54 protein-coding genes (1 of these 54 only partly in view) are annotated in these 57671 nt (G+C 47.0%); all 54 read left to right on the top strand.

Annotation, left to right across the window (positions count from 1 at the left end; genetic code table 11):
- Window positions 1–1152, top strand: the 3' portion of a protein-coding gene (gene flhF, locus HPY28_RS05310) for a flagellar biosynthesis GTPase FlhF (RefSeq protein ID WP_174224287.1). 195 nt of this gene lie to the left of the window's left edge; the window shows 1152 of its 1347 coding nt (coding positions 196–1347); the start codon falls outside the window, past its left edge; it ends in the stop codon at window positions 1150–1152.
- A 4-nt stretch (window positions 1153–1156) separates the two neighbouring features.
- On the top strand, window positions 1157–2020 hold the full coding sequence (locus HPY28_RS05305) for a MinD/ParA family protein (protein ID WP_174230199.1): 864 nt from the start codon (window positions 1157–1159) through the stop codon (window positions 2018–2020).
- 31 nt (window positions 2021–2051) lie between these two features.
- On the top strand, window positions 2052–3158 hold the full coding sequence (locus HPY28_RS05300) for a protein-glutamate methylesterase/protein-glutamine glutaminase (protein ID WP_174230198.1): 1107 nt from the start codon (window positions 2052–2054) through the stop codon (window positions 3156–3158).
- Between the two features lie 21 nt (window positions 3159–3179).
- Window positions 3180–5204 (top strand): chemotaxis protein CheA, encoded by a 2025-nt coding sequence (locus HPY28_RS05295; protein ID WP_017249311.1) that lies wholly within the window; start codon window positions 3180–3182, stop codon window positions 5202–5204.
- 16 nt (window positions 5205–5220) lie between these two features.
- Window positions 5221–5697, top strand: coding sequence for a chemotaxis protein CheW (locus HPY28_RS05290; RefSeq protein WP_017249310.1), 477 nt, complete (start codon window positions 5221–5223; stop codon window positions 5695–5697).
- A 5-nt stretch (window positions 5698–5702) separates the two neighbouring features.
- Window positions 5703–6329, top strand: a complete 627-nt coding sequence (locus HPY28_RS05285; RefSeq protein WP_017249309.1) for a chemotaxis protein CheC — start codon at window positions 5703–5705, stop codon at window positions 6327–6329.
- Window positions 6316–6801 (top strand): chemotaxis protein CheD, encoded by a 486-nt coding sequence (locus HPY28_RS05280; protein WP_007719270.1) that lies wholly within the window; start codon window positions 6316–6318, stop codon window positions 6799–6801. The genes HPY28_RS05285 and HPY28_RS05280 overlap by 14 nt, the downstream gene beginning before the upstream one ends.
- 3 nt (window positions 6802–6804) lie before the next feature.
- The gene (locus HPY28_RS05275; RefSeq protein WP_069849255.1) at window positions 6805–7188 is read left to right on the top strand and encodes a hypothetical protein; all 384 of its coding nucleotides are present in this window, start codon (window positions 6805–6807) and stop codon (window positions 7186–7188) included.
- A gap of 16 nt (window positions 7189–7204) precedes the next feature.
- A complete protein-coding gene (locus tag HPY28_RS05270; RefSeq protein WP_017249307.1) occupies window positions 7205–7993 on the top strand; it encodes a FliA/WhiG family RNA polymerase sigma factor in 789 nt (262 codons plus the stop codon).
- 31 nt (window positions 7994–8024) lie between these two features.
- Complete coding sequence (locus HPY28_RS05265; RefSeq protein ID WP_174224285.1) at window positions 8025–9443, top strand: flagellar assembly protein A; 1419 nt, start codon at window positions 8025–8027, stop codon at window positions 9441–9443.
- Between the two features lie 46 nt (window positions 9444–9489).
- On the top strand, window positions 9490–9828 hold the full coding sequence (locus HPY28_RS05260; RefSeq protein WP_017249305.1) for a hypothetical protein: 339 nt from the start codon (window positions 9490–9492) through the stop codon (window positions 9826–9828).
- A gap of 23 nt (window positions 9829–9851) precedes the next feature.
- Entirely contained in the window at window positions 9852–10376 is a 525-nt protein-coding gene (locus HPY28_RS05255; RefSeq protein WP_017249304.1) for a DUF6115 domain-containing protein, read from the top strand.
- A complete protein-coding gene (locus HPY28_RS05250) occupies window positions 10351–11046 on the top strand; it encodes a DNA polymerase III subunit gamma/tau (protein ID WP_173622004.1) in 696 nt (231 codons plus the stop codon). Before HPY28_RS05255 ends, HPY28_RS05250 begins: the two co-directional genes overlap by 26 nt.
- Before the next feature lie 246 nt (window positions 11047–11292).
- Window positions 11293–12003: a 30S ribosomal protein S2 gene (rpsB, locus tag HPY28_RS05245; RefSeq protein WP_015891726.1), complete on the top strand. Its 711-nt coding sequence runs from the start codon at window positions 11293–11295 to the stop codon at window positions 12001–12003.
- A 137-nt stretch (window positions 12004–12140) separates the two neighbouring features.
- A complete protein-coding gene (tsf, locus tag HPY28_RS05240; protein WP_017249302.1) occupies window positions 12141–13028 on the top strand; it encodes a translation elongation factor Ts in 888 nt (295 codons plus the stop codon).
- A 159-nt stretch (window positions 13029–13187) separates the two neighbouring features.
- Window positions 13188–13910: a UMP kinase gene (gene pyrH, locus HPY28_RS05235; protein WP_017249301.1), complete on the top strand. Its 723-nt coding sequence runs from the start codon at window positions 13188–13190 to the stop codon at window positions 13908–13910.
- Window positions 13911–13912: 2 nt separating this feature from the next.
- Window positions 13913–14470, top strand: coding sequence for a ribosome recycling factor (gene frr, locus HPY28_RS05230; RefSeq protein ID WP_017249300.1), 558 nt, complete (start codon window positions 13913–13915; stop codon window positions 14468–14470).
- A gap of 66 nt (window positions 14471–14536) precedes the next feature.
- Window positions 14537–15307, top strand: a complete 771-nt coding sequence (locus HPY28_RS05225; RefSeq protein ID WP_017249299.1) for an undecaprenyl pyrophosphate synthase — start codon at window positions 14537–14539, stop codon at window positions 15305–15307.
- A gap of 17 nt (window positions 15308–15324) precedes the next feature.
- On the top strand, window positions 15325–16110 hold the full coding sequence (locus HPY28_RS05220) for a phosphatidate cytidylyltransferase (RefSeq protein WP_016743343.1): 786 nt from the start codon (window positions 15325–15327) through the stop codon (window positions 16108–16110).
- A gap of 40 nt (window positions 16111–16150) precedes the next feature.
- Window positions 16151–17299: a 1-deoxy-D-xylulose-5-phosphate reductoisomerase gene (locus HPY28_RS05215; protein ID WP_173622003.1), complete on the top strand. Its 1149-nt coding sequence runs from the start codon at window positions 16151–16153 to the stop codon at window positions 17297–17299.
- Between the two features lie 44 nt (window positions 17300–17343).
- Complete coding sequence (gene rseP, locus HPY28_RS05210; RefSeq protein ID WP_017249297.1) at window positions 17344–18609, top strand: RIP metalloprotease RseP; 1266 nt, start codon at window positions 17344–17346, stop codon at window positions 18607–18609.
- A 55-nt stretch (window positions 18610–18664) separates the two neighbouring features.
- Window positions 18665–19747 (top strand): flavodoxin-dependent (E)-4-hydroxy-3-methylbut-2-enyl-diphosphate synthase, encoded by a 1083-nt coding sequence (ispG, locus tag HPY28_RS05205; RefSeq protein WP_007719240.1) that lies wholly within the window; start codon window positions 18665–18667, stop codon window positions 19745–19747.
- Between the two features lie 43 nt (window positions 19748–19790).
- Window positions 19791–21536 (top strand): proline--tRNA ligase, encoded by a 1746-nt coding sequence (locus HPY28_RS05200; protein WP_145958354.1) that lies wholly within the window; start codon window positions 19791–19793, stop codon window positions 21534–21536.
- Window positions 21537–21652: 116 nt separating this feature from the next.
- Window positions 21653–25957, top strand: a complete 4305-nt coding sequence (locus tag HPY28_RS05195) for a PolC-type DNA polymerase III (RefSeq protein WP_174230197.1) — start codon at window positions 21653–21655, stop codon at window positions 25955–25957.
- A 167-nt stretch (window positions 25958–26124) separates the two neighbouring features.
- Window positions 26125–26583: a ribosome maturation factor RimP gene (rimP, locus tag HPY28_RS05190; RefSeq protein WP_017249294.1), complete on the top strand. Its 459-nt coding sequence runs from the start codon at window positions 26125–26127 to the stop codon at window positions 26581–26583.
- A 54-nt stretch (window positions 26584–26637) separates the two neighbouring features.
- Complete coding sequence (gene nusA, locus HPY28_RS05185; RefSeq protein WP_017249293.1) at window positions 26638–27729, top strand: transcription termination factor NusA; 1092 nt, start codon at window positions 26638–26640, stop codon at window positions 27727–27729.
- 2 nt (window positions 27730–27731) lie between these two features.
- The gene (gene rnpM, locus HPY28_RS05180; RefSeq protein ID WP_017249292.1) at window positions 27732–28022 is read left to right on the top strand and encodes an RNase P modulator RnpM; all 291 of its coding nucleotides are present in this window, start codon (window positions 27732–27734) and stop codon (window positions 28020–28022) included.
- Window positions 28019–28318, top strand: a complete 300-nt coding sequence (locus HPY28_RS05175; RefSeq protein ID WP_007719232.1) for a YlxQ family RNA-binding protein — start codon at window positions 28019–28021, stop codon at window positions 28316–28318. Before rnpM ends, HPY28_RS05175 begins: the two co-directional genes overlap by 4 nt.
- 21 nt (window positions 28319–28339) lie before the next feature.
- Entirely contained in the window at window positions 28340–30946 is a 2607-nt protein-coding gene (gene infB / locus HPY28_RS05170; RefSeq protein ID WP_017249291.1) for a translation initiation factor IF-2, read from the top strand.
- Window positions 30946–31227, top strand: coding sequence for a DUF503 domain-containing protein (locus HPY28_RS05165; protein ID WP_017249290.1), 282 nt, complete (start codon window positions 30946–30948; stop codon window positions 31225–31227). Before infB ends, HPY28_RS05165 begins: the two co-directional genes overlap by 1 nt.
- A 26-nt stretch (window positions 31228–31253) precedes the next feature.
- The gene (rbfA, locus tag HPY28_RS05160) at window positions 31254–31619 is read left to right on the top strand and encodes a 30S ribosome-binding factor RbfA (protein ID WP_007719226.1); all 366 of its coding nucleotides are present in this window, start codon (window positions 31254–31256) and stop codon (window positions 31617–31619) included.
- Complete coding sequence (locus HPY28_RS05155) at window positions 31609–32604, top strand: DHH family phosphoesterase (protein ID WP_017249289.1); 996 nt, start codon at window positions 31609–31611, stop codon at window positions 32602–32604. The genes rbfA and HPY28_RS05155 overlap by 11 nt, the downstream gene beginning before the upstream one ends.
- Window positions 32597–33523: a tRNA pseudouridine(55) synthase TruB gene (truB, locus tag HPY28_RS05150; protein ID WP_017249288.1), complete on the top strand. Its 927-nt coding sequence runs from the start codon at window positions 32597–32599 to the stop codon at window positions 33521–33523. Before HPY28_RS05155 ends, truB begins: the two co-directional genes overlap by 8 nt.
- Window positions 33524–33526: 3 nt before the next feature.
- Window positions 33527–34468 (top strand): bifunctional riboflavin kinase/FAD synthetase, encoded by a 942-nt coding sequence (locus HPY28_RS05145; protein WP_174230196.1) that lies wholly within the window; start codon window positions 33527–33529, stop codon window positions 34466–34468.
- 133 nt (window positions 34469–34601) lie between these two features.
- Window positions 34602–34871 carry a 30S ribosomal protein S15 gene (gene rpsO / locus HPY28_RS05140; RefSeq protein ID WP_015891708.1) on the top strand — a complete coding sequence of 90 codons (270 nt, stop codon included), beginning with the start codon at window positions 34602–34604 and terminating at the stop codon, window positions 34869–34871.
- Window positions 34872–35137: 266 nt separating this feature from the next.
- A complete protein-coding gene (gene pnp / locus HPY28_RS05135; RefSeq protein WP_173621999.1) occupies window positions 35138–37285 on the top strand; it encodes a polyribonucleotide nucleotidyltransferase in 2148 nt (715 codons plus the stop codon).
- A gap of 157 nt (window positions 37286–37442) precedes the next feature.
- Window positions 37443–38420, top strand: coding sequence for a polysaccharide deacetylase family protein (locus HPY28_RS05130; protein WP_017249285.1), 978 nt, complete (start codon window positions 37443–37445; stop codon window positions 38418–38420).
- 112 nt (window positions 38421–38532) lie between these two features.
- On the top strand, window positions 38533–39786 hold the full coding sequence (locus HPY28_RS05125) for a M16 family metallopeptidase (protein WP_174230195.1): 1254 nt from the start codon (window positions 38533–38535) through the stop codon (window positions 39784–39786).
- Between the two features lie 72 nt (window positions 39787–39858).
- A complete protein-coding gene (locus HPY28_RS05120; RefSeq protein ID WP_017249283.1) occupies window positions 39859–40119 on the top strand; it encodes a YlmC/YmxH family sporulation protein in 261 nt (86 codons plus the stop codon).
- Between the two features lie 137 nt (window positions 40120–40256).
- Complete coding sequence (gene dpsA, locus HPY28_RS05115) at window positions 40257–41159, top strand: dipicolinate synthase subunit DpsA (RefSeq protein WP_017249282.1); 903 nt, start codon at window positions 40257–40259, stop codon at window positions 41157–41159.
- The gene (locus HPY28_RS05110; protein ID WP_007719213.1) at window positions 41156–41752 is read left to right on the top strand and encodes a dipicolinate synthase subunit B; all 597 of its coding nucleotides are present in this window, start codon (window positions 41156–41158) and stop codon (window positions 41750–41752) included. The genes dpsA and HPY28_RS05110 overlap by 4 nt, the downstream gene beginning before the upstream one ends.
- A gap of 57 nt (window positions 41753–41809) precedes the next feature.
- Window positions 41810–42850, top strand: coding sequence for an aspartate-semialdehyde dehydrogenase (locus HPY28_RS05105; protein WP_069849223.1), 1041 nt, complete (start codon window positions 41810–41812; stop codon window positions 42848–42850).
- Window positions 42851–42861: 11 nt separating this feature from the next.
- Window positions 42862–44088: an aspartate kinase gene (gene dapG, locus HPY28_RS05100; protein ID WP_017249280.1), complete on the top strand. Its 1227-nt coding sequence runs from the start codon at window positions 42862–42864 to the stop codon at window positions 44086–44088.
- A 55-nt stretch (window positions 44089–44143) separates the two neighbouring features.
- A complete protein-coding gene (gene dapA / locus HPY28_RS05095; protein WP_174230194.1) occupies window positions 44144–45010 on the top strand; it encodes a 4-hydroxy-tetrahydrodipicolinate synthase in 867 nt (288 codons plus the stop codon).
- A 146-nt stretch (window positions 45011–45156) separates the two neighbouring features.
- Complete coding sequence (locus HPY28_RS05090) at window positions 45157–46833, top strand: ribonuclease J (protein ID WP_017249278.1); 1677 nt, start codon at window positions 45157–45159, stop codon at window positions 46831–46833.
- 123 nt (window positions 46834–46956) lie between these two features.
- The gene (locus HPY28_RS05085) at window positions 46957–47781 is read left to right on the top strand and encodes a ClpP family protease (protein WP_017249277.1); all 825 of its coding nucleotides are present in this window, start codon (window positions 46957–46959) and stop codon (window positions 47779–47781) included.
- On the top strand, window positions 47778–48008 hold the full coding sequence (locus HPY28_RS05080; RefSeq protein WP_017249276.1) for a YlzJ-like family protein: 231 nt from the start codon (window positions 47778–47780) through the stop codon (window positions 48006–48008). The genes HPY28_RS05085 and HPY28_RS05080 overlap by 4 nt, the downstream gene beginning before the upstream one ends.
- 222 nt (window positions 48009–48230) lie before the next feature.
- Window positions 48231–50609 (top strand): FtsK/SpoIIIE family DNA translocase, encoded by a 2379-nt coding sequence (locus HPY28_RS05075; protein WP_017249275.1) that lies wholly within the window; start codon window positions 48231–48233, stop codon window positions 50607–50609.
- A gap of 240 nt (window positions 50610–50849) precedes the next feature.
- Window positions 50850–51575 (top strand): GntR family transcriptional regulator, encoded by a 726-nt coding sequence (locus HPY28_RS05070; RefSeq protein WP_017249274.1) that lies wholly within the window; start codon window positions 50850–50852, stop codon window positions 51573–51575.
- A gap of 57 nt (window positions 51576–51632) precedes the next feature.
- Window positions 51633–52679 (top strand): BMP family lipoprotein, encoded by a 1047-nt coding sequence (locus HPY28_RS05065; protein ID WP_174230193.1) that lies wholly within the window; start codon window positions 51633–51635, stop codon window positions 52677–52679.
- Between the two features lie 93 nt (window positions 52680–52772).
- Window positions 52773–54314, top strand: a complete 1542-nt coding sequence (locus HPY28_RS05060; protein ID WP_174230192.1) for an ABC transporter ATP-binding protein — start codon at window positions 52773–52775, stop codon at window positions 54312–54314.
- Window positions 54307–55380: an ABC transporter permease gene (locus HPY28_RS05055; RefSeq protein ID WP_174230191.1), complete on the top strand. Its 1074-nt coding sequence runs from the start codon at window positions 54307–54309 to the stop codon at window positions 55378–55380. The genes HPY28_RS05060 and HPY28_RS05055 overlap by 8 nt, the downstream gene beginning before the upstream one ends.
- Window positions 55380–56339 carry an ABC transporter permease gene (locus tag HPY28_RS05050; RefSeq protein WP_017249270.1) on the top strand — a complete coding sequence of 320 codons (960 nt, stop codon included), beginning with the start codon at window positions 55380–55382 and terminating at the stop codon, window positions 56337–56339. The genes HPY28_RS05055 and HPY28_RS05050 overlap by 1 nt, the downstream gene beginning before the upstream one ends.
- Before the next feature lie 128 nt (window positions 56340–56467).
- Window positions 56468–57652 (top strand): stalk domain-containing protein, encoded by a 1185-nt coding sequence (locus HPY28_RS05045; protein WP_174230190.1) that lies wholly within the window; start codon window positions 56468–56470, stop codon window positions 57650–57652.
- The last annotated feature ends 19 nt before the right edge of the window (window positions 57653–57671 follow it).

The raw sequence follows: 57671 nt of genomic DNA, 5'->3' as shown, positions 1-57671 counted from the left end.
GTAGCAGCTGAACATCGAACCAACAACGTTTTGCCCAAATCGCAGACGGGTACGTACACCGCTGCTCAAGCGTATCGAAGACCGACTGTGACAAAAACATCGGAGAATCAACAAGTTGAATCAACAGGTAGGGAGCAGGTCGTAGCCGCGTTGACACAAACCGCGGTTGCGACGCCTCCAAAAGAAGAGATCCCAGATACGAGAGCTGTGCAAAAGCAAGGAGAGCCAGCTGAGCAGCATGCTCCTGTCATGACAACCCAAGAAAGAGCTTTACCCGCAAGTAATCATGACGCGATTGCCACTGAAATGCGAGATATGCGTCAAATGTTTCAAAAGCTGTTGGTGCATGACTTAAGTGAACAACTTCCTCCAGAGATACAGTCTATTCGTGCAAAGTTACTGAAACAAGAAGTGACTGAAGAGCTAACAGCGGAAATCATTCGAAAAGTAATGGAAATGTCGCAACCGGGTGAAAAGTGGACGGAGGAAGAAGCATTTGCTGTATGCCGAACGATTATCACTTCGATGATTGAGCCATATACAGCATCTTCGCCAAAGCTGGGTAAGAACGTACGGTATGCTTTCTTTTTCGGTCCGACAGGGGTTGGAAAAACAACGACCATTGCGAAGCTTGCGGCGAACAGCATGTTGAAGGAAAAACGAAAAATCGGCTTTATCACGGCTGATACGTATCGAATGGCAGCAGTAGAACAATTGAAGACGTACGCAAACATTTTGAATGTCCCGCTGGAGGTTGTCTTTTCTCCGAAAGAAATGGCGGCAGCGATGGAACGCTTAAGTGATTGTGACCTCATTTTTGTCGATACGGCTGGACGAAATTTTCGCAACGATGAATACGTGGAAGGCATTCGTGAATTGTTGGAGCATGGAAAAGACAGCGTGAACTATCTAGTACTTAGCTTGAGCTCCAAATTCAACGATATGAAAGCGATCGTCCAAAATTTTGCGGAAGTTCAAGTGAAGCAAGTCATTTTTACAAAAGCGGATGAAACGAACAGCTTTGGCACGATGTTGAATGTTTGTCAGGAGATGAATCTACAGCTCTCCTATGTAACGACAGGTCAAAATGTACCAGATGATATCGTTGTAGCTACACCGGAGCTGGTTTCAACGATGATTATGGGAGAGTAAACAGATGCGTGACCAAGCAGAGCAACTCCGTGAGCGGATGCTACAAAACAAGAAGACACGACCAACTAGACTGGTGACAGTGACGAGTGGAAAAGGTGGTGTCGGCAAGTCCAATTTCAGCTTGAATTTTGGGCTTGGTTTGATTGAGAAGGGTCATAAGGCGGTTTTGTTTGACTTGGATCTGGGTCTGGCAAATCTGGATGTATTAATGGGAATTACACCAAAAAAGCATCTGTTTCATTTGTTAGAGCCAGATACGACTGTTTGGGACATTATCGAGCATGGGCCAGGAGGCTTAGAATTTATCGCGGGTGGTTCTGGATTTACACAAATTATGCAATTAGATGATCACAAGCTTGATCGCTTATTCTCTCATCTGGACCCGCTACAAGGCTATGCCGACACAATCATTTTTGATACGGGAGCAGGATTTTCAAAAGAATCCATGCGATTCATGCTCTCCTCAGACGAGGTCATCCTCGTTACCACCCCCGAACCACCAGCGATAACGGATGCATATGCAGTCATCAAGATGCTACACGCACGTAACCCCGCTGTCTCCATTCGATTGGTGATAAACCGAGCGTCGTCGGAGAAAGAAGGGAAAATGACGGCGGACAAGCTTGCGATGGTTTCCAAACGCTTTTTGAATCTGGATATTCAGTCGCTTGGATATGTTTCGGATGATCCTTATGTTTCAAAAGCTGTTAAAATGCAGCGTCCTTTTCTACTTACATATCCACAATCGCAAGCCGCGAGAAGCATACGAAATCTGGTAGAACGGTATTTGGATCGTCCGGGTACTTCAGATGCTTCTGTCAGTGGTCTCAATGGATTTCTTGCGAAGTTGAGGCACTTCATACGATGAGACATAAAAGTAGGAAGGGAGCGACATTCGAATGAGCAAAATCCGCGTTCTCGTCACGGACGATTCTGCATTCATGCGTAAAGTAATTTCGGACATTTTATCAACGGATCCTGAGATTGAAGTGATTGATCGAGCTAAGAATGGACTCGAATGTATTGAAAAATGTAAAGAACTGGCGCCGGATGTTCTAACTCTCGACATTGAAATGCCGGTTATGAACGGTTTGGACGCTTTGGAAAAGCTGATGAATGAATGCCCGGTTCCTATCGTCATGTTGAGCAGCCTGACAAAAGAAGGGGCCGAAGCTACGATTCATGCGTTGGAGCTAGGCGCGTTTGACTTTGTAACGAAGCCGTCTGGTCCAATTTCTCTCGACATCCACAAAGTGGGCGATCGTCTTATCGAGCGCGTGAAGGCTGCGGCAGCATCGAAAGTACGTTTGAGAAAGCAGATCCCTCGCGTAGTCAAACCGGTATCTTCCGAATCAAAAGCTGCACCGGCATCTCCAGTAATACGTACGAAAATACCGAGCCCGCCTGCCGTGATGCGGTCACAAGTGGGCGGAAAGGCAAGACTGGTGGTTTTAGGTACATCTACGGGTGGTCCTAAAGCATTGCAGAGTGTACTCACTGCAATTCCGGCGAATTTTCCGGCACCAATTGCCATCGTTCAGCATATGCCAGCAGGTTTCACGAAATCGTTAGCAAATCGGCTAGACTCGTTATGCCAAATTCGAGTAACCGAGGTTGTCGATGGCGAGTATTTGGAAAATGGTACAGCTTACATCGCTCCAGGAGGCTTCCATTTCGAAGTTCGTCAAGTAAATGGGAGACTTCAGGCCTATTTACATCAAGAGGAGCCACGAGGTGGTCACAGACCGTCTGTCGATATCCTGTTTGAATCAGTCAGTCAATTGACAAACGTAGACAAATGGGCAATCATCATGACAGGCATGGGAAATGATGGGACTAAAGGGCTAAAGCGTATGAAGGAGCTTGGCGCTGTTACAAGTATTATCGAAGATGAGTCGAGTTGTGTCGTATACGGAATGCCACGAGCAGCGATTCAAGCAGGCTTGGCAGACAACGTGGCCCCATTAGAAAAGATTCCAGAGCTGTTGTGCAAGCTCTTGCACTGATTTTTGGGAGGTGGATCACCTATGGATATGAATCAGTATTTGGACATGTTTATTGAGGAGTCAAAGGAACACCTACAGGCAATCAACGCCAACTTGTTACTCTTGGAAAGTGATCCGGGTAATATTGGCCACGTCAAAGAGATTTTTCGTTCCGCTCATACATTGAAGGGGATGTCGGCGACCATGGGCTTTGAAGACATGGCGAGTTTGACTCACGAAGCGGAGAATGTACTTGACCTGATTCGCAATCAGAAGTTAACGATTACCAGTGATATCATGGACGCTATTTTTCAGAGCGTAGATTTGATTGAAGGCATGGTCATCGATATCACAGAGGGTGGAGACGGTTCAGCGGATGTATCCGCTATTGTAAAGAAGCTGCGGGCGATTGTAGCTGGAGATTTTTCAGCCGAGCAGGAAGTAGCAGCTGCTACGATGGTCGTGGAAGCACCGCAAGAGGAAAGTACACCAGCTGAAGAGCATGAACTGGACGATTATGCAATGATGGTCTTGAAGCAGTCTCAGGAGCTCGGAAATAACGTTTTGTGGATCAAAGTGACATTGAATGAAAACTGCTTGCTCAAGGCTGCTCGCTCTTACATGGTTTTTGATCAATTGGAATCCATGGGTGAAGTGATCAAAACGAAGCCAGCTGTTGAAGATATCGAGAATGAACGATTTGAACAATCGTTTGAAATCGCCTATGTGACGGAGCAATCGATTGAAAAAGTACGAACTACGATTCTTAACATTTCGGAAATCCAAGATGTGACAATCGAAACGATTCAATTGAAGAGTGAAGCTCCACCTGCTCCCGTAGTGCAACAGACGCCAGCGCCAGCTGAAAAAGGAGCAGCAGAAGCTCCTCAAGCACCTGTGAAGAAGGCGACGGCTGGTGGAAAAACAATTCGTGTGGATATCGAACGCTTGGATATCTTGATGAATCTGTTTAGCGAATTAGTCATTGACCGCGGTCGTTTGGAGCAGTTGGCACGCGAGATCGGAAAGAATGAATTGCAGGAAACCGTGGAGCACATGAGTCGGATTAGTGGCGATTTGCAAAACATCATTCTGACCATGCGGATGGTTCCAGTGGAGCAAGTATTCAATCGTTTCCCACGTATGATTCGCGATCTGCAAAAAGATCTGAATAAAAAAGTGAATCTGGAGATTATCGGTGCGGAGACAGAATTGGACCGTACTGTCATCGACGAAATCGGGGACCCACTCAATCACTTGCTGCGTAACTCGCTTGACCACGGAATTGAGTCTCCAGCAGATCGGAAAAAGGCGGGTAAGCCAGAGGAAGGAAAAATCGAGCTCCGCGCTTTCCACAGTGGGAACCATGTATTTATTGAAGTAAAAGATGACGGTGCTGGAATCAATAAAGATAAAGTTCTCAAAAAAGCGCTTGAGAGAGGGATTGTCAATCCTGCTACTGCAGATAGCATGAGCGACAAGCAAATCCACGAGTTGCTTTTTGCAGCAGGCTTTAGTACAGCGGAGGTTGTATCTGATATTTCCGGTCGTGGTGTTGGACTGGATGTCGTTAAGTCCAAAATTGAATCGTTGGGTGGCAGTGTCAGCGTAGATTCTGTGCGCGGTCAGGGCACGATTTTCCTCATTCAATTGCCGCTTACGCTCTCTATCATTTCCGCGATGCTGGTACAAGTGAAAGATGAGAAGTACGCTGTCCCACTCAGCTCCATCATTGAGACGGCTGTATTTAAAAAAGATCAAATCATGATGGCTCACCGCCAAAAAGTGATCGACTTCCGGGGACGTGTAGTTCCGCTCGTTTCGCTGCAGGACATTTTCCAAGTGCCTGATAATGGGGAAACGATGGAAGATGAAGTGGCAGTCGTCATCGTACGTAAAGGTGAGAAAATGGCAGGCCTTGTCGTCGATTCGTTCATCGGTCAACAAGAGATTGTTCTAAAATCTCTCGGCAAATATCTGGTCAATGTATTTGCTATTTCAGGTGCAACGATCTTGGGAGACGGACAGGTCGCGCTCATCATAGATTGTAACTCGCTGATTAAGTAGAAGGAGGGGCAGCCGCATGCTCGATCAAAAAGAAGTCATTAGCGAAGTCAAAGTGATTGTCTTTCGATTGAAGGACGAAGAGTATGGCGTAGAGGTTCATCAGGTCAGATCCATTGAAAAGCTGGAGCATATCACAAGAGTTCCGCGAACGCCTAGTTTCGTCAAAGGGGTTATTAATCTGCGTGGCGTTGTGACACCGATTATTGACCTACGCAATCGCTTTAGTCTCGAAGAAAGCGTCTATTCCGAAGCAACTCGAATCATTATCGTGGCCGTAGGTGAATTGGAAGTGGGTCTCATTGTAGATGCTGCTAACGATGTTATCGATATACCAGTTGATGCGATTGAACCGCCTCCAGAGGTTGTTGGAGGAGTGGAAGCCGCTTATTTGCGAGGTGTCGCTAAGCTGGATAAACGACTGTTAATCCTCTTAAATCTCGATAAAGTATTGAGCACTGAGGAAATCAAGCAGTTGGACGCAATTGAGGGGTAAGTAAAATGGGCGATTTTACGAAGTTTGGAGATTTCCAATTTGACGTTTTACGGGAAATCGGGAACATCGGTGCTGGTCACGCTGCCACGGCTCTCTCCAAGCTCATACAAAAAGAAATCGATATGAAAGTTCCACAAGTCAAGATTATCCCTTTCGACGAAGTCGCAGATTGTGTAGGAGGAGCGGAAACTGTAGTAGTGACCGTCTTCCTCCGCGTTGAAGGCGATTGTCCAGGGAACATGTTTTTCATCCTTGATTTGGATTCTGCCAAGCACCTACTCGAACAAATTACAGGAATTAATAAAGATGTGTACGAGTGGGAAGAGCTGGAGATTTCAGCGCTGCATGAGATTGGCAACATCTTAACAGGCTCTTATCTATCATCGTTAGCTGATTTTACACAATTAAATTTACAACCGTCTGTACCTGCACTCGCTGTGGATATGGCTGGAGCTATTCTAAGTTATGGATTAATAGCGTTGGGTCAAGCGGGTGACTTTGCCCTCACGATTGACACCGCTTTTTTCGAAGGCAATGAACAAGTAAAAGGGAACTTTTTCTTAATTCCTGATCCTGAATCGCTCCCAACACTATTTCGTTCATTAGGGGTTCCGTTCGATGGAGATTATTAAGATAGGGATGGCTGATCTTGGTGTGGCAAAGCCGCCGAGTAAGCTGCGTACTACCGGTTTAGGTTCTTGCGTAGGGGTAGTGCTCTACGATCATATCCATAAAATTGCAGGTATGGCACATGTTATGCTCCCTGAATCGTCTTTGGCTAAAAGCGGGGAGCTAACAATAGGCAAGTATGCGGATACAGCAATCCCCCATCTGATTCAGTTGATGGTGAAGGCTGGTGCTGAGACCAGACACACAGTTGCAAAATTGGCTGGCGGTGCACAAATGTTCGCATTTTTAGGGAATAATGACACCATGCGGATTGGGCCTCGGAATGTAGAGGCGTGCAAACTTGCATTGAAGGATGCTCATATAAAGATCGTGGCAGAAGATACAGGGGGAAACTGCGGTCGGACAATAGAGTTAGATGCCACAAACGGCATTCTTCAAATCAGGACCGTAAATCAAGGTGTGAAGGAAGTATAACAAATGTTAGGAACCATTTGGATTAATTTTGGATTAGGAATGCTCGCATTTCTTGTGACGCTGGGTACGGCTGTGGCGAGTAATGTCTGGCTCGTATCACTGGAGAGAGCAGGTATCGCATTTGTCCTATTCTTCCTCGCTGCATTTCCAATTCGTTGGCTGCTCGCAACGTTCATACAGTCATCTACTCCACCAATGGTTACGGACACGCTAGAGGAGACAGGCTCTCCTCTAGCGGAAGGTGGGGTCGTACTGGAAATTGGACAACTATTAGAACAGGAAGATCAAACATTTGCACCACTCTCAATCAACAAGATGGAAAGGGTTCATCCTACTGAGGATCCAGCCACCGTTGCAGAGGTCGTTAGGCGCTTATCAGATGAGTAAAGGTTGGTGACTATTCGTGGCACGGCTAACCAGTCAAGAAAAAGCAAAAGAGTTCGATAAATGGGTCATGTGGAAACAAGAGGGAAGTCGCGAGGCGGAGGTTGACTTGGTCACGCGGTTTTTGCCACTGGTAGATAAGGTGGCAAATCGGTTGGCGATTAATTTGCCAGCAAATGTGGACAAGGATGACTTGATTAGTTATGGGCGCTTTGGACTATTGGACGCTTTGGCTAAATTCGATCATACCCGGGGTCTCCAATTTGAGACGTACGCTATGTGGCGGATTCGTGGTGCAATGATCGATGGACTACGCGAGAACGACTGGATCCCTCGTACTGTTCGAGACAAGGCCAAAAAAATCGAAGAAGCATACACCACCTTGGAACAGCAAATGCTGCGAATGCCAACCGATCAAGAAGTGTCTAATTATCTGGGAATAAGCAAAAAGGAGCTTCAACAGGTTTTCTTGGAAACCTCTCTTGCCAGCATGGTTTCTATCGATGAGGCAGTAGGGGATGAAGACGAACAAAAAACAGCAAGACATTCGTATATCATTGACGAGCTCACACCTCGCCCTGATAATGTGGCGGAAGTATCCAGCTTAAAAGAGGTTCTAGTAACGGTCATCGACAAATTGCCTGAAAAGGAACGATTGGTTGTCTCCTTGTTTTATTTTGAAGAAATGACCTTATCAGAAATTGCGGAAATCATGAGCTTGTCACCTTCAAGAATATCCCAGTTGCACTCCAAAGCTCTTTTCCGACTTCGTTCTGCGTTGTCCAGATGGAAATCGCAATTAATGTAAGGGGACATTACCCAAGCTTGAGAGGGGTAGAATGATGGAAGGAATCGGGAATTATAAAATAGAAGTAAAAATTTCAGCTGATAAATTGGAGGCTGAGGTACTTCTACGTGCGGACGAACAAGATATCGACGAAATTGTCGTCTTGGAAACAGATGTTTACAAAGCATTACAAACAAGCAATGTGAAGTATGGAATTCTCGATGATGTAGTCCAGAACTTGTGTACCTTACCCGCGAAGTATGCAAATGCGAGAGTAAAGGTTGCTCAGGGGATTGCACCTGTGGCCGGAACCGATGCGACTATCGAGTACCCCTATTTGGCATCTATTAATGAAGGGGAAGGTCCAAAAGAGCTAGAGGATGGTCGAGTTGATTTTTATAATGTGACGACAATCCCTAATGTGGCAAAAGGACAACTCTTGGCACGTAAAATATCAGCAAGCCAGGGACAACCAGGCACAGCAGTTACCGGAGAGCCCATCGCTCCCAAAGCCGGCAAGGAAATAAACATAAAGCCTGGGAAAAATGTTGTGCTCAATCAAGAGCGGACGATGCTATACGCCGCTATTGACGGACAAGTCTCCTTCACAGAACAGGCAAAAATGAACGTGTTTCCCGTATTTGAAGTAAACGGGGATGTCGATTTTGGTGTTGGCAATATTGATTTTGTGGGAACGGTGGTCATTCGCGGGAACGTATTGAATGGCTTTCGCGTAAAGTCATCCGGAGATATCCGTGTACTTGGCAGTGTAGAAGGGGCCGAGTTGTACGCGGAGGGCTCTATTGAAATCAAAAGCGGGATTGTTGCTCAGGACAAAGGCTGCATTGTTGCGGGGAAAGATGTTCGGACATCCTTTATCCAAAACGCCAATGTAACGGCTGGCAATCAAGTGGTTGTTTCACAAAGCATCATGTTCTCAACCATACGAGCCGGAAAGCAAATCATCTGCAAAGGAGCAAAAGGCTTCATTATTGGTGGAGTGCTTCAAGCTGGGGAAAAAATTGTGGCACGAGTATTTGGGAACAGCAGCGCCACTCCTACGATACTCGAAGTAGGAGTAAAACCAGAATTAAGACAAGAACTGGCGAACATTCAAAAAGAACTACAAAATGTGTATGAAAATTTACGCAAAACAGATCAAGGCCTAGGCGTTATTAATCAGATCCTTCAAGTTAGCAAAGAACTTCCAGCAGACAAACGTCTCATGCAAATCAAGCTAACCAATACTCGTTTGGTTCTGGAAAAAGAAAGCAAGGAATTGGAAGCACGCAGAAATGATATTGAACTCGAGCTGAAAGGGGAAGGACCAGCAGCTATTGAGGCATATCATGTGATGTATCCAGGAATCAAAATGACGTTTGGAAAGCTGGTGCACTTTATCAAGCACGAGTATGCGAGAACGCGATTTATTGTGCTGGACGGTGAAATTAGCACAGCAACTCTCATCTAATCCAGGATGCTTACATACTTAGTGTGACAAAGGGAGTTGGGGCCATATGAGTTTGAAAGCGGTTGAATTGCAGGTGGCAATACCACGTACGCTAGAAGTCAGCCGAATTCAGGAGCATCAGCAACAACGAACCATGCATGAACAACAATCAATGATTGATCAGCGAAGAGACCTGGATGAACATATGCGCCAGCGCCCGAGCGATCTTGAGCAATCACAAAAGAACCAGATACGCGAACGAGAAAAAAAGCAAGGACAGCAAGAACATCAGGACAAAAAAGAATCCGCTGGAAGTCAATTGTCCGAATCGAGCGAAGGTGTATCTACGAATGCTGATCTCATGAGAGATCCATTGCGTGGACGTATTATAGATATTTCTTTATAAACGAAGTCAAGCCAGAAATAAAGGTGGACAACATGGACGTAGTGTATCCCATCCTGATTGGAGCAGGAATGATCAGTATGCTTCTTGCTTTTGTCATTAAAAAGAAGCAGCCTGTTGACTCCTTTTCCTCAATACCGACACAACGCACGACGGACAAGGACGAGCTCGAAAAAAGCGTGCAGCGTCTTCAAAAACAGGTAAAGCAAGAAACCCATCTTCTTTCTGCAGAATGGCAGGAAATGAGAGCGGATCTTCTCGAGGATATCGCTAGTTTGCGCAAGCGATTAGACAATATAGAAGAAGAATGGCAAAAGAGTGAGAGTCACAAGCAAGAGGCTCCAAATGATACGGATAGGATAGAACCAGCACCTCAAGTTCAAGAGGTGGATATGCTGGCACTGCGAGAACGTTATCGCCGTGCCTTTGAGCTGAGTAAAGAAGGTTTGTCTCGGGATGAGATCGCAAAACGACTCGGTGCCGGCAGAGGGGAAATCGATTTGGTCTTTTCCTTGGCTGACAGGCATGAGAGAGGTCTTGCCGATGCGTAAACAAGAGCTATTATTTGGATTTGGAGCAGGACTGATTGTGGCTACCTCCATTATTGGACTGTTAGCGCCTAAGCAAACTGCGCAAGCACCAGCCCTGACTGTCGATCAAATGAAAGTAGCTGCACAAGAGCTGGAAATGGTCGTACTTACAGCAGAAGAATACAAACAGTGGCAGGAAGAAAAGAAAGTGAACGTACAGCCAGCTCCTGGAGTGCCTAAGGCGCCAGTTACGCCAAAGGTAGGTCAAACCGTGGCGCCTGTGACTAAGCAGCCGCAGCCGCCAACAGTACAGCCTACGACACCTGCAGCTTCATCGGAACAAAAGGTCATTCCGCCAACGAATCCAGAGAGTAAGGACGGCCAGTCTACTCCAACCGTACCGAATACGCAGACACCAACGTCACCCAATACGTTGGCACCTAAAGCTCCGACAGTAGAAGCACCAGTAGCAGATAAGAAGGTATCTTTCACTGTCCCTTACAAAGCAACTGCAGAGGATGTAGCGCAGATTCTAGTAAAGGAAGGAATCCTTCCTGCCGACAATCAATTTGTGGCACAGCTACGTGCGAGCGACAAGCTAAATCGTATTCGTGTAGGTACCTATGAAGTGTCGACCGCCGCTCAGGAAGCAGACATCGTCAAGTTGATCACAACACCGCCTAAAAAATAGGCGGTTTTTTCAATGTAACCAAATGTGTCCATTTGTCCTCTGCCAAGAAGGGTCAAAACTTTTTTTACGAAATAAATGGAATTCGTTTGTTGCAATTGAAACTCCCATATGATATATTCATTTACGGTGTTGAAATCGCACGTCCACCAATTCCGGCAACGGTGCTGCCTAAGGCAGAATTGCTTGGAACATGCGGTGTGGCGGAGGTAGGCATCACAAAAACCATTTTTGAAGGAGGTGTGAAATATGGCAGTAATTTCGATGAAACAATTGCTCGAGGCTGGTGTACACTTCGGTCACCAAACTCGTCGTTGGAACCCGAAAATGGCTCGCTATATCTTCACCGAACGTAACGGAATCTACATTATCGACCTGCAAAAAACCGTTAAAAAAGTAGAGGAAGCGTACAACTTCGTACGTGAACTCGCTCAAGACGGTGGAAAAATTCTCTTCGTTGGTACGAAGAAACAAGCACAAGAATCCGTTAAAGAAGAAGCAGAACGTACAGGTCACTACTTCATCAACCAACGTTGGTTGGGTGGTACTCTGACAAACTTCACTACCATCAAAAAACGTACTGCTCGCTTGGCTGAGCTGAAGCGTATGGAAAACGATGGTACTTTCGCAGTATTGCCTAAGAAAGAAGTTATCGTTCTGCGCAAAGAAATGGATCGTCTGGAAAAATTCTTGGGCGGTATCGCTCACATGGATAAACTGCCTGACGCTCTGTTTGTCATCGATCCTCGTAAAGAGCGCATCGCTGTAGCAGAAGCTCGTAAATTGGGTATCCCAATCGTTGCGATCGTAGATACTAACTGCGATCCAGATGAAATCGATTATGTGATCCCAGGTAACGATGACGCAATTCGCGCTGTGAAATTGCTCACTGCTAAAATGGCAGACGCTCTCCTGGAAGGAAACCAAGGTACAGAGCAACAAGCAACAACAACTGCGTAAGCATGTGTGTTAAAGGGTGGACTGAGGGTGTCAGAACCCCCGTCCATCCTTTTTTGCTGAATAGCGTCGCCAAGGTTAACAGGTGACTTGCTTTTCGATTATAATAAGATCGTAACTTTTCGAGGAGGTTTCACTCAATGGCAATTAGTGCACAAGCTGTTAAAGAACTGCGCGAGCGTACAGGCGCAGGTATGATGGATTGCAAACGCGCGCTGGAAGAAACAGCAGGCGACATGGAAAAAGCGATTGACTTGCTCCGTGAGCGCGGTGTAGCGAAAGCAGCAAAAAAATCTGGTCGTATCGCAGCAGAAGGTTTGACTGCAACAGCGGTAGCTGGAAACGTAGCAGCAGTTGTTGAAGTGAACTGCGAAACTGACTTCGTAGGTAAAAACCCTGAGTTCCAAGCACTCGTTAAAGACATCGCTGAGCACGTTGTATCCCAACGCCCTGCATCTGTTGAAGAAGCGCTGGAGCAACCTTTCAAAGGTGCTGGCGAGACTTTGGGTCATGTAATCAACGAGAAAATCGCGACTATCGGAGAGAACATCTCCTTCCGTCGTTTTGCACTCTCCGAGAAAACAGACAACGGCGCATTCGGTGCTTACCTCCACATGGGTGGCCGTATCGGCGTTCTGGTTACTTTGGAAGGTACACAAGACGAGACACTGGCTCGCGACCTGGGCATGCACGCAGCAGCGTCCAACCCACGTTTTGCTAACCGTGAAGAAGTTTCCGCTGATGAGATCGAGCGTGAGCGTGAAGTTCTGAAAAACCAAGCACTGGCTGAAGGCAAACCTGCTAACATCGTTGAGAAAATGGTTGAAGGCCGCCTCTCCAAATTCTTCGAAGAATACGTACTGGTTGAGCAACCATTCGTAAAAGATACTGACAAGAAAGTAGCTGTTCTGTTGAAAGAAGCAGGCGCTACCTTGAAAGGATTCGCTCGCTTCCAAGTAGGCGAAGGTATCGAGAAGAAACAAGAAGACTTCGCAGCTGAAGTAATGGCTCAAGTTAATAAGCAATAATAAAGGTTATAGGGAACACCTTCGTGTTCCCTATTTTCAAAGCGAGAGTTTCACTTTGTGTGAAACTTTCTGCATGTAAATAGCAGTGTGTACCTGTTCCCAATTAGAAGGAATGCAGACTGGGCACAGAGAATGATTCATGAATGGAGGCCGTTTCACATGCCACTTCCTGCCTATAAACGGGTTGTGTTAAAGTTGAGTGGGGAAGCTTTGGCGGGGGACTTAGGGTATGGGATTGACCCAAAGGTAATTTTCTCCGTCGCTAACCAGATCAAGGAAATCGTAGAATTGGGTGTACAAGTCGCAGTAGTCGTCGGAGGAGGTAACATCTGGCGCGGACTTTCAGGCAGCTCTAAAGGAATGGATCGGGCAACAGCCGATTACATGGGGATGCTGGCCACAATTATGAACTCACTCGCCTTGCAGGATGGGTTAGAAAAAGTGAACGTCCCGACTCGTGTTCAAACCTCGATTGAGATGAGACAGGTAGCAGAACCATACATACGCCGTCGTGCCATTCGTCATTTGGAAAAAATGCGTGTGGTCATCTTCGCTGCCGGTACTGGTAACCCTTACTTTTCAACGGATACGACTGCTGCTCTGCGTGCAGCTGAAATTGAAGCTGAAGTAATCCTGATGGCGAAAAACAAGGTAGACGGTGTGTACACTGCAGATCCAAGCCTTGACCCGAACGCTAAGAAGTACGACCAGTTGACATTCCTGGAAGTGCTGAATAAAGGTTTAGGTGTCATGGATTCAACAGCGTCCAGCCTGTGCATGGATAACAGTATTCCGTTGATCGTCTTTAACATTTCTGAAGAAGGCAATATTCGTCGGGCAGTAATGGGCGACAAAATCGGTACTCTAGTGAAAGGGGAATAATTATGCCACAAACTGTGCTAAAAGACATGGAAGATCGCATGAATAAAGCGATCAATGCTTTGAAAAGAGATCTGTCTAGCCTGCGTGCAGGTCGTGCGAACCCAGCGATGCTGGAGCGTGTTACAGTAGACTACTACGGCACTCCAACGCCGATTAGCCAATTGGCAAACATCAGCGTTCCAGAACCACGTATGCTGACTATCCAGCCTTGGGATAAAACCGCGCTCAAAGAAATTGACCGTGCGCTGCAACAATCGGATTTGGGAATATCCCCATCCAACGATGGTGTGATTATCCGTCTGATGATTCCTCCACTCACAGAAGAGCGTCGTAAAGAGCTCGTGAAGCTGGCAGGAAAAGGTGGAGAAGAAGCAAAGGTAGCTATTCGTAACATCCGTCGTGATGCAAACGATGAAATCAAAAAGCTGGAAAAAGCTGCTACCATTTCTGAGGACGATTCCCGTCGTCATCAAGAAACCATACAAAAAGCGACGGATAAATTCATCGCCGAAGTTGACAAGATCGTTAAGGACAAAGAGAAAGACATTTTGGAAGTATAGGTAATGGTAATCCCCCTCGATTGAGGGGGATGTACGTCTATATCTCTCATTACGGGGGAACACTTTATGTTAGAACATCTGGCGCGCAAATGGGGCCGCAAAGAAAAGCAAACGGAGCCAGCCGAGTTGGATCGTTCCGGTAAGATCCCGGAACATGTGGCGATTATTATGGATGGCAACGGTCGTTGGGCCAACAAGCGCAGTTTACCCCGGGTTGCCGGGCACCGTGCAGGAATGAAAGCAGTAAAGGAAGTCGTCAAGGCTGCAGACGAGATCGGTGTGCGTTATATGACGATGTACGCATTCTCTACCGAAAATTGGAAGCGCCCACGCGATGAAGTGGATTTTCTCATGAAACTTCCGCAGGAATTTTTGTCGACAGAATTGGATGAATTAATAGAACGTGGTGTTCGCATTCGCATGCTGGGCAGTAAAAACGAGCTGCCTTCTCATACGCTGAAAGCACTGCTGGAAGCAGAAGAGAAAACGAAGGACAATAGTGGTCTGCAATTGAATTTTGCTCTGAATTACGGCGGGCGGGATGAACTTGCGAAAGCATTTTCAGAGATGGCGGCACAAGTAAAAGCAGGTGAGCTTCAACCAGAGCAACTGACTGAGGAATTGATTTCGAGCTACCTGTATACAAGCGAAATTCCCGATCCAGACCTCTTGATTCGCACAAGTGGAGAGATTCGCTTGAGTAACTTTATGCTGTGGCAATTGGCATATACAGAATTATGGTTTACGGACGTGCTATGGCCTGATTTTACCCGTGAACATTTTTATCAAGCAATCGTGGAATACCAAGGCCGAGCTCGTCGCTACGGGGCGGTATAACCGAGAGGTGGAATCAGTTGAAGCAACGTATAATAACAGGCCTGATTGGTGGGGCTGCTTTTCTATTATTGATGTATGCTGGTGGAGTTTGGTACTCACTATTGGTGTTTTTACTGGCTGTCATTGGCTATTTTGAATTTATGAGAATGGCTGGCATTCAGTCATTTTATTTGGCAGGATTGCTCGGATATGTATTGATGTTAAGCATTTTGTGGCCGTCTCTATTATTTTCGGATTGGCTCAGTATCAGCATGCCGGATCTGATGCTGCCCGTCATCCTGCTCTTGTTGATTTACTCCGTTTTACGGAAAAATCAGTTTCACATTGAACACGTCGCCCTTACGTTGGTGGGGGCGTTATACATAGGCTACGGTTTTACTTATATGGCCGCTACCCGAAACCTACCTGAAGGATTCATGCTGACGGTCATGGTCATTATGGGAATCTGGTCGACTGATTCGGGCGCCTATTTTGTGGGAAAAGCAATAGGTAAGCGTAAACTGTGGCCAGAAATAAGTCCAAACAAGACGGTGGAAGGGGCCTTAGGAGGTCTCGTCGCTTCTGTCTTGATTGTCCTTTCCATCAATGCAAGCTTTGGACATTTTGCGATTGATCAGGCTTTGACTATCGCACTTGTTGCGGGGATCGTCGGGCAATTGGGTGATTTGGTTGAGTCGGCTTTCAAGAGACATTTCCATGTAAAAGATTCAGGACAGCTCATTCCGGGTCACGGGGGCGTTTTGGATCGCTTTGATAGTTTTTTGCTCGTCTTTCCGGTTCTACATCTATTAGGTATTGTCTAAAACCTTTTGCATATAGAAAGAGATATAGAGGGTGAAATCCGTGAAAAAAATAGCGCTCTTAGGTTCAACGGGGTCAATTGGAACGAGTACGCTTGAAGTCGTAGACCAGCATCCTGAGGATTTTTCGGTGGTGGCTATGGCTGCTGGTACAAACGTCGATCTATTGACACGCCAGGTGGAAAAATTCAAGCCCGAGCTCGTTTCTGTGGGAAATGAGGAGGCTGCCGTTGAACTGCGAGATAGATTGGCGGGTAAGTCTCAACCAGAAATCGTTTACGGGGCGGAAGGATTGGAACTGGTTGCCCGTCATGAAGCTGCCAATTTCGTTATGACCGCTGTTGTCGGCAGTGTAGGGGTCGCACCTACACTCGCTGCGATTGAGGCGGGAAAAACAATTGGACTGGCCAACAAAGAGACACTGGTGAGCGCTGGCCCTGTCGTCATGAAACGAGCGAAAGAAAAAGGCGTATCGATTATTCCAGTAGACAGCGAGCATTCAGCTGTCTACCAATGTCTGCAAGGGGAGCGCAAGGAAGATGTGGCGCGGGTCATTTTGACCGCTTCAGGAGGTTCTTTCCGTCACCTCTCTCGCGAGGATCTACAGCAAGTGACAGTAGAGCAGGCATTGGCTCATCCGAATTGGAGCATGGGTGCAAAAATTACCATCGATTCTGCTACCATGATGAACAAAGGTTTTGAAGTGATCGAGGCTCATTGGCTGTTCGATTTATCTTATGAGCAAATCGAATGCGTATTGCATTATGAAAGTATCATACACTCTATGGTAGAATACAAAGACAGAGCGGTCATGGCCCAACTCGGTACGCCGGATATGAAGGTTCCGATTCAGTACGCCATGAGCTATCCCATTAGAAAAGAACTGCCTACGGAACCACTTGATTTAGTCAAGATCGCCACGCTTCATTTTGCAGCCATGGATTATGAGCGTTATCCTCTGTTAAAATTAGCGTACGAGTGCGGCATGGCAGGTGGTACGCATACTGCAGTACTAAATGCAGCTAATGAGGTTGCAGTTGATAGGTTCTTGAAGGGAGCGATCAGTTTTTTGGACATCGAAAAGGTCGTCCGAAAAACGTGCGAAGCTCACCCGGGTGTAGCGAGTCCAGAGCTTACAGATATTTTTGCAGCTGATGAGTGGGCACGCTCTTATGCGCTCGTCTCCATCTAAGGAAATATGAGTGTTAGATACTTGACAGAAAGGTGGCTGTTCACTTGCCTTTGCCCAACCTGGATTCCGTTGAATCAATTCTCGCGATTGTAGTTGTATTTGGGGTACTTGTCTTTGTGCACGAACTAGGACACTTCCTTCTGGCCAAGAAGGCAGGAATCTTATGTCGTGAATTTGCACTGGGAATGGGGCCAAAAATTTTTCGCGTGAAGCGGGGAGAAACGGAATACACCTTACGCCTGTTACCCATTGGTGGTCTCGTTCGCATGGCGGGGGAAGACCCGGAAATGGATATGTTGAAACCGCACATGGAAGTAAGCGTGGAGCGGGATGCGTTAGGAAAGGTCACACATATTTTGCTCGATGGGCCAAGTACTGGTTCACCTCGTGCGATTACCGGTACGGTGGTACATTTTGATCTGGAGCAAAATTTAAATATCGTGCTTGAACTAGATGGAGAGCAGAAGACATTTGCTGTTCATCCACAGGCTCAGCTGGTCAAGGATGGACAAGAAGTACAGATTGCTCCTCTGAACAGACAGTTCAAAGGCAAGACAGTTTCCCAACGTTTTTGGGCGATTTTTGCAGGACCTGCAGCCAACTTTTTGCTGGCGTTTGTTTTGTTTATCGTGATCGGCTTCTTGTACGGCGTACCGAATGGCAGCCATCTGGGGAATGTGATTCCGGGAGGACCTGCTGCTCAAGCTGGATTATTGCCAGGTGATAAGGTGATCGCGATTCAAGGTCAGCCTGTATCCTCGTGGAAAGACGTTGTAGAGAAGATTAGCAAAGCGCCGGACCAACAATTAACATTTGATTACGAGCGCAATGGCCAGCGTATGACTGTGCCAGTTAAAGTAGGGAAAGACGAAAATAACGTGGGCAAAATCATGGTAACTAATGCACTCACGTTTGCCCCAGGAGAAGTTCTCAAATACGGTGCAACTTCCACTTACGAGTTTACGATGATGATCCTGAAAAGCTTGGGAATGCTCGTGACGGGTGAATATGGGCTGAAGGACTTGAGTGGTCCAGTCGGTATTTTCAAGATGACAGGAGAGGTTGCTCAACAAGGTATGGCGATTCTATTGAAATGGGCTGCTGTATTGAGCATTAACCTTGGATTGTTCAATCTGTTGCCACTGCCTGCCTTAGATGGCGGACGTCTTGCATTCTTGGGAGTAGAGGCGTTGCGTGGTCGACCTGTTGACCCGCATAAAGAAGGAATGGTTCATTTCCTGGGCTTTGCCTTTTTGATGTTGCTGATTTTGGTAGTGACTTGGAATGATCTGCAACGATTGTTCTCCTAATCACGTACTAACACGATAGAAAGAAAAACAGACATACCTAAAAGGATGGTGCAAAATGTTCAAGCGCGAGGAGACGAAACCGGTTTTTGTAGGTGGAGTGCAAATCGGGGGCCAAAAAAGCGTAGTCATCCAGTCGATGACGACAGCAGACACGCGTGATGTAGAAAAAACTCTGGCTGAGATTCAGAGACTGCACGATGTCGGTTGCCAAATTGTTCGCTTGGCCGTCATCAATGAAGATGCAGCCCGTGCCATCAAAAAAATTAAAGAACGCTCCCCATTGCCGCTTGTTGCCGACATTCATTTCGACCACAAGCTCGCGTTGATTGCACTGGAGAGCGGGATTGATAAAATTCGGATCAACCCAGGAAACATCGGTTCGAAAGAAAAAACGCAACGCGTAGTGGAAGCGTGCCGCGAGCGCAATGTTCCGATCCGTATCGGGGTCAACTCCGGTTCAGTGGAGAGAAGACTTTTGGAGAAATACGGTTACCCTTCTCCGGAAGCGATCGTAGAAAGTGCGATAGACCACGTGCAAATTCTGGAAGACTTGAATTACGACAACATCGTCATTTCCTTGAAGTCTTCCGATGTTCCAACAATGATCCAAACATATTCGTTGATGGCACAGAAACGCAACTATCCACTGCATGTCGGTGTTACAGAAGCAGGTACACAGTTTTCCGGTAGCATTAAATCTTCAGTTGGAATTGGAACGGTATTGTCGATGGGAATCGGTGACACCATCCGCGTATCCCTGACGGCTGATCCTGTTGAAGAAATTAAAGTAGCGAAACAAATCCTTCGCAGCTTGGATATCGTGAACAACGATCCAGTGGTTATTGCATGCCCATCTTGCGGTCGATGCGCAATTGACCTGATTGGCTTGGCAACAAAAGTCGAAGATGCTATTTCGACGCTGAAAGTACCGTTAAAAGTAGCGGTAATGGGTTGCGCGGTTAATGGTCCTGGTGAAGCTCGTGAAGCTGATGTAGGCGTTGCCGGCGGAAATGGCGAGGGCTTGATTTTCCGTAATGGTGAAATTGTTCGGAAAGTAAAAGAAACCGAGTTGTTTGAAGAGCTGATGAAAGAAATTAATGAAATTGTAAACGAGCAAAAACCTACAACTGTAGGGTAATGCACGTTGATTGCTGATAAGGCATAAGGAGGACACGCACGTGTTGAAGCAAAGTCAAATGTTGATCCCTACCCTGCGGGAAGTGCCATCCGACGCGGAGATTGCCAGCCACAAGCTGCTGCTCCGTGCTGGTATGGCCCGCCAACTGGCTTCCGGTATTTATACGTACCTGCCCCTGGCGCTCCGTTCCCTGCACAAAATCCAAGCGATTGTGCGTGAAGAAATGAACAATGCTGGGGGACAAGAGCTGTTGATGCCAGCGATGCAACCAGCTGAGCTGTGGCATCAAACGGGTCGTTGGGATGTATACGGTCCCGAGCTCGTTCGCCTGCGTGACCGTCATGATCGTCCTTTTGCCTTGGGTCCAACCCACGAAGAAGTCATTACGAGTCTCGTGCGTGATGAGATTAACTCTTACAAAAAACTCCCGATCAACCTTTATCAAATTCAAACCAAGTTCCGTGATGAAGTGCGTCCACGCTTCGGTTTGATTCGTTGCCGCGAGTTTATTATGAAGGATGCTTACTCTTTTGATACGTCACAAGAAGGTCTGGATCGCAACTTCCAGGCGATGTATGATGCGTACACGAACATCTTTACCCGTGTAGGCTTGAACTTCCGTGCAGTAGAAGCGGATGCAGGTGCAATCGGCGGAAAAGGCACTTACGAATTTATGGCGCTTTGCGACATTGGGGAAGACACGATTGCTTATTCTGAAGAAGGCGATTATGCGGCCAACTTGGAAAAAGCAGAAGTCGTGTACAAGCCATATGCGAAGCCAGCAACAGAAGCGCCAGCTCGCGAAAAATTGCATACGCCTGGTACCAAAACGATCGACCAATTGGTAGAAGCACTGCAAATCGAAGCAAAGCAAATCATCAAGAGCCTCATTTATCGTATAGACGACAAGCTGGTTATGGTTCTGGTGCGCGGTGATCATGAGATCAATGAAGTGAAGCTAAAAAACTTGTATGATGCGACGATCGTAGGGCTGGCTTCTGAAGCGGATATCGTTTCGGTAACAGGAGCTCCTGCAGGATTTGTTGGCCCTGTTGGCATTGATCCTGAAAAAGTGGAAATCATTGCGGACAATTTTGTTCAAGATGTTTATGATGGTGTCGTCGGTGCCAATGAAACAGACTATCATCTGACTCACGTAGTTGCTGGCCGTGATTTCACGGTTTCCCAGTACGCTGACTTGCGCAACATTACAGAAGGCGACGAGTGCCCTCGTACAGGTGGTGTTATCAAGTTTGCACGTGGTGTAGAAGTCGGTCACGTATTCAAGCTGGGTACGAAATACTCCACAGCGATGGGTGCTACGTACCTGGATGAGAATGGTCGCAGTCAACCAATGATCATGGGTTGCTACGGAATCGGTGTATCTCGTACGATTGCGGCAGTGATCGAGCAGAACAATGATGAAAATGGAATCATTTGGCCAGTATCTGTTGCACCTTTCCATGTGCATGTGATTCCGGTCAATGTTAAAGTAGAAGAGCAACGGCAAGCTAGTGAACAAATTACAGAAGCATTGCGCAAGGCTGGCGTAGAAGTTTTGTTTGACGATCGTCCTGAGCGTGCTGGTGTGAAGTTTAAAGATGCCGATTTGATTGGATTGCCTCTGCGTATTACGGTTTCTGATAAAGCTGCACAAGAAGGAACAGTTGAAGTGCGTATCCGCAAAAACGGTGAAACACATGATGTGAAGCTGGATCAATTGGTCGATGAAGTGAAAGGTCACTTATCTCGTGTTGACCAAACAGGAGCTGCCTTGTTCGGTAACTAGTTGCATGCAGGAATAAGAAGGATTTTGTCGAATTTTTACGGGGTACTCCCCTAGCTTAAAGGGGAGTGCCTCTTTTTCTTGTTTGAACGCTCACTTATAGGGAAGGTGGGAAAACCGTGGACCGTTTACAAGAGCAAAAGCATCGCTTCTCCCTATTGGTCAAGCAAATGGAAGTTCCTGACGAATGGGTGGAGCGATTTTTTCTTGATGCTCAGATTGAAAAGTTAGAGCTGTATAAGCAGAACAGAGAATGGGTTTTTCACTTTGCCCTCCCGAGAATGATACCTGCAGATGTTTATGCAGCTTTTACGAAGCGATTGACGCATACATTTTCGCATCTAGCCAAAGTAGATACTCGATTTCACTATCTCCAAAAGCCATCACTCGATCATGTAGTCGAAGAGTATTGGGATGTCTTGCTGGCGGGTCTGGAGCCAACTCTGAACTCCTTGGCAGGTACGATGCGTCAAGCACGTAAGCAAGTCGACCAACAGGAAGTCAAGGTGTACTTGCCAACGGAGATGTCCGTTGAGGTTGCCAAGCGTAAACGAGCGGATAATGAGCTTTTGGCTGCTTTCCAAAAAGCTACCGATTGCTCGATGCGCTTTACTTTCCATGGGGAAGAAAGCGATGACGCGTATAAGGCCTTTGAGGAGCAACGTAAAGAGGAAGAGCGTGCTCTCGTCGAAGTTGTGATGACAGCTGTTCAGCAAGAGAACAAATCGTCTGATAAAGCTGAGGCTGTCACTACGCTCATGATGGGCTATGAAATCAAAGATGCGCCGATCCCGATTTGCGAGATTCAAGATGAGGAACGCCGTATCGTCATCCAAGGAACCGTATTTAACGTAGAAGTTAAAGAGCTTCGCAGTGGACGCCATTTGCTCACGTTCAACGTTTCGGATTATACGGATTCTCTCACGGTGAAGATGTTCTCTCGCGATAAAGAAGACGTGAAAATGCTTGAATTGCTGAAAGACGGCATGTGGGTGAAAGTACGGGGAAGTGTACAGCATGACACATTTGTACGCGATCTTGTGATGAATGCCAATGATTTGAACCAGATTGAGCAGGTCATTCGCAAAGATCACGCGGAAGAAAAACGTGTCGAGCTCCACTGCCATACGCCGATGAGTGCGCTGGATGCCGTTGCATCCGTAAAATCACTGGTCTCGACGGCAGCAAAGTGGGGTCATAAAGCAATTGCTGTCACTGACCATGGTGTCGTGCAGGCTTTTCCAGAGGCGTATTCCATCGCCAAAAAGAACAACATCAAATGCATTCTCGGTATGGAAGCCTACGTAGTCGAGGATGGTATCGATATCGTTTACAACATGCAAGCAGACAACAATCTCTCCATTGATGAAAATACCGAATACGTCGTGTTTGATACGGAGACGACGGGGTTAAACGCCTCAGAGCATACAATCATCGAGATCGCTGCTGTCAAAATGAAAGGCGCAGAAATTGTCGACCAATGGACGGAACTGATCGACCCGCAATTAGAAATTGGGCCAAAAACAACCGAGATTACGGGGATTACCAACGAAATGCTCCGCGGGCAAGAGACACTCGATGTGGTACTCCGCAAGTTCAAAGATTTTACTGGTGACGCCATCCTCGTTGCGCATAATGCAGAGTTTGATAAAGCGTTTATTAACGCCTGCGCCAAACGGATTGGCATGGAACCATGGACCAATCCATTTTTAGATACCCTGCCTTTGGCGCGTTTGATGTACAAAGGAATGCGCAATTATCGTTTGGGATCATTAGCGAAAAAGTTCAACGTCGAGCTCATCAATGCTCACCGTGCGTTGGACGATACCGTGGCCTTGGCTCAAGTGTTCCAGCAAATGCTGAAGGACATAAAAGAAGCGGAAATTAAATCGCTTGCTGAACTGAATGAAAAAAGCAACGAAGAGGCGGATTACAAGAGTGGACGTCCATTCCATGCGACGATTCTCGTGCAAAATAAAGAAGGCCTCAAAAACCTGTACAAGCTCGTGAGTCGTTCCCATGTGGAAACGTTTTTCCGTTGGCCACGAATTCAGCGAAGCCAGCTGACCAAATACCGTGAAGGCTTGTTAATCGGGACAGCATGTAAGGATGGCGAGCTGATGCAGTCGATTCTGCGTGGTAAGTCACCAGAAGAACTGAAGGAAGTTGCTAGTTATTACGACTTTTTGGAAATACAGCCGGTTGCTCATTACTCACCACTATTGCGTAATGAAGAAATTCCATCATTGGAGACGATGAAGGGCTATCATCAAAAGATTGTGGAAATGGGAAAAGAGCTCGGCAAGCTGGTCGTAGCCACAGGAGATGTGCATTTTCTCAATCCGCAAGATGAAATCTTCCGCGATGTTTTCTTATTGTCAAAAGGGGACCCAACGGCAGGCAACCAGCCGCCGCTTTACTTCCATACAACGGAAGAGATGCTAGATGCGTTTTCCTTTTTGGGGGAAGAGACCGCAAAAGAAATTGTTGTAACCAATACGAATGCCATTGCGGATATGATTGAGGATATTAGTCCGATTCCAGACAAGCTGTACACGCCGATCATTGAAGGGGCGGATGATGAGCTGCGTCAAATGTGTTATGACAAAGCAAGGTTGTTGTATGGTGATCCATTGCCCGAACTGGTCGAGCATCGCTTGGAAAAAGAATTGAACAGTATCATCAAGCACGGCTTCGGTGTGATTTATTTGATTTCGCAGCGTTTGGTAACGAAATCGTTGAATGATGGTTACCTGGTAGGTTCACGTGGGTCTGTAGGCTCGTCTTTTGTTGCCACGATGTCTGAGATTACTGAGGTAAACCCATTGCCTCCTCACTATCGTTGTCCAGATTGTAAGCACAGTGAATTTATCACAGACGGTTCCATCGCCTCTGGGTTTGACCTGGAGGATAAAGCATGTACAGAATGCGGCACGATGTATGCCAAAGACGGGCAAGACATTCCGTTCGAAACGTTCCTTGGTTTTAAAGGCGACAAGGTACCGGATATTGACTTGAACTTCTCTGGTGACTATCAGCCGCGTGCACATAAATACACACAAGAGCTGTTCGGAGCGGATTACGTTTATCGTGCCGGAACGATTGGTACCGTTGCGGAAAAAACAGCGTATGGCTACGTGCGAAAGTATGCCGATGAGCGTGGCATGACGCTGCGTAATGCGGAGATATCCAGGATCGTCAACGGCTGCACAGGCGTAAAAAGGACGACGGGACAGCATCCGGGCGGTATTATCGTAGTACCTGACTACATGGAGATTGAAGACTTTTGCCCGATTCAGTTTCCGGCTGATGATAATGAATCAGAATGGCGCACAACCCATTTCGACTTCCACTCCATTCACGATAACTTGCTGAAACTCGATATTCTGGGACACGATGATCCGACTGTTATTCGTATGTTGCAAGACTTGACGGGAATGGACCCGAAGACGATTCCACTGGATGATAAAAAGACCATGTCTATCTTCAGTACCACCGAAGCGTTGGGAGTCACACCAGAACAAATCGGTACGAACATGGGAACACTTGGCATTCCTGAGTTTGGAACCAAATTCGTACGTCAGATGTTAGAAGACACCAAACCGACTACGTTTGCCGAGCTCGTTCAGATTTCTGGACTTTCACACGGTACGGACGTTTGGCTGAATAATGCACAGGACTTGATTCGAAACGGTACATGTAAGCTGCCGGACGTAATTGGTTGTCGTGACGATATCATGGTGTACTTGATCTATAAGGGGCTAGAGCCTTCTCGTGCCTTTAAGATCATGGAGTCTGTACGTAAAGGTAAAGGGGTTCCTGAAGACGACCAAGAAGAAATGCGCAATAACAATGTGCCAGAATGGTATATTCAATCGTGTCAGCGGATCAAGTACATGTTCCCGAAGGCGCACGCGACTGCTTACGTCATGATGGCAGTGCGGATCGCATACTTCAAAGTTCATCGTCCAATGGAGTTTTACGCGACGTATTTCACTGTTCGCGCAGATGACTTTGATATTCCGTTGATGGTCAAAGGCTCAGCAGCGATCAAGCAAAAGATTGAAGAGATCGAGGGTAAGGGACACGATGCACAGCCAAAAGAAAAGGCATTGCTGACTGTCTTGGAGATGGCGCTGGAAATGGTGGAACGCGGCTTCCGTTTTACGAACGTTGATTTGTACAAATCGGACGCAACGCGCTTCCTGATCGAGGGTGACACTCTGATCGCTCCATTCAACGCCCTGCCTGGCTTAGGGACGAACGCAGCGATCAGTATCGTGCAGGCGAGAGAGCAAGGAGAGTTTTTGTCCAAGGAAGATCTCTTATCCCGTTCCCGTATCTCCAAGACCATTTTGGAGTTCTTGGACGAACAGGGTGCGTTGAAAGGACTGCCGGAATCCAATCAGCTATCCTTGTTCTAAGGCTTGCTGTCAAGGCAGACGGTCATCCAAAGGTTGTCAGCGGAGGGCTGTTATGCTATAATTTTTTTGGAAATACTGGTTTTATACGCATGGCTGATCGAGAGTGGGGAAACCCACTCTTTCTTTCTGGCTACACCTCATGGTTCAAATGAGAAGGAGGTACTTGCTTGAGCAAGGTAACGGGCATCGTCACTGAACTCGTCACGCCCATCGTTGAAGAAGTGGGCCTGGAGCTGGTTGACATCGAGTACAAAAAGGAAGGCAGCAACTGGTTTCTGCGCGTGTTTATCGACAATGAAACTGGCAACATCGATATTGATGACTGCCGCCTTGTCAGCGAGAAGCTGAGCGAAAAACTAGACGAAGTAGATCCCATCCCTACGGCATACTTTTTAGAAGTATCTTCGCCGGGTGCTGAGCGCCCTTTACGTAAGGATAAGGATTTCACGAAAGCTGTTGGCAGACATGTTCATATCACAACAAAAGAGCCAGTAGAAGGATCAAGCCAGTTCGAAGGCGAACTGATATCCTTTGAAGATGGCAAGCTGACAGTGAAAGAGGCAAAGAAAACGTATGTAATTTCCCAAGAGCAAATTGACACAGCCAGATTGGCGATTGTTTTTTAATTGTCAGTAGCTTGTGGTAGCCCGTGGTAAGTAAAGGAGGAGGCAACGAAAGTCATGAACGGCGATTTTATCGAGGCTTTAGAAGCCATTGAGAGAGAGAAAGGCATCACCAAAGACGTACTTATTGAGGCCATCGAAGCGGCTCTTATCTCTGGATACAAACGTAACTTCAACTCGGCCCAAAATGTACGGGTGGATGTAAATCGTCATTCAGGTATGGTGCGTGTGTTTGCGCGGAAGAACGTAGTAGAAGAGGTATTGGATACGCGCCTAGAGATCTCTCAAGAAGCAGCACAAGAAATCGATCCTAACTTCCGTCTGGAGGACATCGTCGAAATCGAGGTAACGCCTCGTGATTTCGGTCGTATTGCTGCTCAGACAGCGAAGCAAGTGGTTACGCAGCGCATTCGCGAAGCGGAGCGCGGTTTGATCTACAGCGAGTTTATTGAGCGTGAAGACGATATCGTAACAGGCGTTGTTCAGCGTATGGACGCTCGCAATTATTACATTGATCTGGGTAAGGCGGAAGCCGTTATGCCGATCACAGAAAAAATGCCATCCGAAGATTTTAAATCTCAAGATCGTGTGAAGGCATACATCATCAAAGTAGAGAAAACCACTAAAGGACCGCAAATCGTCGTTTCTCGTACTCACCCGGGGCTTTTGAAGCGTCTCTTCGAATTAGAAGTGCCAGAAATATATGACGGTGTGGTTGAAATCAAATCTGTTGCGCGTGAAGCGGGCGATCGCTCGAAGATCGCTGTGCATTCCATCAACGCAGATGTTGATCCAGTAGGTGCTTGTGTCGGTCCAAAGGGCATGCGCGTCCAAACGATCGTTACGGAGCTGAAAGGCGAAAAGATCGACATTGTTCGTTGGTCTGAAGATCCTGCCGAGTATGTAGCCAATGCACTCAGCCCTGCAAAAGTTCTGCATGTTGAGGTTAACGTAGCCGAGAAGGTTACACGTGTGATCGTTCCTGATTATCAATTGTCTCTGGCGATTGGTAAGCGCGGCCAAAACGCACGCCTGGCAGCAAAGCTGACTGGCTGGAAGATCGATATCAAGAGCGAGTCCCAAGCCGACCAAGAAGGCATCGCTTATCCAAAAGAAGTAGAGAGCGATGAAGGGACGGACAACGAATAATCATGAAGCAAAAAAAGATCCCGTTGCGTAAGTGCATTGTTTGCCAAGGAATGTTTCCGAAAAAGGAATTAGTCCGCGTCGTCCGGACTCCAGAAGAAGAGATCGTCATTGATCTTACTGGAAGGGCGGCGGGACGCGGTACCTATGTGTGTCGGCAGGAAAGCTGTCTGAAGCCGGATGCGTTCGCATCGGGAAAATGGAAAAAAGTGCTGGAACGTGCCCTCAATATGTCCATCTCCCAAGAAAAGTATGATGCTTTCCGTGAGAAATGGCTGGAGATGATGGGAAAATGATCCCAAAAGCAGCACAATTACTCGGATTGGCGATGCGTGCGAGAAAGATCGTTACCGGGGAGGAGCTAGTCATTACCGCTATTCGTAATGGGCAGGCCCGCCTGGTTTTGCTCGCATCAGATGCATCAGACAATACCGCTAAGAAAGTAAAGGATAAATGTTCCTATTACGGTGTCTCATGTGTAACCACTGGCGACCGACATTCATTGGGACACGCAATCGGAAAAGATGGGCGCGTTACCGTGGCGGTAACCGATGGGAAATTGGCCGAAAGCATTCAGCGTCTGCTCACCTAACTTAGAAAGGGTGAAGTATATTTGAAGACACGTGTGTATGAGTATGCCAAACAGCACAACATGAGCAGTAAGGAAATCCTCAATTTGCTAAAACGATTGAATATAGAAGTAGCAAATCATATGAGTATCATGGAAGAAGGGACGATTAAAAGGATCGAGGATCACATGGCCAAATTGCGTTCTGGCGCCAAGCCAGAAGCGCGCAACTCGTCAAGCGATGCACGACCAAAGCAAACAGACGATCAACGTCGCCCCACCGACTCCAGAGGACAACAGGTTAGACCCCAGCAACAGTCGGGGCAAGCTCAGGCTGTTAGAAATGACAGACAAAATGGCGATCGTGAAGGAAGCACGACAAATACTACTCGTTTCGGTAACAACAGTGCTACTTCCGATCAGCAAAGTCCTCAACATGGAAAAAATCAGGGGAAGAATCAGGAGAGAAAACCAAACAATATGAGAAGTCAACCCGCAAAACCGAATGACCGCAAGCCACAAGGTAACCAACAAAGACCACAAGGCCAAGGACAACAAAGACCACAAGGTCAAGGACAACAAAGACCACAAGGCCAAGGACAACAAAGACCACAGAACAATCAGCAACGCCCACAAAATCAACAGCGTCCTGCACAACAACCTGCTGCTAATCAGACAGAGGGACGTACAGGAGAAGAGTTTGAAGATAAAGTAAAACTCCCATCCAATGTTGGTATGGAGAAGCGCGAGAAAATCAAAAAGGCTCCTCAAACTCAAAAGACTTTCGAGGATAACAAAAAGAGCCAACCATTCCGTGGTGGAAATAACCGCAACAACCAAAATAACCGTCGCGGAAATAACCATCGTGGTGGACAAAAGCCGCAACGTCCTGTTCTGGAACCACCAGCAAAGATTACGTTTACCGAATCTTTGACAGTGAACGAGTTGGCAGTGAAACTCCGCAAGGAACCAGCGGAAGTGATCAAGAAGCTGTTTGGATTGGGCATCATGGCAACAATCAACCAGTACCTTGATCGTGAAGCAATCGAACTCATTTGTGCAGACTACAATGTAGAAGTGGAAGAAAAAATCATCATCGATGAAACCAACTTCGAAACATTGGAAGAAGTGGATGCACCAGAAAGTCTCTTGGAGCGCCCACCAGTTGTTACCATCATGGGTCACGTTGACCACGGGAAAACGACTTTGCTGGATGCGATTCGCTCTACAAACGTTGTAGCAGGCGAAGCAGGCGGAATTACACAGCACATCGGTGCGTACCAAGTAGAAATCAAAGGAAAGAAAATTACTTTCCTAGATACACCAGGTCACGCGGCCTTTACAACAATGCGTGCTCGTGGTGCGCAAATTACAGACATCACCATTCTGGTTGTTGCAGCGGATGACGGTGTTATGCCACAAACGATTGAGGCGATCAGCCATGCGAAAGCGGCTAACGTACCTATCATCGTTGCAGTCAACAAGGTTGACAAACCAGAAGCAAATATTGACCGCATCAAGCAAGAATTGACCGAGTATGAGTTGGTTGCCGAAGAGTGGGGCGGCGAAACTATTTTCTCCCCATTGTCCGCTAAGCAGCGTACAGGTATCGAAGAATTGCTTGAGTACATCTTGCTCGTTTCCGAGGTACAAGAACTGAAAGCAAACCCAGACAAGCGCGCTCGCGGTACTGTTGTCGAAGCAGAGCTTGACAAGGGACGCGGTCCAGTTGCAACCATTCTGGTTCAACAAGGTACCCTGCGCGTTGGTGACCCAATTGTAGTAGGTTCCGCTTTCGGACGTGTACGTGCCATGGTGAACGACAAAGGACGCCGCCTGAAAGAAGCAGGACCTTCTACTCCAGTAGAAATCACTGGTTTGAATGACGTTCCACAAGCAGGCGACCAATTCCGCGTCTTTGAAGACGAGAAAAAAGCCCGCGCGATCGGGGAAGCACGTGCTTCCAAGCAACGTGAATCCGAGCGTCGTGAGAGCTCCCGTGTATCTTTGGATGACTTGTTCCAACACATCCAAGAAGGCGATATTAAAGAGCTGAACCTGATTGTAAAAGGTGACGTACAAGGTTCTGTAGAAGCGCTGCGTGGCGCTCTGGAGAAAATCGATGTCAACGGTACTCGTGTGAAAATCATTCATACAGGTGCTGGCGCGATTACGGAATCCGATGTTACGCTGGCAAATGCTTCCAACGCCATCATCATTGGTTTCAACGTGCGTCCTGAACCAAATGCACGCAGCATGGCGGAACAAGAGAAGATCGACATCCGTTTGCACCGTGTTATTTACACGGTAATCGAAGAGATCGAGCAAGCTCTTAAAGGTATGCTGGATCCAGTCTTCAAAGAAAATATTATCGGTCAAGCTGAGATTCGTGAAGTGTTCAAGGTATCCAAAGTTGGAAACATTGCAGGTTGCTATGTGACTGAGGGTAAATTGAGCCGTGATGCTGGTGCACGTTTGATCCGTGAAGGCATTGTAATTTATGAAGGTAAGCTCGATACACTCAAGCGCTTCAAAGACGATGCGAAAGACGTTGCTGCGGGTTATGAGTGCGGTCTAACCTTGGAACGTTTCAATGACCTCAAAATTAATGACGTCATCGAAGCATTCGTTATGGTTGAAGTGAAACAATAATGGTAGCAGGTGTGCAGATTGAACTGTTTCTGCCCGCTAGCCAAAACCTGAAAGAAAAACGGGCCATCGTCAAAAGTCTGATCGGCAAGCTGCGGAGCCGATTTAACGTCTCCGCGGCAGAGGTGGCTTATCTCGAGCAATGGCAGCGTACCGTGTTGGGTATCGCTGCCGTTGCTAATGAGATCTCTTTTTTACAACAAGAAATGCAGGCTGTCATACGATTCGTGGAAAACCATCCAGAGGTAGAGTTGACTCGCGTGGATACGGAATACTACGAGTAAAGAGCAGCCAGCGGAGGTGAAAATCGATGAATAAAACACGAATCAGCCGCGTAGGCGAAGAAATCAAAAAAGAATTGAGCCTCGTATTGCAGCGTGGACTCAAAGATCCTCGTGTCGGTTTCGTAACGGTAACAGATGTAGAGGTAAGCAGTGACCTGCAATTGGCAAAGGTTTTTGTCAGCATTTTTGGCAGTGAGGAAGAGCGTAAAGCTTCTCTTGCAGGTTTGACAAAAGCAAAAGGTTATTTACGTACGGAGATCGGGAAACGCGTAAAGCTGCGTCACATTCCTGATTTTGTATTCAAGCTGGACGAGTCCATTGACTACGGCAGCAAAATTGAATCAATCCTGCGGGAAATCTCCACTGAGGGAGAGAAACAGGATGAATCCTAATCAAATAGCAGTACAGGAAGCGGCGCGGTTTATGCAGGAGCACGACCGCTTCCTGGTTCTCTCTCATGTAAGTCCTGACGGAGATGCTACAGGATCTGCTTTGGGAGTCGTGCTCATGCTAGAGCAGTTGGGAAAAGAGTATGTGGTTGTAAACGAAGGGGAAACACCGATCAAGTTTAACTTCTTGCCAAGGTTTGACCGTCTTTATAACCTGCGCAAGCAACCACTGAACGAGACGTTCGGGGCCGTAATCGCTGTAGACTGCGCGGATGAGTCGCGGATGGGCGATGTACGGTCTTTATTTGCGTCTGGAGCTGCTTTGCTGAATATCGATCACCATCCGACCAACGATCATTTTGGAACGGTAAATCTGGTTCGGCCGGATGCAGCCGCAACGGCAGAGATTTTGTTTGATGTTGCAGAAGCAGCTGGGGTTTCTTTCAATGAAGAGCTTGCGCTGTGCATCTATACAGGTCTTCTGACAGATACAGGCGGTTTCCGCTATTCCAATACATCACCGCGTGTCATGGAAATCGCTGCTCGATTGCTCGGATATGGTGTGAAGCCAGGAGACGTAGCAGAGCGCTGCCTGGAGGAAATCACATTTGCCCATGTGAAAGTTTTGCGACGTGCTCTCCAAACCTTGCAACTGTCCCATCAAAATTTGGTTGCTTCGATCACTGTTTCGGCCGCAGATTTTGCCGAAGTGGGTGCTGAGCGAGAAGATGCTGGTGGATTGGTGAATTACTGCCGCAACATTGAGGGAGTCGAGGTAGGCGTTTCTTTTGTGGAAGCGGAACCAGGAGTGGTCAAGGTGAGCATGCGTGCTCGCGATCGGGTTGACGTAGCTGTCATTGCTAAGCAGCTCGGTGGTGGTGGTCACGCAAAAGCAGCAGGATGCACGATCAAAGGACCACTTTCAGAAGTACAGCAAAGAGTATGGACTGTGCTGGACGATGCAGTAGGAGTGAAATTCGATGAGTAACGTGAACGGCGTGCTGGTTATCGATAAGCCAGCTGGTATGACCTCCCATGATTGTGTAGCACGAATTCGTCGATTGTATGGAACGAAAAAAGTGGGGCATACGGGTACACTGGATCCAGATGTAACGGGTGTACTCCCCATTTGTGTGGGACACGCAACGAGGCTAGTTGAATATTTGCAAGAGCTGCCTAAACGCTATGATGTAGTCATGCGCCTAGGCTCTTCGACCACGACGGAAGATGCTTCCGGAGAAGTAGTGGAGCAAGCTAGCGTAGATGCAGCATCGATTACGACGGAGCGTATTCAAGCGCTGTTCGAATCCTTTTTGGGTGAAATGGAGCAGGTACCTCCGATGTTCTCAGCGGTGAAGGTAAACGGCAAGCGGTTGTACGACCTGGCTCGTGAAGGCACGGTGATCGAACGGCAGGCACGGAAAGTGACGCTGTATGAGCTGACCCTTCATAAGATCAGCGTGGATGGGGACACTGTCGATGTTGCATTCACATGCACGTGCTCCAAAGGCACATACATGCGCACCTTATGTGTTGACCTCGGACGCGCTCTGGGTTATCCTGCCCATATGAAGCTGTTGCGGCGAATAAAAAGCGGCCCGTTCCAAGAGCAAGAGGCAATCCCCCTCCAGCAGATTGAGGAACAGGCAGCAACCGGGGAAGACATTTCCCGCTACTTGGTCTCCATCCCTCAGGCAATCTCGTTCTTACCGTCGTTTCAGGTTAAGCCAGAACGGATCAAAGCAGTACGTAATGGACTTGCTACTGCGCTTCCGGGCGTCACTACGGAGGAAGGAAGCTTGATTTGCTTGTTTGCGGGGGAAGAATTACTTGGCATCCATCGCGTATGCCGTGGAGACAAAGGACTTTTCGCCAAACCAGAAAAAGTCTTTCCAGCCGAGGTGTAATCCGTGAAAACGATCTACCTGACATACCCGTTTCCGTCTGACCTGCAAGCGAATCCTTGTGCGATTGCACTGGGGTACTTTGATGGTGTACATATTGGGCATCGCCGTGTAATTCAAAAGGCGATTGATACAGCGAAAGCAAACGGATGGCAAAGTACGGTAGTGACCTTTGATCCGCATCCTCGAGAAGTATTGGGGCAAAGCGGTTATACCCGCTATTTGACACCACTTGCAGACAAGCTCGAGCAATTCGAAAAGATGGGCGTAGACACCACTTATGTAATGAAGTTCGATATTAGCTTTGCGGCTATTTATCCAGAAGATTTCATCGCAGAGTGCCTTCTCCCATTGGAATGCCGCCATATTGTCGTTGGCTTCGACTACACCTTTGGCTATCGCGGGATGGGGACTGCCCATACCCTGCAAGAAATGAGCAAAGGTCGCTATGGGCTCGACATAGTGGGTCCGGTAAATCGTTTGGGTGAAAAAGTGAGCAGTACAATCATCCGTGAATATCTGCATCATGGGGATGTCGAGCAGGTTCGCCATTTGCTAGGCCGCTCCTACAAAGTTCGCGGGACAGTCGTGCATGGCGACAAACGCGGTCGAACGATTGGCTTTCCTACAGCGAATGTCCAAGTGAATCAGCCGTACTTAATCGGAAAGAATGGGGTCTACGGCGTTCGGTTTATCGTAGATGAACAAAGCTACTATGGCGTCATGAACGTAGGCATCAAGCCTACATTTGAACTGGAGAAAAAAGAAAAGTCATTAGAAGTGCACATATTTGAGTTCTCTGGTGAAATCTATGACAAAGAAGTAGAAGTAGAGTTCCTGTTCTACATTCGGGAAGAACAGAAATTTGCTGGAGTCGATGCACTCATTGCGCAAATTGGACGAGATGTACAAACGGCGAAACAAAAATTCGCAGAGGGAATCTCGTAAAGGATTCTCTTTGCTTTTCACAAAATGGTATGCTATAATTCAAAACGTTGTACAGATAACCGTAGCTTGGCTGTCCGATTCTCACCGACGGCAGACTCGGCGAACGGTATAAAAAATGAGGAGGTGAGTCATGATGGCATTGACTCAAGAACGTAAAACTCAACTGATTCAAGAGTTCCGTACTCATGAGAACGACACCGGTTCACCGGAAGTGCAAATCGCTATCTTGACCGAAAACATTAACAATCTGAACGGACACTTGCGTACGCACAAGAAAGATCACCACAGCCGTCGTGGTCTCTTGAAAATGGTTGGTCAACGTCGTAACCTGTTGACATACCTGCGTGAAGCAGATGTTCAACGCTATCGTTCGGTTGTAGACCGCCTGGGTCTGCGCCGCTAATCAGCGTTTTGTAAAAAGCGGGTTCTGCCCGCTTTTTCTATCGTGTAGGAGGGTTTAGCGTAGAAATGCGCTAAGCCCATCCGAAACGAGTAAAAAAGCTTGTGACCTATCTGGTAGATTTAATTAGCTTCAAAAGAAGCTTTTTTTATTATCTAGAAAGACTGCCAAAGGTAGCCATTTAATTTTTATCATGGCAGGAAATAATACATATAGGTAGAAAACAAAGTGTGAAATGCACATTGTTGTGAAGGAGGACTGCTAGCATCATGGAGCAACAATACCGTACATATGACTTCGAACTGGCAGGCCGAAAACTGACCCTGGAATTTGGCAAAATGGCTAAACAGGCGCATGGTTCGGTCTTGGTTCGTTACGGCGATACAGCAATCCTGTCCGCAGTTACAGTCTCGAAGGAACCAAAACCACTTGATTTCTTTCCATTGACTGTCAACTATGAGGAGCGTCTCTACGCGGTTGGGAAAATTCCTGGCGGCTTTATTAAAAGAGAAGGACGTCCGAGCGAAAAGGCAATTTTGGCTAGCCGCTTGATTGACCGCCCTGTCCGCCCTCTTTTTGCAGAAGGATTCCGTAACGATGTACAAATCGTAAATACTGTTCTGTCTGTGGATCAAGACTGCTCACCTGAAATCGCTGCGATGATCGGTACTTCCGCAGCGCTATCCGTTTCGGAAATTCCTTTTGAAGGTCCGATTGCAGGAGTGATCGTAGGACGAATTGACGGGGAGTTCGTCATTAACCCTACCGTAGCTCAAGCGGAGAAAAGCGATATTCACCTGACTGTCGCAGGTACACACAAAGCGATTAACATGGTGGAAGCAGCTGCGAACCAAGTACCGGAAGAAGTAATGCTCGAAGCGATCATGGCGGGTCATGACGTTATTAAGCAACTGGTAGAATTCCAGAACATGATCGTGTCCGAAATTGGCAAGCAAAAGATGGAAGTCATCTTGCATGAGGTGGATCCTGAAATCGATCAAGCTGTGCGTGAATATGCGGAAGCTCGCCTGAAAGAAGCTGTTCGCATCGAAGAAAAACAAGCACGCTACGATGCTATTGACGATATCAAGGCAGAAACCAAAGAACATTTTGCAGCCAAGGACCCTGAGGCATACCCAGAGCAGGAAAAGATGATTAGCGAAGTACTTGGCAATATTGTCAAGGATGAGGTTCGCCGTCTGATTACGGATGAGAAAGTTCGCCCTGATGGACGCGCTCTGAACGAAATCCGCCCGCTGTCCAGTGAGACAACCATTCTTTCCCGTACACATGGCTCTGCTATGTTTACCCGCGGTCAGACGCAAGCACTGAGCGTTTGCACATTGGGCGCGCTGGGAGATGTTCAAATTCTCGATGGACTCGGTCTGGAAGAATCCAAGCGTTTCATGCACCACTACAACTTCCCACCGTATAGCGTGGGTGAAGCACGTCCGTTGCGTCCTCCAGGGCGTCGTGAAATCGGACACGGTGCGTTGGGTGAGCGTGCAATTGAGCCGATCATTCCATCTGAGGTAGAGTTCCCATACACGATTCGTCTCGTATCCGAAGTAATTGAATCCAACGGTTCCACATCGCAAGCGTCGATTTGCGCAAGCGTACTTGCCTTGATGGATGCAGGTGTACCGATCAAAGCTCCGGTAGCAGGTATTGCGATGGGCTTGATCATGAGCAAAGATGAGAAATCTTTCTCGATCCTGACTGATATTCAAGGTATGGAAGATCATTTGGGAGACATGGATTTCAAAGTAGCGGGTACAGAGGCTGGTGTAACAGCTATCCAAATGGACATCAAAATTTCCGGTATCAACCGTGAGATTTTAGAGCTGGCCTTGGAGCAAGCGCGTGTAGGTCGTTTGCACATCCTGAACCATATGATGAGCACGATTTCCGAACCGCGTAAAGAACTGTCTCCTTATGCACCGAAAATCATGACCATGACGATCAATCCGGAGAAAATTCGTGATGTAATCGGTCCACAAGGTCGTGTCATCAATAAGATTATCGAAGAAACCGGCGTAAAAATCGATATCGAGCAAGATGGACGAGTCTTCATCGCATCCATCAACCACGAAGCGAATCTGCGCGCGAAACAAATCATTGAAGATCTGGTTCGTGAGGTAGCTGTTGGTCAGGTTTACCTGGGAACAGTAAAACGCGTAGAGAAGTACGGTGCGTTCATCGAATTGTTCGCAGGTAAAGAAGGCTTGTGCCACATCTCTCAACTGGCTGAAGAGCGTGTAGCCAAAACAGAAGATGTTGTCGCAGTTGGTGATAAAGTACAAGTGAAAGTGACCGAGATCGACGACCAAGGTCGTGTGAATCTTTCTCGCAAAGCAGTTTTGAAAGAGCAAGCTGCTGCGGCACAAGCTGCTGAAACACCAGCAAAAGAAGAATAAAGAAAAACAAAAGGCTTCGTCACTCGAAGAAATTCGTGTACGGAAGCTTTTTCTTTTATGTGCCAGATGCTCCCGTTTCGTATGTCTAAGTCGTTCCTTCCTCTCATACATTGGACAAGAGAGACTCGTACGATCGATAGAGGAGGGCGACGCCCTAATGACGAATAGGACCAGGAGACTTTTGTTCATCGTTATATATGGAGCAGCGCTGATCGTTCTCTTGAATTATCAGCCTATTCATCATTACATCAGTACGATCAAACATGTCCAGGTAGTGAATGGAGATCATAACGAAAACGAAAAAGCGCGTTTACGGGCGCAGATTGAAAAGTGGAAAGAGGGCAGAGAGGAACAGCCGATAGATGCCGTCGTCGATCAGACGTGGAAAGCGATTCCGGGATATAATGGCCGTGTTGTGGATGTAGAAGAATCAATCAATAAAATGCTGGCTGCGGGTGTGTCTAGTCCAGATTTGTTGGTATACAAGGAAGTACCTCCAGCGGTTTCGCTTGAGCAATTGGGAGCACATCCCATCTATCGAGGAAATCCGAATAAGCCGGCGATTTCTTTCATGATCAACGTGGCCTGGGGGAATGAGTATCTCGATTCAATGCTCAATACACTTGATAAGCACAAGGTAAAGACAACCTTCTTTCTGGATGGCTCTTGGGCAAAACGTTACCCAGAAGAAGCAAAAAAGATCTTGGCTCGTGGCCATGAGATTGGTAATCATGCGTATTCCCATCCCGATATGAACACACTGGGGACACAGAGAATTCATCAAGAGATAAGTCGTACGCAAGATGTTATTTATAAAACGCTGGAAGTGAAGCCCTCCTTGTTTGCACCGCCATCTGGTGCTTTTAACCAACGCGTTGTACAAATCGCGCATTCTTCTTATCAAATGAAGACGATTTTATGGACGGCAGATACGATTGACTGGCAGAAACCTTCGCCTGCTTATGTGATCAATAAAATAAGCCGGAAAATGGAGAACGGTGTCCTCGTACTCATGCACCCTACATCTACCTCCGAGGCCAGTTTAGATCAACTTCTGACGATCGCCAAAAAGAAGGGGCTACAGCCGACGACTGTTTCGGAGGTAATATCGAGTCGCAGACTCCCGTCACCGTAAATACATGTTCATTTATTGTGGAGACAAAGGAAGTTTGCTATAGTTAGACGTGTTTACAAGAAATTCCCCGAGGTTTCGGGTAGAGACAGATGAACAACCGAGGAGGATTTACGTGATACAACGTCATACGTGTGATAACGGTCTTCGAATCGTGACGGAACGGATTCCGTCCGTTCGCTCCGTTGCCTTAGGCATCTGGGTAGGGACTGGTTCGAAATATGAAAACGAGAAAAACAACGGGATTTCCCATTTTCTCGAGCATATGTTTTTCAAAGGCACGACTACTCGTTCTGCAAAGGAAATTGCGGAAACCTTTGATGAGATTGGCGGAAACGTGAACGCCTTTACTTCGAAGGAGTATACCTGCTATTACGCAAGGGTGCTCGACCAACATGCTCCAATCGCCCTCGATGTTCTTTCTGATATGTATTTCAACTCGGTGTTTGATGCAGATGAGTTGGAAAAGGAAAAGAACGTCGTCATTGAAGAAATTAGCATGTATGAAGACGCGCCAGATGATATGGTGCATGATTTAATTGCGCGCGCTTCGTACAGCACACACCCACTGGGGTATTCAATTTTGGGTACGGAGGATGTCCTGCGTAGCTTGAAACGTGACGATTTGCTCGATTATATTGATCAGCATTACCTGCCAACGAATACGGTGATAACAGTAGCAGGAAATTTTGAAGACAGTTTGATTGAAGACATTCAAAAGCGCTTTCAGACTTTCTCGCGTCCAGGCAGTATGCCGACCTTGTCTACTCCTGATTTTGCTGGAAATGTGATCGCGCATCATAAAGCGACAGAGCAAGCGCATCTGTGCCTGTCACTACCTGGCTTTAAGGTAGGGCATCCTGATGTATACTCCTTGATTTTGCTGAACAACGTCCTGGGTGGCAGCATGAGTTCGCGTCTATTCCAAGAAATTCGAGAAGAGCGCGGCTTGGCATACTCTGTTTATTCCTATCATTCGTCCTACAAAGAAGCGGGTACGTTCCACGTATATACAGGAACGGCACCAGAGCAAGTAGGACAGGTTTTTGACATCGTCTCGCGCGTCCTACGCGATGTCGCTGATCATGGAATTACGGACAAAGAGCTGAACAAAGGAAAAGAGCAGCTGAAAGGCAGCCTGATGCTCAGCTTGGAAAGCACGAATAGCCGTATGAGTCGACTTGGCAAAAATGAACTCCTGCTGGGCCGTCACCTAAGTTTAGACGAGATCATCGCCAAAATTGACCGTGTTTCCCATGAATCTGTTTTGGCTGTGGCGCAGCAACTGTTCCGTTCCAAGATGTCTATGGCGATGGTAAGTCCACTCGACGGCTTCCCTGAAAACGTGAAAAACGATATTTTGTTGTAAGCAAAAATCCGGCATAGCCCGGATTTTTTTGCGTATATCAACAGTAAATAAAAGGACAAAGGGGGCTTCTCCATGCGCTTAAGCGAGTTGGGTGGGAAGGAAATTATTGGACTGGACAACGGGGAGAAAATGGGGGTCATCAGTGATTCCGATTTAGTCATCCATCCCGAAAACGGTACGATTCAATCCATCATCTTGCCAGGAGGCAGTTTCTTTGGGTTCGGTAAGAAGCGAGAGGACCTCGTGATCCCATGGAGATCCATCGTAAAAATTGGGCCAGATATGGTCATCATCCAGCTTCAAGCACCTGAGGCACAAGCTTCCCAAAAGTAGGCGCTTCTGTCACCGAAGTAGCAGGAGCGGAATAGGATGGGGGTAGACCGCATGGATTTCCGTCAACTTTTCCAAATGGAAAACCTTTGCGTTCCGATCATTTAATGCAGTAAAATGTGTGGAAAGGGGAACGCAGCATGCTAACGGGCATACATGTTGCCTTCATCGGCGGAGACGCTCGCCAGTTGGAAGTCATTAAGCGATGCATACAACTGGATGCTAGCGTCACGTTAGTTGGCTTCGACAACCTGGAAAGTAATTTTACAGGGGCAACGAAGAAACCATTAACATGCGATGTGTTGAAAGACGTGGACGCCCTCATCCTACCCATCGTAGGGACCGATGACCAAGGATACGTGGAAAGTATTTTCTGCTCCAAACAAATGCAGTTGCTAGACGAACATGTGGCGAGTCTGCCGAGTCATTGCGTGGTTTACACGGGAATGGCAAAGCCTTATCTGAAAAAGCTGTTGGCTTCCACCCAGCTTCCGCTCGTGGAGCTATTGGATCGTGATGACGTAGCTATCTATAACTCTATCCCTACTGTAGAGGGAGCGTTAATGATGGCGATTCAACATACGGATATTACGATTCATGGATCACAGTCAATTGTTTTGGGGTTGGGCCGAACAGGTTTGTCCATGGCTCGAGCATTGCATGCGTTGGGAGCCCGCGTAAGAGTTGGGGCCAGACGTCAGGAACACTTGGCACGCATTTATGAGATGGGATTGACTCCCTTCCATATAAGCGAAGTAAGGCAACAGGTTACGAATGCTGATTTCATTTTTAATACCATCCCGCAATTATTACTCACGGCAGAAGTGATTGCTCAAATGCCTCAATCGGCGTTTATTCTTGATCTTGCCTCCAAACCAGGGGGAACGGATTTTCGTTACGCTGAAAGACGAGGTATTAAAGCTCTTCTTGCTCCCGGATTGCCTGGAATCGTTGCACCGAAAACCGCTGGACAAATTTTAGCCCAAACATTGTCTCGTCTTATTGCGGGTCAAAGGAAAGCGCCAGGAGGGGATGCAACATGAGTAAACTTCAGGGAAAGACCATTGGATTTGGTTTGTCTGGATCGCATTGTACCTTTGAGGAAACCATGCCGCAAATTAAGCGATTTGTGGATGCTGGGGCACGGGTGGTACCGATCGTATCGAATACGATTATGACCACGGATACACGCTTCGGTACTTCTCAAAGCTGGCAGCAACAAATCAAGGAACTGACAGGCGAGGAGCTTATTTCGACGATTCCTCAGGCTGAGCCGTTGGGACCTTCCAAGTTGTTGGATGTCATGCTGATTGCGCCTTGCACAGGCAGTACGACGAGTCGATTGGCGAATGCCATTACGGATAGTGCCGTATTGATGGCAGCTAAAGCGACGATGCGTAATCTGCGACCCATTGTGATTGCCATTTCCACCAATGATGGTCTGGGATTAAATGCAGCCAATATTGCCAAGCTATTGGCCGCGAAAAATATGTATTTCGTGCCGTTCGGGCAGGATGCCCCGGATAAAAAACCGAACTCGCTTGTAGCTCGTATGGATCTCCTATTGGAAACATGCGAAGCAGCTTTGGAAGGTCGACAATTGCAACCCTTGCTCATCGAAAGATTTAACTACTAATAAGACTACAGAATAAACAATTAACCTGCTTTTTCGCGATTAGGAGGAGAGTAAGAGATGGCAAACCAACTGACTTTCAACGTTGCTGTAGTCGGTGCGACTGGTGCAGTCGGACAGCAGATGATTCAACTATTAGAACAGCGCAACTTCCCAATCAAACAGCTTAAGCTGCTTGCTTCTGGACGTTCTGCAGGAAAAACAGTCACCTTCAAGGGGCAAGAAATTGTACTGGAAGAGGCGACTCCAGACAGTTTTGCAGGGGTTGATTTTGCCTTGTTTAGTGCTGGTGGATCGGTCAGTAAGGAACTGGCTCATCATGCAGTGCGTCACGGTGCAGTTGTCATTGACAATACCAGCGCATTCCGGATGGATCCAGATGTTCCTCTCGTTGTGCCAGAAGTAAACATGGATGCTGCGCTCGCTCATAATGGAATCATTGCGAATCCGAATTGCTCTACGATTCAGATGGTTGCCGCTCTAAAACCCTTGTATGATCGTTTTGGTATAGACCGAATCATCGTTTCTACTTACCAGGCAGTATCTGGTGCAGGTCAATCTGCGATCAATGAATTGCTCGACCAAAGTCGAGACATTTTGGATGGTAAAGAACCGCAGTGTAACGTACTTCCTGTAGGCAAATTGCCTGTACATCATCAGATTGCGTACAACGCGATTCCGCAGATTGATGTGTTCACCGACAATGGTTTTACTTATGAAGAAATGAAAATGGTCAATGAGACCAAAAAAATCTTCGGTGATGACACTGTACTTGTTTCAGCTACTTGCGTACGTATTCCAGTGGTCTATGGCCATAGCGAGTCGGTATATGTAGAGCTGAAACAGGATTACGATCTGGCAGAAGTAAAGGCCCTGCTGGAAAACGCTCCTGGTATCGTGTTAGTAGATGTGCCAGGGGAACAGCAGTACCCACTTGCTACTGATGCAACAGGCAAACTGGAAGTATTCGTGGGCCGGGTGCGTCGTGATCTCCATCATCCTCGTGGACTGCATATGTGGATCGTTTCTGACAATCTTCTCAAGGGTGCAGCATGGAATACAGTACAAATCGCTGAAGAACTCATAAAAGCAAGAGTATAGGGGAGAGGTTAGTGAAGATTCTCGTCCAGAAGTTCGGTGGTTCTTCCTTGACGACGGAGGATTGCCGGATGCGGGCAATCTACCATATGGAAAAAGCAATTGATGAGGGCTATGCCCTCGTCGTTGTCGTATCGGCGATGGGTCGCAAGGGTGATCCATACGCAACGGATACACTTTTGCAGTTGGTTCGTGCGAATGGGAACCAACTGCCAAGTCGTGAAATGGATATGCTGATGCATACCGGAGAAATCATCTCTGCTACCATCATGTGCAGCATGCTGAATGCACGAGGAATTAAAGCAACGATTTTGACAGGTGGTCAGGCAAATATTGTGACGAGCGACGATTTTACGAATGCACAAATCACGTCGATCGATCCAAGTCGCATTTTGCAAGACCTGGAGGAAAGTCAAGTTGTGATCGTTCCAGGGTTTCAGGGACGTACAGCCGATTGGGAAATTACGACACTGGGACGGGGCGGTAGCGATACAACTGCAACCGCTCTCGGTGTCGCCTTGAAGGCTGAAACGGTGGATATTTTCACCGACGTGGAAGGCATTATGACGGCGGACCCGCGCATCGTCGAGGAAGCGCAGCGACTTGGCATGGTGACCTACACGGAGATTTGCAACATGGCTCACCTGGGTGCAAAAGTCATTCATCCTAGAGCGGTGGAGATCGCGATGCACGCAAACGTGCCGATTCGTGTTCGCTCTACGTTTTCGGACGACCCCGGTACACTTGTTACAACCATGCTGGAGATCGGGAAAATGGGCTACACTGTACACGACAGAGTCGTCATGGGAATTGCTCATGTACCGAACATTACCCAGATCAAGGTAGCGAACAAAGAAGGGTCTTACGATACACAGTTACAAGTCTTCAAAACGATGGCTACCAATAACATCAGCGTAGATTTCATCAATGTGAACCCAATGGGTGTTGCTTACACGGTCCATGATGAAATGGGAGAGAAAGCTGCTCGTCTGTTAACGGAAATGGGATACGAGCCGCAGCTGTTACCGCACTGCGCAAAAGTGTCCGTGATTGGTGCAGGGATGACGGGCGTGCCGGGCGTGATGGCACGAATCGTGGAGGCACTTACGCAAGAAGACATTCAAATTCTTCAATCGGCAGACTCCCATACAACCATCTGGGTACTCGTGCATGAAATGGATATGGTGAAGGCTGTTCGTGCGCTTCATCAGCAGTTCAATCTGCATGTTCAACATATGTAAGAGCATATCCTGCCTTAAATACCTACTGATCACGATAAGAGGAGTTGGAGAGTGAGTGGCACGTTTTGGTAGACTGCTTACCGCAATGGTAACGCCTTTTAATGATCAACTTCAAATCGATTACGATAAAACAGAACGTTTGATTGATCATTTGATCGCAAATGGAACGACGGGGATTGTCGTCAGTGGAACGACTGGCGAATCTCCGACTTTGTCTCGTACCGAAAAGCTTGATCTGTTCCGTCATGTGGTATCCTACGCAAAAGGAAGAGTCCACATCATTGCTGGAACAGGCAGTAATGATACAGCTTCCAGTATAGAGTTCACTCAAGCTGTACAATCCATTGGCGTAGACGCTGTAATGCTCGTTGCACCCTATTACAGCAAGCCATCTCAAGAAGGGCTTTACGCACACTTTAAGGCATTGGCTGATGCTACCGAGTTGCCAATCATGCTGTACAATGTGCCAGGACGTACTGTTGTCAATATGACAGCGGAAACGACTCTGCGTTTGGCTCAACTGCCAAATGTCGTTTGCGTGAAGGAAGCCTCTGGCAACTTGTCGCAGATGTCGCAAATCATTGAACATGCTCAAGAAGGCTTTGAGCTGTATAGTGGTGATGATGGCTTAACCTTGCCGATCCTGTCTATCGGGGGAGTGGGCATTGTCAGTGTGGCGAGTCATATAGTTGGCCGCCCAATGACAGACATGATGGACGCTTATTTTGCAGGTAATTACGCAGATGCAGCAAGACTCCATCGCAAGCTGTTGCCGATTTTTGAAGGCCTGTTTGCCTACCCGAGCCCAGGACCGACCAAGGTCGCATTAGAAAAGCTCGGCGTTCAAGTTGGGGGCGTTCGATTGCCTCTAGTTGAGCTGAATGAACAAGAAAAAGCATTCGTTCATTCCCTGCTTGTTTAACTCCATAGAAAGATCAAGAGCCATTCCTGCCCGGGATGGCTCTTTTTCCTTGTGTTCATGATTTCACTTCGGGTATAATAAGAACAAGTGATTTGGGGCGGTTTTTTTGAGTGGACATGACAACTAAATATAGGAGGTTACACGTTTTGGCAAAGTCGAATCACTCTGTTCTCGTTTTCGCCCTGGGCGGAGTCGGCGAAATTGGGAAGAATATGTACGTGGTACAAAGCGGTGATGACATCGTAGTGATTGATGCCGGGTTGAAGTTCCCAGAAGAGGAAATGCTGGGGATTGATATGGTTATTCCGGATATCACCTACTTGGAGGAACATCGCGACAAGGTTCGGGGTATTATTATTACGCATGGACACGAAGACCACATCGGCGGCCTCAGCTACGTGCTGAAGCATTTGAAAGTCCCGGTTTATGCGACAAAACTTACCCTTGGTTTAATTGATGCAAAGTTAAAAGAAGCGGGCATCCTAAACGAAACAAAACGCGTATTGATCAACAGCGACTCGGAAGTCGTTCTCGGAAAGATGAAAGCGACCTTTTTCCGCGTAAACCACAGCATCCCGGATTGTGTAGGGGTATGCCTGGACACGCCAGAAGGTTACATCGTTCATACAGGAGACTTCAAGTTCGATCAAACACCTGTTAACAATCAGGTAGCTGATCTGGCAAAAATGGCGATGATCGGTGACAGAGGCGTTTTGTGCTTGCTCTCTGACAGTACGAATGCAGAACGGCCTGGATTTACCGGATCGGAACGCTCAGTGGGCAAAGCACTCATGGATGTGTTCAGCAAAGCATCTGGACGTATTGTGGTTTCTACGTTTGCATCAAATGTTCACCGCATTCAACAAGTGGTGGATGCTGCAGCACAGTTCAACCGTAAATTGACGGTTGTCGGCCGGAGCATGCAAAATGTTATTAATATCAGCAGAGACTTAGGGTACTTGTTGGTCCCTGAGGGCTTGATTGTTGAGATCGATGAAATCAACAAGCTGAATGCTGAACAAGTCGTTATTTTATCAACTGGAAGCCAAGGAGAGCCTATGTCCGCGCTCACTCGGATGGCCCGATCCGCCCATCGGAAAATTGACATCCTTCCAGGGGATACCGTTATTATTGCAGCCACTCCCATTCCAGGGAATGAAAAATACGTGGCGCGTACAATCGATCAATTATCGCGTATTGGTGCAGATGTCATTTATGGTGGCCATGGACCTAACGGAACCGTCCACGTCTCCGGTCATGGTAGCCAAGAAGAATTGCGCCTGATGCTAAACCTAATGAAGCCTAAGTACTTTATTCCTGTTCACGGTGAATATCGCATGTTGAAAACGCATGCCTTACTTGCTGAACAGGTTGGCATTCCTGAAGAAAACACGTTCTTGCTGGATAACGGCGATACAGTTGAATTCTTAGGGGGCAAGGCCCGTTACGGTGGAAAAGTTCATGCTGGCAACGTTTTGATTGACGGCTTGGGCGTTGGTGATGTAGGAAACATCGTGCTTAGAGATCGCAAATTACTGTCACAAGATGGCATACTGGTAGTTGTCGTTACACTCAGCAAACAAAATGGCACGATTTTGTCAGGTCCAGACATCATTTCTCGCGGTTTCGTCTACGTGCGTGAATCCGAAGAGTTGCTGGATGAGGCAAATCGCATAGTGACCCAAACACTTGTCAAATGCATGGAAGAAAATGTGAATGAATGGTCTTCACTGAAAAATAACGTAAAAGAGTCATTAGGCCGTTATCTGTACGAGCAAACGCGCAGACGTCCGATGATCTTGCCGATTATCATGGAAGTGTAGGATCACTTGATAAAGAGCTGGAAACCCTTTAGAAGAAGGGTTTCTGGCTTTTTTTGGCTTTGTGGGCGCATGATTTTTCCTCCCCTTATCCATACTACAGAGGAAAGTGAGGGAGGATCATCCATGCCGAATCAACAATTTAACGATTTTTTAAATAGGCCACCATTTGCAAGTACAGCGGTAAATAGTAAGGAATCCCAACCACAATCACCAACTGATGATCAGGAGCCTGCTGCTTCGCCGCCATCAGAAGCACCTGCACAAGAAGATCCGAAGAAAAAACTGCTCGATTCCATTACGCAACTGGGCCAGACAAACGTCCCACAGCTCGAAAGCAATATTTATTGTATGACCATCATCGGACAAGTAGAAGGACATATTCAGTTGCCCCCTCAAAATAAGACGACGAAATATGAGCACCTCATCCCTCAATTGGTTGCGGCAGAACAAAACAGCAAAATAGAGGGCGTGCTCGTCATTTTGAATACAGTTGGTGGGGATGTGGAAGCGGGCTTAGCGATTGCGGAAATGGTAGCGTCATTATCTAAACCGGTAGTCACACTCGTACTCGGCGGTGGTCATAGTATCGGTGTGCCAATTGCTGTAGCTGGTGCGTACTCATTTATTGCAGAAACCGCCACGATGACGATCCATCCGATCCGCTTGACGGGTCTTGTCATTGGTGTGCCGCAAACGTTTGAGTACTTGGACAAAATGCAAGATCGTGTAGTGAGCTTCATTTCCCGTCACTCCAATGTCTCGGAAGAAAAGTTCCGTGAGCTCATGACCCGAACCGGTGAATTGACACGAGACATCGGAACCAATGTGATTGGCGTAGATGCGGTTAAATACGGTTTGATTGATGAAGTCGGCGGCCTTGGAAGTGCTCTGAAAAAGCTGAACGAACTGATCAAATCGCAAAAAGGCGAGGAGAGTGTACTCCAATGATCTTATACTCCATCATTCCGATGGAAACGGTTTTTGAGAACATGGAGCAAGTGGAGAAACAAGAGCTGAAAGAGATCGCGGTGGGTCATGCCACGATGCTCATTGAGCAAACCGGACCGTTTGAAGGAAAAATCGTCAGGCTGATTAGTCCGGATCCGCAAGACTACCTGAAGGAGCAGTTCGCACCCGGACAAAAAATTCAGTTTCAACCTGAATGGCTCGCCTAAGAAGTCCTGTATTTCTATGAATTTCCTGTGTTATACTAGTGATGTACGAACAGCAGCCGAACATGCGACGGCTGCCTTTTTTAACGAATAGGAATTTATTAAATAAATTCCGGAGCGCATGGAAACTTTCCGCTAAAACGCGGTCGCTCTACGTTGAAAAGGCCTCGATAGAGGTTTTCTTACCATTACAGTACATAACGAGTGTAATGACGAGGAGGAGGCGTGCCATTGAGTAGGAGAAAAAAAGAGCGTTCACAAGCGGCATTGGCCTCAGTTGTCAAAATAGAGCTGCTGGGACTTCTCATCATCGTGCTGTCCTTGATCGGGCTTTTGGAGAGTGGATGGCTGGGCAAAAATGTACTGGCACTTCTATTTCGGTTTATTGCGGGCTCATGGGATTTCATCATTCCTGTTCTGCTAATCGGAATGGCCATACATATGATGTTTACGAGAAAGTCACCGAAGCTTACTTACCGCGTCTTAGGGATAGCGCTCATTGGTGTGGCGATTTTGACCTGGGATCACATGATTTTGTACAAACAAATTACCGCAGATGGAAAATTTGCAGAGCAAAGCATTATTAAGGTTACATGGGACAGAATTTGGCTCGATCATGGTCAGAAAGTGTCCACCACCGGGGTAGGCGGAGGGATGATCGGTGCCCTGTTTTTTGCGGTGACAAATGGTCTTGTTGGGACAATTGGTACGGGTCTCGTGATTGTTTTCCTTTTCCTTGTGGGACTGATGTTTCTGTTCAATCTCTCTTATGTAAACATTTTGATGTTTGCCAAGGACAAGCTCGCTTTGTTTTACGGAAAGGCGAAAAATACAGTGAAGGACTCTGTACAGCTTTTACAGGAAGAGAGCGAGAAGCGAAAGAAGGAAGCAAAGGAATCCGAAGAGGCTCGCAAGCAAAAGCAATCGGAGGAAGAGAACGGCACAATCGCGGTTACTGCGTTGAAAGAGCAAAAATCTCATCCACAGCCTGCTATTCAGGAGGAAGAAGTCCAGCAACCGAACGCCCCGTTAATTCGTGATTTTACGGATCGCATTGCGTTGGATGAGGATGAGGAACCGGTCGATCCTAGTCATCAAGCGAGAGCTGCACAACCGAAAACAAATCAGGAAATTACGTTTGCGCTCGAAGGAGAAGAAGAAATCTTCGGTACACTAGATACCAGAGAAGAACAGAACACCATACCGTATGAGCTTCCAAATCTGCAAATGCTCGCAAGACCTAAAGCGAGTTCTACAGGAAAAGACGTCGATCATACCTCAAATGCGGCGAAATTAGTGCAGACACTGAAGAGCTTTGGGGTCAATGCAACGGTTTCCGAAGTACATCGCGGACCAGCTGTTACACGCTATGAAGTTCAGCCTGCTACAGGGGTAAAAGTAAGTAGGATTGTCAGCTTGACGGATGACCTTGCTCTGGCATTGGCGGCAAAAGATATCCGGATTGAGGCACCAATCCCAGGAAAATCAGCCATTGGCATCGAGGTTCCGAACTCTGAGGTAGCGGTCGTATCACTACGAGAAGTGTTAGAAGCTCCTGAGTATCAAGATGCGCCAGGGAAGCTTACCGTTGCTCTTGGCCGGGATATTTCCGGAGAGCCGATCGTAGCAGATTTGACGAAAATGCCCCATTTGCTCGTAGCGGGGGCGACGGGAAGCGGAAAATCAGTATGCATTAACGGATTAATCATGAGTATTTTGTTCAAGGCCAAACCAGAAGAAGTCAAGCTGATGATGGTTGACCCGAAAATGGTGGAACTGAATGTGTACAACGGAATTCCACATTTGTTGGCTCCTGTTGTTACTGACCCGAGAAGAGCTTCTGTTGCATTGAAAAAGGTCGTGGCAGAGATGGAGCGGCGTTATAATTTGTTTGCCAAAACAGGGAGCCGCAATATTGAAATGTACAATGCGCAAGTGGAAGGGACGCCACTTCCCTATATTGTCGTCATTGTCGATGAGCTTGCGGACTTGATGATGGTAGCTCCGGGAGAAGTGGAGGATGCGATTTGTCGACTCGCGCAAATGGCTCGTGCTTCCGGGATTCATCTCATCATCGCGACACAACGTCCTTCCGTAGATGTCATTACGGGTGTGATCAAGGCGAACATCCCTTCCCGCATTGCCTTTGGGGTATCTTCGATGGCTGACTCCAGAACGATTCTGGATATGGGAGGAGCGGAAAAGCTTCTTGGTAGAGGGGACATGCTTTCGCTGCCGATGGGGGCATCCAAGCCGACTCGTGTTCAAGGAGCTTTTGTATCCGACAAGGAAGTAGAAGAGGTTGTTCGTTTTGTGAAAGAACAGCAAGAGGTTCGCTACAATGAAGAGATGATCCCGGGTGACGTGCAAGAGGAACAGCAGCCAGTCGTGGATGATGAACTGTACGATCAAGCTGTTCAAATTGTTTCAGAAGCCCAAACGGCATCGGCATCCTTGCTGCAGCGTCGTCTCCGTGTCGGTTATACGCGAGCGGCACGATTGATTGATATGATGGAAGCTCAAGGAATAGTCGGTCCTTATGAGGGAAGCAAGCCTCGTGAGGTTCGTCTACCACGTCCGTCCATAGAAAGCAATATTTCATAGTGAAAGACCCTGCCAGTATTTGTACCGGCAGGGTCTTTTTTCCTATTTTAGGAGAAAAATCCCTGTCGAAATTAATCATTTTGCATTATTATTCATAAATATTTGGCTTGCATGATACTCGCCCCTCATGTAAACTTTTTAAGAGATTGACGGAAATTGTTGTTATTTAAGTCTCATACGAATCAGAGGTCTGACGTCCTACCTGTTGGGATGGCTGAAGGACAGCAGGAGTGAATGATGATGAGCATCAAAGGGAATGTTCGATCACTGTTTCTCTTGGTAATGGACAAGATCAAGAGTGATATCGAAACCGGACTTCTTCGTCCTGGTGAACGCCTCCCTTCTGAAGCCGAACTATCCAAACAGCTTGGTGTAAGCAGGGCGACGCTTCGCGAGGCACTCCGACTTCTTGAGGAAGAGAAGATTGTCATTCGTAGACACGGTGTAGGTACCTTTATTAATTCAAAGCCTGTTTTTTCAGGCGGGATTGGGGAACTCTTTAGTGTGACGGATGCAATTGAGCGTCAAGGATATACGGCAGGAACCTTGATCCTGAAAACATCCTTTGGCGAATCTGCTGAAGAAGAGAGGAAGCGGCTAGCCTTAAATCCGGGTGAAGGCGTTCTCATAGTAGAGCGAATTCGCACGGCTGACGGTGAGCCTGTGGTTTATTGTGTGGACCGCATTCCTGCACATCTGGTGCCCGGGGGCTATGCGGCAAGTGGAGAGTCTATCTTCAAATGGCTGGAGAGCGTAACAGGGGTAAGGATCGCATACGCAGTAGCCGATATTGAACCCATGGGCTACAATGAAAAGGTTTCCAACCTGCTGCATTGCGATAAATCTGCTCCCATGCTCTTGCTCAAACAGATTCATTACGACGAAAGTGAAAAGCCAGTGCTATACTCCCATAATTACTTCAGGGCTGACAAAATTCACTTTCATGTCGTACGGAGACGGTTGTAACTGTGGGGGCAACCTCACTCAACAATTTCATCAACTAAAAACAGGGGGTAATCTCAGATGAAGAAAGTTCTATCCGTGCTTTCTGTGGCAACACTCAGCCTGTCGCTCGTTCTCGCTGGCTGCGGAAGCAAACCAGAAGCACAGCCTCAAGGCCAAACTGGTAGCAATGGTGGTGCTCCAGCTGCTAAAGCTATCAAAGTAGGTATGGTTACAGACGTTGGCGGCGTAAACGACAACTCCTTTAACCAGAGTGCTTGGGAAGGGCTGCAAAAACTCCAAACCGATTTGAATCTCCCGAAAGAAAACGTAAACTATCTGCAATCTAAATCAGATGCTGACTATGTACCAAACCTGACTCAATTCGTAAAAGACGGTTGGGATCTGACTTGGGGTATCGGCTTCTTGATGGGTGACCACCTGAAAAAAGTAGCAGATGAAAACAAAAACGCAAAATTGGCGATCATCGACGCTGAAGTAGATGCTCCTAACGTAGCATCTGTACTCTTCAAAGAGCATGAAGGCTCCTTCCTCGCTGGTGTTGTTGCAGCGAAGATGACGAAAACGAAAAAAGTTGGTTTCGTTGGTGGCGTTGATATCCCGGTAATCAAACGCTTTGATCTTGGCTTCGAAGCAGGTGTAAAAGCTGTTGATCCAAGCATTCAAGTAATCAAAGTATACACTGGTGCTTTTGATAAACCAGACATGGGTAAATCTACGGCTTCCTCTATGTACGGTCAAGGTGTGGACATCATCTTCCACGCTTCCGGCGGTACAGGTGACGGTGTGTTCAACGAAGCAAAAGACCGTAAAGCTAAAGGCGAAAACGTATGGGTAATCGGTGTTGACAAAGACCAATCCCTGACTTTTGGCGACGAGATCACATTGACTTCCATGGTAAAACGTGTTGACGAAGCAGTTATTCGTGTAGCGAAAGACTTGTCTGAGGGTAAATTCAAAGGCGGAGTACAATGGCTCGGACTGGCTGAAAACGGTGTAGGTCTGGCTGACACTTCCACGCAGAACGTTCCTGAAGACGTACTGAAACTGGTTGAAGAATACAAGCAAAAAATCGTTAAAGGCGAAATCACAGTTCCTGACAAGTAAAAACTAAGGAAGCTGCAAACGGACAAGGCTGGTTCGAGCTACTGGCCTTGTCCTTTACCTTCACAATAGACCCGAAAAATGGGGTGAGCATGCATGAACTCGGTAAAAAAAGTGGTTGAAATGAGAGGGATCACAAAACGGTTCCCAGGCATTATTGCGAATGACAGTATTACGCTGTCCGTAGGTAAAGGTGAAATTCATGCGCTGCTCGGAGAGAATGGCGCGGGTAAGTCCACACTCATGAATATCTTGTTCGGACTATATCAGCCGGATGAAGGCGAAATTCTGATTAACGAGAAAGTTGTACAGATCACCAGTCCAAAGATTGCAAACGACCTTGGTATCGGAATGGTTCACCAACATTTTATGCTCGTAGAAACATTTACAGTCACGGAAAACATTGTGCTAGGAAATGAACCGAAAAACGGGTTGAAGATAGATATTCAAAGCGCTGAGAAAGCGGTAGAAAAACTGTCGAATCAATACGGGCTCAAAGTTGATCCGAGAGCAAAAATTCAGGATATCTCAGTAGGGATGCAGCAGCGTGTTGAGATTTTGAAAACGCTTTATCGCGGTGCGGACATCTTGATTTTTGATGAGCCTACGGCTGTATTGACGCCGCAGGAAATCCATGAACTTATCGAGATCATGCATAACTTGGTAAAAGAAGGTAAGACGATTATCCTGATCACACACAAGCTGAAAGAAATTATGGCAGTATGTGACGCGGTAACAATCATTCGTCGCGGAAAAGTCATTGATTCCGTTTTGGTAAAAGATACGAATCCAGACGACTTGGCTGCAAAAATGGTTGGTCGTGAAGTAAACTTCCGCGTGGATAAAACGGAAGCAAAACCTAAAGATACGATCTTGGCCGTAGAGAAATTGACTGCAGTGGGGAACCGCGGTGTGAATGCTCTGAACAATCTCAGCTTAGAGGTTCGCGCGGGTGAAATTCTTGGGATTGCAGGGGTCGACGGAAATGGCCAAAGTGAACTGATTGAAGTATTAACTGGCTTACGTAAAGCAACAAGTGGGCGTGTCCTTCTTAATGGCAAAGAAATTACGAATCAAAGTCCGCGAAACATTTCGGAATCAGGATTGTCTCACATTCCAGAAGACCGACATAAACGAGGATTGGTTCTTGATTTCACCATGAGTGAAAACATGGTATTGGAAACGTATTTCCATCCAACGTTTTGCAAAGGCGGTTTTCTTGATTATGGCGCCATTGACAAGCATGCGGCCAAGCTTATCGAAGAATTCGACGTTCGAACTCCGAGTATTTACACGCCAGCACGAGCGCTTTCGGGAGGAAACCAACAGAAGGCAATTATTGCCCGCGAAGTGGACAAGAACCCGGATTTGCTGATTGCGGCTCAACCTACTCGTGGCTTGGACGTAGGGGCTATCGAATTCATTCATCGCAGACTAATTGATCAACGCGATCAAGGAAAAGCGGTTCTCTTGCTTTCCTTAGAATTGGATGAGGTTATCAATGTGTCCGACCGGATTGCGGTTATTTATGAGGGAGCTATTGTGGGGATTGTCGATGCGAAATCGACATCGGAGCAAGAGCTCGGCTTGATGATGTCCGGCGGGAAAGTAATGCAAGGAGGGGGAAACGATGAATAGAGTTATTGCGGTCTTCACAAAAGAATCGTTTCTCGTTCCTGCCGTTGCGATCATTCTTGGTCTTTTGACTGGGGCAATCGCAATGTTGGCAGGTGGATTTAATCCAATCGATGCCTATATGGCTTTGCTTAAAAAAGTATTTGGTAGCGCGTATAACTTTGGTGAAACGATTCGCCAAATTACACCTTTGATCTTTACAGGTTTGGCTGTAGCGTTTGCTTTCCGTACAGGTCTCTTTAACATCGGGGCAGAAGGTCAATTTATCGTAGGGATGATTGCTTCTACTGTTGTAGGTGTTTCTTTTGACCTTCCAGCTATCATTCATGCTCCACTTGCTATCATTGCAGGTGCTGTAGCAGGTGGTTTGTGGGGTGCCATTGCCGGTTATTTGAAAGCAGCCCGTGGTGTCAATGAGGTTATTACCAGCATTATGTTGAACTGGGTAGCTCTTTACTTTGCAAACTGGGTCATGAATGCCTTCTTTATTCCAGCAGGCAAACAAACATCTGAAGAGGTAAAGGATTCTGCGATCATTACCATTGGATGGCTCGCTGAAATGTTTGACAATGCTCGTTTGCACTGGGGTACACTGATTGCTGTACTCGCAGCTATTTTCTTCTATATCATCCTTTGGAAAACAAAATCTGGTTTTGAATTGCGTTCCGTTGGTTTGAACCCGCATGCTTCTGAGTATGCTGGTATGAACGTGAATCGTAATGTTGTAAAGGCTATGTTTATTGGTGGTATGTTTGCAGGGATTGGTGGAGCTACTGAGATTTTGGGCGTATTCCACTATCAAGCGATTATGACGCAGCATACTGGCTATGGCTTTGATGGAATTGCGGTAGCATTGATTGGCGGAAATACACCATTCGGGGTTATCCTTGCTGCCATATTGTTTGGGGTTCTCACATTCGGTGCGAGCGGTATGCAATTTAGTGCAGGTGTACCGTTTGAATTGATTCGTGTCGTGATTGCTTCCGTTATTTTCTTCGTTGCTGCACATGGCATCGTGAAAATGTTTATTAAGCCGATCTTGAAGAAGAAAAAGGAAGGTGGAAACTGATGGATTGGGGATTAATTCTTAGCAACCTCGTTCATGATACCATCGTGTTTTCCACTGCCTTGATTTTTGCAGCATTGGGTGGACTGTACTCCGAGCGTTCTGGTGTCGTGAACATTGCGCTAGAAGGTATGATGATTATCGGTGCTTTTACTGGTGCCGTAATGACCTATGCTTTCCAAGATTCACTTGGTGCTTGGGCACCGTGGGTCGGATTTATTGCAGCGGGGATTGCCGGTTCTATTTTTGCACTCCCACATGCTGTTGCTTCGGTAACGTTTAAAGCGGACCAGACCGTCAGCGGTGTGGCCCTGAACTTCTTGGCAGCTGGACTTTCCATCTACCTGACCAAAATTATTTTTAACGGAGCAGGTCAGACAACGACATTGAACTCAGTGTTTAACAAATTCAGTATTCCTGGATTGAGTGAAATTCCGTATATCGGACATGCCATTTTTGAGGCTTATCCTACGAGCTATCTAGCTTTCATTGCAGTTTTCCTTACTTGGTATATTGTATTCAAGACACCATTCGGATTGCGCTTGCGTGCAGTTGGTGAGCATCCGCGGGCTGCTGATACAGTAGGGATCAATGTTAAGAGAATGCGCTACACAGCTGTTATGATCAGTGGTATGCTGGCTGCGTTGGGTGGAGCTACCATTTCTTTGACGACAACCAGTAACTTTTCCCATAACACGGTTTCCGGACAAGGGTTTATCGCGATTGCGGCCTTGATCTTTGGTAAATGGCATCCAATGGGTGCGATGGGAGCAGCTTTATTCTTTGGTGTCGCTCAAGCGATCAAGTCTTTGGTGCAAATCTTCGGGTTGACCAATTACATTCCTACTGAATTTATTTTCATGCTTCCGTACGTACTGACGATTCTCGTGATGGCTGGTCTGGTAGGGCGATCCAGTGCTCCAGCGGCCCTCGGTAAACCTTACGATACGGGATCGCGTTAATCATTCGTTGACAAAATTTAGCGTCTAGAACCTGTCACTTCCCCTGTGCGATAATTTTTGTGACTGCTTGCGGTCCGCAAATAACGGTCCTAACCGTATTTGCAAATTGTCTGTGGGGAGGGAAAAAGATGAACCGCTGTCTACATCAGTACAGCAGTTATCGATGGAACAGGATTCTAGGCGCTTTTGTTTTTTGCCTGATGATAGCAGTATCCGGTGGAATGGTTTCAGCAAAAGAGCTAGGACCGATCATTTCTGTCGTTGTCGATGGAATGGGAGTCCAATCAGATGTATCACCAATCCATCGAAATGGGCGCATGCTCGTTCCAATACGAGTAGTAGCGGAGGCAACAGGATCAGAAGTAAGCTACGATGCAGATACGCAAAAAGTATTGCTCAACAAAAAAGGCAAGCATATCACCCTTACAATTGGAAGCCAGACTGCGAACGTAGATGGAAAACGTTTGAAGATGGATGTTTCTCCAATCATTGTGAATAAGCGGACGCTTGTTCCGATCCGATTTATCTCCGAGGCATTTGGCTATCAAGTTCGATGGGATGAGACGTCGGCTGTTGCATACATACAATCCAAAACTGTGGAAGACAAGGCTGCGAGTGTGAAATACTCCTTGAATCCATATGTCGTTCAACAGGGAGATACCTTATCAAAAATTGCAGCTCGCCACGGCACGAACATGAGTGCCATTCAAAAAAATAACCCGCTCTCTTCTGATGAGTTACTGGTGGGCCAAATTTTATATTTGCCAGAAGATGCAAAAAGAGCTGAGCATCCGATGGCCACAAAAGTTGTGGATGCGGATGATCAATTGATTGGGAAACAATTTCGGTTTCCTTTCCACGATAATAGTGGATATGAGCCGTATGGGGATAGCTTCGGATCCGATCGAGAGTGGACCGAGTCGAATAGCGGCAGTGTCCGTAATCACAAGGGCATCGACATTATGGCACCGAAAGGAACGCCGATTTACTCGGTATCCGATGGGACAATCAACAAAGTGGGCTGGAATACGTATGGTGGCTGGAGAGTAAACATTACGGATGAGAATGGCCAATATCGGATGTATTACGCTCATTTGCAAGCGTATGCGCCAGGATTGCATGTAGGGAAAACGATAAAAGCTGGACAGCTGATCGGTTTTGTTGGAGATACAGGCTACGGTGGAACTGGTACAGTGGGAATGTTTGAACCTCACCTGCATTTTGGCCTCTATCGTAACAGTACGGGGAAAGCAATCGATCCGTATGATTACTTGCGGATTTGGGAGCAAAATAAAGTGGAGAGTCTCCTCTAATATTTGGACAAACTACTAC

The organism is Brevibacillus sp. HB1.2 (assembly GCF_013332495.1).
Classification (GTDB): Bacteria; Bacillota; Bacilli; order Brevibacillales; family Brevibacillaceae; genus Brevibacillus; species Brevibacillus porteri.
The sequence above is the reverse complement of the archived record's forward strand: the minus strand, read 5'-3'. Positions and strand labels throughout refer to the sequence as shown.

Bases quoted from the DNA above. Each gene is read 5' to 3' on its own strand.
- HPY28_RS05305 (WP_174230199.1), top strand. From the start codon at position 1,157: ATGCGTGACCAAGCAGAGCAACTCCGTGAGCGGATGCTACAAAACAAG.
- HPY28_RS05300 (WP_174230198.1), top strand. From the start codon at position 2,052: ATGAGCAAAATCCGCGTTCTCGTCACGGACGATTCTGCATTCATGCGT.
- HPY28_RS05295 (WP_017249311.1), top strand. From the start codon at position 3,180: ATGGATATGAATCAGTATTTGGACATGTTTATTGAGGAGTCAAAGGAA.
- HPY28_RS05290 (WP_017249310.1), top strand. From the start codon at position 5,221: ATGCTCGATCAAAAAGAAGTCATTAGCGAAGTCAAAGTGATTGTCTTT.
- HPY28_RS05285 (WP_017249309.1), top strand. From the start codon at position 5,703: ATGGGCGATTTTACGAAGTTTGGAGATTTCCAATTTGACGTTTTACGG.
- HPY28_RS05280 (WP_007719270.1), top strand. From the start codon at position 6,316: ATGGAGATTATTAAGATAGGGATGGCTGATCTTGGTGTGGCAAAGCCG.
- HPY28_RS05275 (WP_069849255.1), top strand. From the start codon at position 6,805: ATGTTAGGAACCATTTGGATTAATTTTGGATTAGGAATGCTCGCATTT.
- HPY28_RS05265 (WP_174224285.1), top strand. From the start codon at position 8,025: ATGATGGAAGGAATCGGGAATTATAAAATAGAAGTAAAAATTTCAGCT.
- HPY28_RS05260 (WP_017249305.1), top strand. From the start codon at position 9,490: ATGAGTTTGAAAGCGGTTGAATTGCAGGTGGCAATACCACGTACGCTA.
- HPY28_RS05250 (WP_173622004.1), top strand. From the start codon at position 10,351: ATGAGAGAGGTCTTGCCGATGCGTAAACAAGAGCTATTATTTGGATTT.
- rpsB (WP_015891726.1), top strand. From the start codon at position 11,293: ATGGCAGTAATTTCGATGAAACAATTGCTCGAGGCTGGTGTACACTTC.
- tsf (WP_017249302.1), top strand. From the start codon at position 12,141: ATGGCAATTAGTGCACAAGCTGTTAAAGAACTGCGCGAGCGTACAGGC.
- pyrH (WP_017249301.1), top strand. From the start codon at position 13,188: ATGCCACTTCCTGCCTATAAACGGGTTGTGTTAAAGTTGAGTGGGGAA.
- frr (WP_017249300.1), top strand. From the start codon at position 13,913: ATGCCACAAACTGTGCTAAAAGACATGGAAGATCGCATGAATAAAGCG.
- HPY28_RS05225 (WP_017249299.1), top strand. From the start codon at position 14,537: ATGTTAGAACATCTGGCGCGCAAATGGGGCCGCAAAGAAAAGCAAACG.
- ispG (WP_007719240.1), top strand. From the start codon at position 18,665: ATGTTCAAGCGCGAGGAGACGAAACCGGTTTTTGTAGGTGGAGTGCAA.
- nusA (WP_017249293.1), top strand. From the start codon at position 26,638: ATGAACGGCGATTTTATCGAGGCTTTAGAAGCCATTGAGAGAGAGAAA.
- rnpM (WP_017249292.1), top strand. From the start codon at position 27,732: ATGAAGCAAAAAAAGATCCCGTTGCGTAAGTGCATTGTTTGCCAAGGA.
- HPY28_RS05175 (WP_007719232.1), top strand. From the start codon at position 28,019: ATGATCCCAAAAGCAGCACAATTACTCGGATTGGCGATGCGTGCGAGA.
- HPY28_RS05165 (WP_017249290.1), top strand. From the start codon at position 30,946: ATGGTAGCAGGTGTGCAGATTGAACTGTTTCTGCCCGCTAGCCAAAAC.
- rbfA (WP_007719226.1), top strand. From the start codon at position 31,254: ATGAATAAAACACGAATCAGCCGCGTAGGCGAAGAAATCAAAAAAGAA.
- HPY28_RS05155 (WP_017249289.1), top strand. From the start codon at position 31,609: ATGAATCCTAATCAAATAGCAGTACAGGAAGCGGCGCGGTTTATGCAG.
- truB (WP_017249288.1), top strand. From the start codon at position 32,597: ATGAGTAACGTGAACGGCGTGCTGGTTATCGATAAGCCAGCTGGTATG.
- rpsO (WP_015891708.1), top strand. From the start codon at position 34,602: ATGGCATTGACTCAAGAACGTAAAACTCAACTGATTCAAGAGTTCCGT.
- pnp (WP_173621999.1), top strand. From the start codon at position 35,138: ATGGAGCAACAATACCGTACATATGACTTCGAACTGGCAGGCCGAAAA.
- HPY28_RS05130 (WP_017249285.1), top strand. From the start codon at position 37,443: ATGACGAATAGGACCAGGAGACTTTTGTTCATCGTTATATATGGAGCA.
- HPY28_RS05120 (WP_017249283.1), top strand. From the start codon at position 39,859: ATGCGCTTAAGCGAGTTGGGTGGGAAGGAAATTATTGGACTGGACAAC.
- dpsA (WP_017249282.1), top strand. From the start codon at position 40,257: ATGCTAACGGGCATACATGTTGCCTTCATCGGCGGAGACGCTCGCCAG.
- HPY28_RS05110 (WP_007719213.1), top strand. From the start codon at position 41,156: ATGAGTAAACTTCAGGGAAAGACCATTGGATTTGGTTTGTCTGGATCG.
- HPY28_RS05105 (WP_069849223.1), top strand. From the start codon at position 41,810: ATGGCAAACCAACTGACTTTCAACGTTGCTGTAGTCGGTGCGACTGGT.
- HPY28_RS05085 (WP_017249277.1), top strand. From the start codon at position 46,957: ATGCCGAATCAACAATTTAACGATTTTTTAAATAGGCCACCATTTGCA.
- HPY28_RS05080 (WP_017249276.1), top strand. From the start codon at position 47,778: ATGATCTTATACTCCATCATTCCGATGGAAACGGTTTTTGAGAACATG.
- HPY28_RS05070 (WP_017249274.1), top strand. From the start codon at position 50,850: ATGAGCATCAAAGGGAATGTTCGATCACTGTTTCTCTTGGTAATGGAC.
- HPY28_RS05065 (WP_174230193.1), top strand. From the start codon at position 51,633: ATGAAGAAAGTTCTATCCGTGCTTTCTGTGGCAACACTCAGCCTGTCG.
- HPY28_RS05060 (WP_174230192.1), top strand. From the start codon at position 52,773: ATGAACTCGGTAAAAAAAGTGGTTGAAATGAGAGGGATCACAAAACGG.
- HPY28_RS05055 (WP_174230191.1), top strand. From the start codon at position 54,307: ATGAATAGAGTTATTGCGGTCTTCACAAAAGAATCGTTTCTCGTTCCT.
- HPY28_RS05050 (WP_017249270.1), top strand. From the start codon at position 55,380: ATGGATTGGGGATTAATTCTTAGCAACCTCGTTCATGATACCATCGTG.
- HPY28_RS05045 (WP_174230190.1), top strand. From the start codon at position 56,468: ATGAACCGCTGTCTACATCAGTACAGCAGTTATCGATGGAACAGGATT.